Raw genomic sequence first — 56,177 nt, 5'->3', positions numbered from 1 at the left:
TATATTGCTCTCCATCATCCAACACGAGGCTCCGATTGTCGCGCCGCAAATATTCAACCTGATTCCCGGAGCGCCCGCACTGGCACGCGCCAATGATGTGCTCAACCCTGAAAATTATCATGCAGATGGGATCCTCGGAACAGTTTCGAATGTGGCCGGAAATTTTGCGGGCGAGAGAATAGGCGCTCTGGTCTGCGGTCTGGCGGCATTGAAATCCACCGGCATGAGCATGGATCAGGCCAATCAGGCATTCCTGACAGTCATCCGTCATATAAGGCAAAAAGATCGCGAGCTTGTGCGAAAGCTCTTTGCTTTCGTCCCGGCACTGAAAAGCCACTTCAATATTCCGCAAACTGAATCTTGACCGAAAATTCACCGAACTCCAACAAAGCCGCGCCTCATGCATTGACGCCGGTGCACCATTGGTGGTCCCTGCACCCCGATCCGGCGCACAAGCCTGCGGGTCACTTGTGAATGGTTGGTCGTGGAAGCCATAGGGTTTGCTCGCCGACTGCGGTTTGAACCGCCCCTTGCGGGGGCAAGGAATTTGGAATTTTCATGTCTGTTCAGTCTCTCATTGATAGTATCGCCACCAAGATCAACATCGATCCGCAGCTTGCAGAAAAGCTGGCTGGCTCGGTGTTTTCCGTTCTGCAGCACAGCGCACCGGAAATCGGCAACAAGATCTTCGCACTCCTGCCGGATGCCCAGCAGCTCGCCAGCGCCCACGATGTACTTGCAACAGGCACGGGCGGCATTATGGGTGCGCTGTCGGGACTGATGGATAATGTGGCTGGCGAAAAGATGAGTGCGCTTCTCAAAGCCGCTGCCACGCTTCGTTCCAGCGGCCTCTCCAGCGACCAGATCACCGAAGCAGGCGGGCAGGTGATCAATTATGTGCGCGACCATGACCCGCAGCTGGTCGACCAGCTGGTGGCAAACGTACCCGCTCTCAAGGGCCATTTCGGTCTCTGACACATCGATTTTCTTTTGTGTGCGCTTTCTGCGATGGCGCACACAAAAGCTTGCCGGACCCATTTGTCATTGAGGCCGGTCGCAGCTATTATGCCACTATCGAAATCATTTTCTGGTGATTGATGTCTGCTGATACGACGGAAAAGAAGGTTACGCGCGCCCCGCGTCGCCGTACACCTGCCTATGTCAAATCTCTTCGCGGTGTGAAGAACTGGAAGCAGGCGACCGAATGGCTTGCCTGGCGTGACATCGAAGACATCGAATGCATCACCCCTGATCAGGCCGGGGTTGCCCGCGGCAAGATGATGCCGTCGAAGAAGTTCACCTCCAATACCTCGCTGGCATTGCCTTCGGCTGTCTTCATGACGACGATTTCCGGCGACTATCCGGAAGACGGCTACGGCTTTCATTACCCGGAGGATGACGGCGACCTCAAGCTGGTGCCGGACCTCTCGACCCTTTCGGCTGTGCCGTGGGAATCCGATCCGACCGCGCAGGTTATCTGCGATCTTGTCTATCAGGACGGACGCGGGGTGGAATTCACTCCGCGCAACGTGCTGCGCAATGTCGTTGCCGCCTACAGCAAGCGCGGCCTGAAACCGGTCGTTGCTCCGGAAATCGAGTTCTATCTGGTCCGCAAGAACCCCGACCCCGACTATCCGCTGACGCCACCTGTCGGTCGCTCGGGTCGTGCCATTGGCGGCGGTCAGGGCTATTCGATTGCAGGCGTGAACGAGTTCGACGAACTGATCGATGACATCTATCATTTCTCCGAAGGCCAGGGGCTGGAGATCGACACGCTGATCCACGAAGAAGGCGCTGGCCAGCTTGAGATCAACCTGCGCCATGGCGACCCGGTGGAACTCGCCGATCAGGTGTTCATGTTCAAGCGCACCATCCGCGAGGCGGCGCTCAAGCACGACATGTATGCCACCTTCATGGCCAAACCCATTCAGGGCCAGCCCGGATCGGCAATGCATATCCACCAGTCCATCGTGGACAAGAAGACCGGACGCAACATCTTCACCAATGAGGATGGCAGCGAAAGCGAGGCTTTCCGCCATTTTATCGGCGGCATGCAGCGTCATGTGCCGAATGCACTTGTCATGTTCGCGCCCTATGTGAATTCCTATCGCCGCCTGACGCCGGATGCTTCCGCACCCGTCAACGTCAAATGGGGCTACGACAACCGTACCACCGCTTTCCGCGTCCCACGCTCCGACCCCAATGGGCGCCGCGTGGAAAACCGCATCCCCTCCTCCGATGCCAACCCCTATCTCGCGCTGGCGGCTTCGCTTGCCTGCGGCCTGATAGGCCTCGTGAACAAGATTGAAGCTGAACAGCCTGCGACCACCAGCGTCAACACCAAGGAAATCGAACTGCCCCGCGGCCTGATCGACGCGGTGGAGCTGTTTGAGGAAGACACGGAGCTGCGCAATCTGTTCGGCAGTTCCTTCGTCACGACCTATGCCGCCATCAAGCGTGCCGAGTTCGAAACCTTCATGGAAGTCATCAGCCCGTGGGAACGCGAGTTCCTGCTGCTCAACGTCTGACCGGTTCCACATGCCCTACCAAAGCCCAATCTCGCCCGGCATTTCCTGGTACGAAGCGAGTGTCCCTGATCGGCCGCAATATCCTGAAATGGATGGCTCGCGGCAGGCCGATGTCGTTGTCATTGGTGGCGGATATACAGGGCTTTCGGCTGCCTACCATCTGGCGAGACAGGGCGTGGACGTCACACTCATCGACGGAGCGCGGTTCGGCGATGGGGCGTCGGGGCGCAATGGTGGCCAGTTCGGCACCGGCCAGCGCACATGGGCCGAAGATCTTGAAGCGGAATATGGCTTTGAGCGTGCCAAGGCTCTGTTCGACGTGGCGGAAGAGGCCAAGACCTATCTCCTTGCCTTTGCCGACGAACACAGGATCGATATGGAATATGTGCCCGGCCAGATTTCGGTCGTGCACAAGCCGCGCTATCTCAAGTCATATGAGCGCCATGTGGAGTTGATGGCGAGCCGCTTCAACTATCAGCACCTGCGTCTGCTCGACCGCGCTGAAACAGCGAGTCTGCTCGGTTCAGAGCGCTATTTTGGCGGCGTCTACGACGCAGGCACCGGCCATATTCATCCGCTGAAACTGCTTGTCGGAACTGCAAAGGCCGCCCATGCGGCGGGCGCAAAGCTGTTTGAAGACACCAGAGCCACCAAAATCAGCACCGCAAGCGGGCGGGTCGAAGTCGAAACCAATCGCGGAACCATATCGGCGCGAAATGCCTTCATCGCTGTCAATGCTTATGGCGGTCTGCTGGAACCGGTCAGCGCATCGCATGTCATGCCGATCCGCTCCTTCATCGGCGCAACAGTGCCGCTTGGCGACGACAGCCCCATTATTCCGGGCGGTGAATCCATCGACGATTCCCGCTTCGTGGTGCGTTATTTCCGTCGTTCAAAGGACGGAAGGCTGCTGTTCGGCGGGCGCGAAGCCTACACTGCCGACAATCCGCGCGATATCAGCACCCACATCCGCCGCCAGATAGCCGAGATTTATCCGGCGCTGGACAAGGTCGAAATCACCCATGCATGGGGCGGTTCGGTCGGCATTACCATGCCGCGCCAGCCCTTCGTGCGGGAGGTGATGCCCGGTGTCATTTCCGCAGGTGGTTATTCCGGTCATGGCGTCATGCTGGCAAACTATATGGGCAAGCTCTATGCCGAAACCGTTGCTGGCAATCGCGACCGGTTGAAACTGTTCGAAGAACTGCGGATTCCCGCCTTCCCCGGCGGTCGCACCTTCCGCTCGCCGCTGCTGTTCCTTGCCCTGTCGTGGTATGCATTGATGGACAGGATTTAGAGCCCATCCCGAAAAGTGTGAAACGGTTTTCGGAACAAGATGCGCGTATCGATCTGATTGAATAAGATCGATACGCGCTCTAAGCCGTTACTTCGGCTTGTTCGCTGCACGCTCCAGCTTGGTCAACACATCGATCAAATTGGGGGCAAGCTCGCGTATCTCGGCAAGGTGCGCGGCGCTGAGCCGCTCAAGAACCTGCTCGGCCTTGTCGGTCAGCGCCAATGTGTGGCGGCGGCGGTCCGAAGGATCGACCATCCGCATCACCAGATCGGCATCCGCCAGCCTGCCGACCAACTCCGTTGCAGTATGCGGAGCAATGACAAGCCATTCCGCAAGGTTGCCAACCGTCAACGGTGCATCAGCGGCATGGGCCTTGATCGCAAGCAGCGCCTGATGCTGTTGCGCCGGAAGCCCTTCCGCTTCCGCAGCCGTTGCACTGAAACTCATGAACCGGCGCAAACGATAGCGAAGTTCCGCAAGCGCCTGATAGTCGGCTTGTGTCAAAGCATCCGGAGTTTGTTTCACAACAGGCTTCTTCCCTGACCTCGATATAAACACGCCCGTTCGGCTTTTCCGAAGGCGCTTTGCAGCAATCCCTTCCCCAATAGCAAGCCCCTTGCCCAAACACAAAGATGGCAATTGATTTATATCGTATTACGATATATTTAACCCGCCGTTTAGGTGCATCCCGAAAAGTGTGAAGCGGTTTTCGGACAAGATGCGCGTCAAAACAAACATCGAGACGCGCCGATCTGATTCAATCAGATCGATACGCGCTCCAAGACGCTCTCCCCCAAGCTAGCGTATCCGCCGAGAAAGACAGGAGTTTGCTATGGCCCGGCAAAACGAGTTTCGAAGACCGCACGATTTCACCGGCGGCGTCGCGCGCCGCGTCGCGGGCGATTTTACCGCCGACAGGCGAATGCTGCTCCTGATCGCGATGGCGATCGTTATCGGCGCCGCCAGCACCGCTGCCGCATGGGTGCTTGTAAGCCTGATCGCCCTGGTCACCAATCTGGTCTGGTTTGGCCGCATCAGCATTGACCCGGCAACACTGGCGCACCTTTCGCCGTCCTTCTGGATCGTGCTCATCCCCATATTGGGCGGTCTGGCAATCGGGCTGATGGCGCGTTACGGCTCCGAGAAAATTCGCGGGCACGGCATACCGGAAGCGATTGAAGCCATCCTGATCGGCGGCAGTCGCATGTCGCTCAAAGTGGCGATACTGAAGCCACTTTCATCGGCGATCTCAATTGGCACGGGCGGTCCCTTCGGCGCCGAAGGTCCGATCATCATGACGGGCGGAGCTATCGGATCGCTTTTTGCGCAATTGTTTCAGATGAGTTCAGCCGAGCGGAAGACCTTGCTCGTAGCCGGTGCCGCCGCAGGCATGACCGCCATTTTCGGTACGCCCATTGCCGCCGTGATGCTGGGCGTCGAATTGCTGCTCTTCGAGTGGAAGCCCCGCAGCTTCATTCCTGTGGCAGCTGCAGCAGCAGTCGCTCACACAAACCGACCCTTGTTTTTCGAAACAGGTCCGCTGTTCCAGACCCATTTTCATCTGGCATTGCCCTGGTGGGGAATAGTCGCATGTGCCCTGATCGGCATTGTCGCCGGCCTGCAATCCGGCTTGCTCACGACCCTTCTCTACAAGCTGGAGGATGCATTCGAGCGACTGCCCATTCACTGGATGTGGTGGCCGGCAATCGGCGGCATCGCCATCGGCATTGGCGGTCTGATCGAGCCTCGTGCGCTTGGCGTCGGCTATGATCTCATCGACGGTTTCCTCAATGATAAATTTCTGGCAACCACAGTGCTGGTGGTCCTGCTTGTCAAAAGCGCGATCTGGCTCTGCGCTCTGGCATCGGGCACGTCCGGCGGTGTTTTGGCCCCGCTTCTGATTTTCGGCGGCGCGATGGGCTGGCTGCTCGGCTTGATCCTGCCAGGCGGCGAACCCGGCTTCTGGGCGCTGCTCGGAATGGCCGCCATGATGGGCGGCACGATGCGCGCACCGCTGACCGGCACGTTCTTTGCAGTTGAAGTCACTGGCGATTTCGGCCAGATCGTTCCGGTGTTCGTGGCGACGGTAACCGCCTATGCGGTCACGGTTCTTCTGCTCAAGCGTTCAATCCTGACCGAGAAAATTGCGCGGCGCGGACAGCACATTACGCGCGAATATGGCGTAAGTCCGTTCGAGTCCGCCCGTGTGCATGAAGTCATGGTGACGAATGTGGACACGCTACCGGCAAGCATGACCGTGCAGGAAGCCTCTGCCTTTTTTGCCTCGGAAGCGGCACGGCATCGGCTTTATCCGGTCATCGATAACGACCGGATACTGATCGGCATGGTGACGCGCGCTGATGCGTTGGAATGGCAGCGGAAGACGGATTTGTCCAGCCAGACGCTTGCAGATGCCGTTTCCGACACCTCCACACCTGTCGGCCATCAGGACGACAGCGTGGCGTTCATCACCGACATGATGATCGCGACTGATTGTGGACGTATCCCGATTGTGACACGCGACGGAAAACTCTGCGGACTGGTCAGCCGAAAAGACCTCCTGCAACTGAGAGGCCAGATCAACGGCAGTGAAATGGAACGGAAATCCTTCCTGCGCACGGCAGAAGCTGGCTAAACTCGGTTCACGAGAAAGGCGGGGCACCAATCAGCGCCCCGCCTTTCTTACCACCGCCCGGTACTATTCATTATTCTACGCTACGCTTTCACTCGTCTTTGCTGCCAGACGCTGATAGGTTTCCTCAACCACGTCGCGCAGCGGAAGAATGCCGCTCATGCACAACAATGCATGCATGTGCTGGCGGGCACCTTCGTAGCCCATAAGCGGCGCATAGGGCCGCATGATGATATTGGCTTCGTCCGGATATAGTTCCTGATACTCGGCAAAGTTGGTGAAACCCTTGTAGCTGTCGCCGCGCATCAGGTAGGTTTCGACGGCTGCCCCTTCCGCCAGCACTGCATCATGACTGTCGAGAACGATGTTGTAATAGTCGATTGTCGTATCCATCGACACGCGCGCTATGCTCTGGCCGTTGACCAGATCCTTCGCGCGGATCAGAACGCCGTCGATAAGCAGCGCATGGTTGGGCGAAAGGTAAAGGTCGCGCTGCGGGGTTTTGCTGTCGATGGCATAACGTTTGACACGGATCGGCATCACGCTCTCATTCCATTGCGTGCCGCCTTTTCTGCAGCTCTGCCATCCGACCCACTTGACCGGACGCGTCTCACCGCAAGCCGTGGTCACAAGATCACCAACGGATAATGTCTCCACCGCCACCGGGCCGTTGGGCGTTTCGATAAGTGTGCCTTTCAAAAGGCAGTGCGAACCGGAGCCTCCTCCGCCACCATGACCACCATGCCACCATTTCGTGCCCAGGGCTTGCGACGGGCGTGATGACATTGTTGAAGCCAGAGCACCCAGTGCCACAACCTTGGCGGCAGTGGCTGCTGTGAGACCCAGAAAATGTCGTCGCGCACGACTTCGCGGCGAATGCCCGTTCTTTTCTGAAGACATGAATCCCTCCGCTCTTCTCGTTACGGCACCGGCCTGAAAATCAGCGTGGATTTCTAGCAAAGCACGATGCACAGCTTCAAAATCTGAAGCGTCGTTCCGTGTTGCCCGGATCAGCGGCGCTTCAGTGCTTTGCCCCAAGTTAACAAGTCTGATCTTAACTGATCCCGACCTCGAAAAGATTCCGGCAATCAGGTCTAAAGCCTCCTCGAATAGGCGTAAGCCCTACATCGAAAGGTGAGTTTTTCTGCCGTTGAAAGGCGTTGCCGGCGGTTGCTCCTGCTGATCGAAGTTAAGTCGGCTCCTGAAAGTGTGATTTGTAGCGCTCCAGAAAATAGTATACCCCCCTATTCTAATAGAGAGGCTGTTTTCATGAGCGCGCATCATCACTCCCACCATTCCCGGCATCAGCTGAGTTCCAGACACGACCATGTCTTTCTGGGAGAAAACCACCGGCGTAATGAAAAGCGAACCTGGATCGTGATCGCCATCACGACAGCGATGATGATAATCGAGATCACAGCCGGAAACCTTTATGGCTCCATGGCGCTCACTGCCGATGGCTGGCACATGTCCACCCATGCAGCGGCAATGCTGATCGCGGCCCTTGCCTATCTCTATGCGCGCAAGCACGCACATAATTCGCGGTTCACGTTCGGCACAGGCAAGCTTGGCGATCTCGCTGGCTTTGCCAGCGCCATCGTTCTCGCACTGATCGCCCTCCTGATCGGATGGGAAAGCTTCTGGCGCTTCAGTTCCCCGGTAAACATCAATTTTCACGAGGCCATTCTCGTCGCAATCATCGGACTGATCGTCAACCTCGTCTGCGCCTGGCTTCTCAGGGACGATCATTCACACCATCATGGCCATGACCACGATCACGATCACGCGGGTGGCCATGACCAGAACTTGCGCGCAGCCTATATGCATGTGCTCGCCGATGCGCTGACATCGGTGCTTGCCATCGCAGCGCTCCTGCTGGGCAGTCTTTATGGCTGGCTCTGGCTCGACCCGGCAATGGGCATTGTCGGCGCTGCGGTGATCGCACACTGGTCATGGGGGCTGATCAAAGACACCGGCTCGACCCTTTTGGATTATCTGCCCGAAGACGAAGACCTGCCGGACGAGATCGCGGAGATCATCAGCCGCGAAGGCGGAGAGATCGCCGACCTGCATGTCTGGCAACTCGGGCCGGGCCATCACGGTGCCATTGTGTCGATCGTCGCGGAGCAGCCGAAGGCACCGTCCTACTATCGGAACAAGCTTGCGGCGATCCATGATTTGTCGCATGTGACGGTGGAGGTGGAAACGCGCGCTGCCTGAAAATCGCAACATTGCCATGAAGGACCGAAGTTCCCATGACCCACACTATCCGTGAAAAGCAGAAGCTCATCAATCGCGTGCGTCGCATTCGTGGCCAGCTTGAAGGCGTGGAACGGATGCTTGAGGAAGAGAAGGGCTGCGCCGAAGTCATGCAGGTGATTGCGGGCGTCCGTGGCGCGGTCAACGGACTGATGGCGGAAGTGATCGAAGTCCACATCCTGATGCATGTTGCCGATGGCGCCCTTCCGCAAAAGGAACGCGACGAAGGTGCAGGCGAACTCGTCGACGTGGTTCGCGCCTATATGAAATAGACGGTGTGTTGACATCTACCAAAAGCAGGAATAGCAAGGCGGCATGAACAAAGCACTCATCAGCACCCGGTCTTATTACGCCCCGCTCATATAGCGGCGGGTTTGCTTTGTCATAGTTCAACCGCTGCATTGCCAGCGGTTGAGTTTCAAGGACAGCGCCTCTGGCCATGCGGCCCTAAAGAGGTCAGTCCATGTCTTGCGACAATAATCAGCATATAAAAATTGGCATTATCGGCTTTGGTGCATTCGGGCAGCTTATAGCCCGTCACCTGAACCCGTATTTCCAGTTGTATGCCTACGACCCCGTCGCAGACCTTGAACAGACGGTGCTAATGCATGGCGTTACCCTGACCTCCATGGAACAGGTCGCCCGGTGCAATATCGTCATCCTCGCAACGCCGGTCGCGACGCTCGACCGCGTGGTAGCGATGATCGCGCCGCATCTGCGTCCCGGCGCGCTTGTTCTCGACGTCGGTTCAGTCAAGGTCGGGCCTGCCGATATCATGCAGCGCGGCCTGCCCATGCATGTCGATATTGTCGCCACACATCCGCTCTTCGGTCCGCAGAGCGCGCGTGACGGCATTGCCGGTCTGAAAATCGCCGTCTGTCCCGTGCGCGGTACAAAATTTCGCCGCGTTGCAGCCTTCCTGAAAAAGCATCTTGCCCTCGACGTCATCGTCACCACGCCAGAAGACCACGACCGCGAAGCCGCAATGGTTCAGGGTCTGACGCATCTGATCGCCAAGGTTCTGGTGCAGATGGAGCCGTTACCAACCCGCATGACGACAAAGAGCTTCGACCTTATGATGCAGGCGGTCGGCATGGTCCGCCACGATGCACCGGAAGTGTTTCAGACCATCGAGCGCGCCAATCCTTATGCTCCGAAGGTACGCAAACATTTCTTCGCACTTGCCGACCGCATCAACGAAGAACTGGATCATCAATCCCGTCGACACAGCTCGCTTGACGACATGCAACCAATACTCAACGAGAATACAGCTAAACTGCTGAATATGGCCGACGCCTATCCGAAATAATAGGAGTTTATTACTCATCTTTTTTCGTACTGTGCTAACAGCTTGATAATTCCTTCGGCAGATTCGGGTTTTCAACATGGCTTCCACTCAGAAAACCGCATCCATACCGTCAACGGTATGGATTCTTGGTTTCGTCAGCCTGCTGATGGATATCTCGTCGGAAATGGTACAGACGCTGCTGCCACTCTATCTGGTGGCCGGTCTCGGCGCTTCGGCCATGATGGTCGGATTCATCGAAGGGCTGTCAGTCGCCATAGCAACGGTGACCAAGCTTTTCTCGGGCGTCATCTCCGACTGGACAGGCCGAAGGAAGCCGCTTGCCGTCGCAGGCTATGGGCTGGCAGCCATTTCCAAGCTTATCTTCCCGCTGGCAACGACAGCGGGCGGCATCGTAATGGCCAAGGCGATAGACCGTGTTGGCAAGGGCATACGCGGCACGCCGCGCGATGCCTTGATTGCCGATGTGACACCGCCGGAAATACGCGGCGCAGCCTTCGGGCTACGCAAGTCGCTCGACACGGTCGGCGGCTTCGTCGGTCCGCTCATTGCCATAGGGCTGATGCTCGCAACCGGCGGCAACATCATCACCATTTTCTGGATTGCTGCCATTCCGGCTTTCATTGCGGTCGCGCTTTTAATTGTCGGCATTCGTGAACCGGAAACGCCCTCTAAACGCCCCCTTGCTCGCTCCAAGGGATTTCCACGATTTGCCGATGCGGGCAAGCTGAACGCGACCGTATGGATCGTGATTACAGTTGCATCGATCCTTACCGTGGCTCGTTTCAGCGAAGCATTCCTGCTCCTTAAGGCGCAGGAAGCCGGGTTTGCAGCCGCATGGGTACCGATCACCATGGTTGTCATGCATGCCGTCTATGGGCTGACAGCCTATCCGGTTGGCGCGCTCTCGGACAGGTTGGGGCGCAAGGGCCTGCTTGCCGCCAGTCTCGGCTTCCTGATCGTCGCCGATCTTGTGATTGCCCAATCGACCACGATCTATCCGTTCCTTGCCGGCATCGTTCTTTGGGGCCTGCATATGGGTTTTTCGCAGGGCATTCTCGCAACGCTCATCGCCGACACGGCACCAGGCCACCTCAAGGGTACGGCCTTTGGCATGTTCAACGTGATAACGGGTCTTGTCATGCTTGTCGGCAACATCGGCGCCGGTTGGCTGTGGGAAAGCTATGGCTCCTCGTCCACCTTCCTCGCCGGTGCAATTCTATCCGCGGTTGCGCTGCTTAGTCTGGCGCTGCTGCCCGGCATCGCCGCCCGCAAGACAGGTTAGAGCGGCATTTCGGAGGTCTGCTTGACTGTCTGGCTCGGTACGTCGGTCTTCAGATTCTGAACGCCCTTGATACGGCTCAGATATTCCGACTGGAAGCGGCGGTAATCCTCGATATCCGCCGCCACCACGCGGATCATCGCATCATAATCGCCGAGCATGAAATAGCATTCGAGCACCTGCGGCAGCTTCAGGATTTCCTTGGCGAAAGTCTGAAGCGTTTCCTCATCCTGCTGGTCGAGCCGGATGCGCGTGAAGAAAGTCAGCCCTTTGCCAACCTTGGCCGGGTTCAGCACGGCGACATAACGGTCGATCACGCCCGCCTCTTCCAGAAGCTTCACCCGCCGCAGGCATGGTGACGGCGAAAGGCCGACCTCGCGTGCGAGATCGTTATTGGCGATGCGGCCATCGCGCTGCAACACGCGCAGAATCCGTTTATCGATATCATCCAGCTTCATTGGCGTTCGATTCCATTTATGCTGACCTTATTGGCATTCTCTGCCAAATATTGATGCATAAGGGCATAATTCGCAACCAAATTGCTCAAGAGATTGGTTATAGTCGCGAAACTTCTCAAGCAAACACGCAAGAGACTGAGCAAGGGGCAACCAGTTACCGGTTGGTCAACGGGAAATTTATGGATATTTCACAGGCCTATGTGCCTCAAAAAAGCAGATCCGGGCGCGGCTCGGAATTCCGTCGCGGGGCCGCAGCCGGTCTGCCGGTTCTGCTTGGCATTATTCCCTATGCGCTGGTTCTGGGCGCGCAGGCCGCACAAAAAGGCCTCAGCGTCATCGAAGTCCCCCTGATGACCGGACTGAACTTTGCAGGCGGATCGGAATTCGCAGCCATCCAGCTCTGGACCTCGCCGCCGCATGTCCTGCTGATTGTTGCGATCACCTTTCTGGTCAACAGCCGCCATCTGCTGATGGGCGCGGCTCTGGCCCCCTTCATCCGCCATCTGCCCAAGCGCAAGGCTTTTGCGAGCCTGTTTCTGATGTGCGATGAAAGCTGGGCGCTCGGCCTTGCCGATGCCAAACGTCGCCAGTCGAAAGGCGTCAATCCGGCGCTGAGCCTCACCTTCTATGCCGGCGTGGCCATTCCTTTCTATCTCGCATGGGTTCTATTCACCACGCTGGGTGCCGCCTTCGGGCCGATGATGGGAGACCTGCGCCCTTATGGTTTCGACATGGCATTTCCGGCAGTGTTTCTGGTTCTGCTGGCGGGCATGTGGAAAGGTTTTGCGGCCGCGCGCCCGTGGCTGGTCAGCCTTGTGGTGGCCGCGCTGACCTATCTCACCATTCCCGGCGCCTGGTATGTCGCCGCGGGTGCCTTGTCCGGTCTTGTTGCAGCCTATCTGCTGGCAGGTGAAGAATGATCGATCCATTGGCCGTTCTGACCATCGTTCTGATGGCAAGTGTCACCTATCTCACGCGGATCGGCGGCTATGTGCTGCTGCGCAACCGCACGCTCAGCAAGCGCGCGACGGCGGTGATGGAAGCAGCTCCCGGCTGTGTTCTGATTTCGGTCATCGCGCCCGATTTCGTGTCCGACAAGCCTGCCGACCTGATCGCACTCGCAATCACGATCTTCGCTGCGACGCGCTTTTCCATGCTGCCAACCGTGCTGATCGGCATCGGCGCGGCAGGCGCCTGCCGCTACCTGATCGGGTAAAGCATGTCTCCAAAAAGTGGAGACCGGTTTCGGGACAAAGACATGCTTGAAAGCAAATAAACATGCCTCCCGAAAGCGGGACCAGGTATTGCTCAGTGCAGATGCTTTAGCTTGTCCGGGTTGCGGACCACATAGATGCCGACAATCTTGCCGTCCTCAATATCGAGAGCTGTCGTCTGGATTTCGCCATCGGCTTCACGCGTGATGATGCCGGGCAAACCATTGATGAAGACCGCACGCAAAAGCGTGGACTGGTTGCCACGGAAATAGCCCGCCAGTTTCTCGTGGGTTTTCATCACCTCTTCGAAGCCGAAAACAGGCTTCGGGAAAGCCGGGCGCTTGCCGCCACCATCGGCCTGAAGGTTGACATCTGCTGCCAGCATCGCACCAAGCGCATTCATGTCGCCGCTGCGCGATGCATTGAAGAAGGCCTGCGCGAGTTCGAGCCCGCGCTGCTTATCGACCTGAAAACGCGGACGCTCCTCGCGCACATGCTTGCGCGCCCGTGCAGCAAGCTGGCGGCAGGCAGCGGCATCGCGCTGGATTGTCCTGGCTATCTCGTCGAAATCCAGTCCGAAGACATCATGCAGCAGGAAGGCGGCGCGTTCCAATGGCGAAAGACGCTCCAGCGCCAGCATGAGCGGAAGGGTGACATCGTCATCCGCTTCCTCTTCGACAACCGGATCGGGAATCCACGGCCCGAAATAGGTTTCGCGCTGGTTGCGACCGGATTTCAGAAAATCGAGGCACAGGCGGGTAACGGTGCGACGCAGAAAGGCCTCCGGTTCGCGCACTTCGCTGCGGTCGGCGTTCATCCATCGGATGAACGCCTCCTGCACCATATCCTCGGCATCGGCGACCGAACCCAACATGCGATAGGCAACGCGGATCAGTTTCGGGCGCAGCGGATCGAAGCTGTCAGCTGCATCGCCTTGCAAGGATGTGTCAGCCATCAGACGGCTGCCTTTACTGCCGGCTTCTTGGCTTCCGGCTCGAACCAGAGGCCGAAGCCAACCGCCATGCGGTTCCATCCATTGATGATGTTGATCATCAGCGTAAGGTTCACTTGCTCCTCCTCAGTGAACTGTGCCTGCATGGCAGTGCGGGCGTCTTCCAGATCGTGACCTTGTGACAAACGGGTCAGCGCATCGACCCATCCCAGAGCCGCACGTTCGCGCTCAGAGTAGCACGGTGCTTCGCGCCATGCGGACAACAAATAGATGCGTTGTTCGGTCTCGCCAAGAGAACGTGCTTCAAGCGTATGCATATTGATGCAATTGGCGCAGGCATTGATCTGCGAGGAGCGGATTTTGACAAGCTCGATCAGGCTCGCTTCCAGACTGGATGCGATGGTCATCGAAGCGTTCAACCAGGATTTCATCGTGGCAGGGGCAACATCGAACGGGTTGAGCAGAGGGGTCATGGTATTGTTCCTTTCGGTTCAAGGGGTTCGATAGACATGACGAGACAGCAACGCCGAATGTGACATCCGGTGGAAAAAAATTTGAATGCCCGACATTTTGGTTCTTATGCGATGGAACAAACTGCCTCCCACGAAACCAATCGACGGAACTAATCGCCACGTTATGGTGAAATTGATGTATGAGAACGCCACAAGATAGGCTGCTTTTCCGTGATCTGTTTAAATCCAAACAGCACCAATCCGCTCATCCTTTCCCCGTTTCCTTTCACCTGCTCCCACCTTTCCAACGCCCATCTCCCGGTTCCTCCTTCTACCCTCGCTCCGCCCCCTTGCCCCATCTTCCTGCCTCTCCACATTGACAACATACCAACCGGTCGGTATTATTTAGCAGAGGAGATTTCCCGATCATATCGGGAACCGCTCAGAGCAAGCGACAGCAGGCTGCCACTGAACCGGCGCACGGTTTGCAACACACCTTGCGAGCAGCTGTGCTGTAGTGAGGAGGAACCATCATGAAAAACGCGTCCACCAACAGCAACAGTCCGAAACGTCCCGTCATCACCGCATTTGAAAATTCGCCCGATCGCGGCCGAGGGATGGCGCGTGACATGCCCGTTCGATGGGCGCTTGAAGAGACCGGGCAGGACTATGATGTCCGCCTCGTCTCGTTTGAGGCGCTGAAAGCCCACCCCCATCTCGATCTGCAACCTTTCGGGCAGATACCAACCTATGAAGAGGGCGATCTGGCGCTGTTCGAATCCGGGTCAATTGTGCTTCATATTGCAGAACAGAACCCAGGCCTTCTGCCGGATGACGCCAATGGCCGGGCACGCGCCATCACATGGATGTTCGCCGCGCATAACACCATCGAGCCAGTGATCCTCGAAAGGGAAGTCGCCGGTTTCGTAGAACGCAAGGAAAGCTGGTACGAGCAGCGCATCCCCATCGTGGAAGCGCGTATCCGCAAAAGACTTGATGCCCTTTCCGCCTGTCTTGTCAACAAGGACTGGCTGGAGGGCGCGTTCAGCGCCGGTGATCTTCTGATGGTGACCGTGCTGCGAAGGCTGAAGAGTTCAGGCATATTGAACGACTACCCGAACCTTGCAGCCTATGTCGCGCGCGGCGAAGCCCGCCCTGCCTTCAAGCGTGCCTATGACGCCCAGCACGCGATTTCCCTCGCCGTGTCGAAAGATTGAGCCTGTCTTGGCAGCCATCTATCCGCAGTCGAGCTCGCTCAATATCCATTCCCTGAATGCGCGCACCTTTGGCGTATTGCGACGGGATTTGGGATAGACGAGCCAATAAGATCGTCCATCATCGCCAAGAATATCGAACGGCTGGATAAGCTGGCCGGTAGCGATTTCGATCTGGTGGAAAGCAGGCGTGAGAATGCCCACCCCCTGCCCTGCGACTGTCGCCCGACCTTCAATATGCTGCGCTCCAAGCCGGCTCTGCGTATTGCCTTGCATTTGCGGGTTTTCGATCCCCGCCGCCTTGAACCAGATATTCCACCACGGATCGCTCACATCGATGATCTTGAGCCGCAGGAGGTCCGCAGGTTCTTTCACCCCGCCTATAGTGGCCGCCAAGGCCGGGCTCAGCATGGGCGTGAAACTCGCCTTGATGAGCTGATGCGCCTCCAGCCCCGGCCATTTGCCGAAGCCACTTCTGATCGCGATGTCCACATTGGTCGTCGCAAAATCGATCATGCTGTCGGACGTATCGAGCCGGACCGCGAGTGACGGATGCCGCATCTGGAACGAACCAAGCCGATGCGCCAGCCAGTTGGCGGCAAAAGTGGCAAGAACGCTGATCGACAGCGTACCTTCCGCATCTTCCCGCAGGCTGGCAAAGGCATTGCGCATCGTCTCGAACGCTTCCGTAATCGCGGGAGCAAGCTGCCTGCCAAGTTCGGTCAGTTCCACCTGTCGCGGCATACGTAAGAAAAGCGGTGCGCCGACACGCTCCTCCAATATCTTGATCTGATAGCTGACCGCAGCCTGCGTCATGCCCAGCTCCTCCGCAGCGCGGGTAAAACTTGCATGGCGGGCGGCGGATTCAAAAACGCGAATGGCCGATAAAGGGGGAAGCGCTGTCGTCATGATGCATAAGTCCTCCTTATGCATACTAATCGAGGTTCGATTGGAAAACAAAGGTTTTCAGGCGCATACCTATAGGCAGAATTTAACAAGCAGCTGCCTCCCACAGCCGCTTCATTCGATAGGTGAGATCATGAAAAACGTCGATTCTGCCTGCACAACCGCCACAGCGCCCACGATCAACCACAGACCGGAAAGCGGCTGGAGCGCGCTGTTCTCCCGCCTGTTTTCGCGCAAACGTACTCATATCGTCGTTACCGAACATTCGCCGGAATATCTCTTGCGGGATATCGGCATCGGTGATGGGCGCACGCAATATTATTCGCGAGACGGCCATAAGCTGCCCGAATGGTAATGATTGCGTCACGCACTGATGACGGCAAAGCCCCGCGCCTTGAGCCCGCGCCGGTCCTCGTGCAGACTATTGACGAGGCGGCTGCGGCTTCCGTCCAGATGCGCGCTCATCAACGCCGTCGCCTTGTCGGCATTTCCTTCGCGCACCGCATCGAGAATGGCGCGGTGTTCGGCCCATGCGCGAGCGAGCGCCGCCTCGTCGCGCACTTCCAGCCAGCGCGCCCGTGAGAGGCGCTGCATAGCATCGCGCACGCCACGGCTGAGGAACTCATTGCCGGACAGGCGCGCCAGTTCGATATGAAAATCCATGCCGATCCGGTGCCATTCCTCGCGCGATGTGTCCGCATCACAGCTATCCAGCATCGCCAGAATCAGCTCCACACCGCTGCGATCTTCAAGCGCGCAGGTGAGCTTTAACGCGGCAATTTCCAGCGCTTCACGATAGACACCGATTTGTTCAATTTCGCTGAGATTGATTGGCGAGACCGTCCAGCCGCGCCCTTCACGACAGATCAGGCCTTCCGCCTCCAGCCGCAGAAGTGCTGCCCGGATCGGCGTGCGTGAGGCTTCAAACTGTGCCTCGATCCAGCGCTCGGTCAAACGTTCGCCCGGCCCCAGTTCCAGACCGAGGATCATGTCGCGAAGCTGCGTTTCAACCTGCCTCATCTGTGACATTGGCGACCATTCTCCATTTTAGAGCATAATCCGACCGGAGTGAAACGAGAATCGATAAGATTATGCTTCAAATAAAAGGGCTTAGAGAGCGTTTTGATCTGATACAATCAGAACAAAACGCTCTCTAAGGCAGCGCTGCAATTGACAAGCCTCAACAACAGGCGCATTCATGCATACCGTTTTGGTATCCCAAAATGGAATACATTGCAATCGCGAGACATGACATGAGCACCGCCCAAGCCGCTGCAAGCGACGAAACCGTCGCTGCAGCCCGCCAGGAAAATATGGCCGTCGAAGATAATCACGAGCGCTACTGGAAGCAGAATCTGCTGATCTGCCTCATCGGTTCGTTCACGACGCTCATTGCCATGTCGCTCCTCCTCCCCTTCCTGCCGCTCTATGTGGAACAATTGGGCATCACCGATCACGCGGCAATCGTGCAGTGGTCAGGTATCGCTTACGGCGCCACCTTTCTGGCAGCAGCCTTCGTCGCGCCGCTGTGGGGCAGGCTCGGCGATCGCCATGGACGTAAGCTGATGCTGATCCGCGCCAGCCTCGGCATGGCCATCGCCATGTCGCTGATCGGCATGGTGACGAGCGTCTGGCAGCTGGTGGCGCTGCGCCTGTTCGTGGGCATTGCGGGCGGCTATTCGTCCGGCTCGATGATCCTCGTCGCTACCCAGACGCCAAAAGAAAAGACCGGCTGGGCGCTGGGCGCGCTTTCGGCTGGCATCATGGCGGGCAATCTGGCCGGCCCGCTGCTCGGCGGCGCTTTGCCGCCGCTGATCGGCATTCGCGCAACCTTCTGGCTGGCTGGCGGCGTGATCTTTCTCACCTTTCTGGCCACCACCTTTCTGATACGCGAAGAGCGCAAGCCACCGAAGCCGACCAAAGAGCAGAAGGCGGAATCCATCTGGGCTGCCATTCCTGACAGGAAACCGGTTATCGCCATGCTGGTGACGGGTATGCTGCTGCTTTTTGCCAATATGTCGATTGAGCCGATCATCACCGTCTATGTGATCCAGCTGATGGACGATCAGACGAAAGTGACACTGATTTCCGGCGTGGTAATGGCTGCTGCAGCCCTCGGCAGCATCATGTCGTCCTCGCGACTGGGGCGCCTTGCCGACCGCATTGGCCACACCCGCGTCATCATCGGTGCACTGTCAGTTTCCGCGCTGCTTCTGATCCCGCAGGCTTTCGTGACGGAAGCCTGGCAGCTGATCGGCCTGCGTTTTCTGATGGGGCTGGCGCTGGGCGGATTGCTGCCCTGCATCACCAGCGTCATCCGGCACAATGTGCCCGACCGCGTAGCGGGCGGCATTCTGGGCTATTCCGTCTCGGCCCAATATGTCGGGCAGGTTGCTGGCCCCGTCGCTGGCGGTTTCGTCGGCGGTCACTTCGGCATGCGTTCCGTTTTTCTCGGCACATGCCTGATTATGGCTCTCGGCGCATTTTATAACTGGACCGTCCTGCGCAAGAACCGATAATTTCGGCCATCTCCCGAATCCGCAAAACCCACGGCAGAACCAGAATGACAGCACATATCTTCGCGCCTTTCGCAACGCTTGCCGAAAGGCTGCTGCCTCATGCGCTCGAACATGGCGAGGACGGGTCACATGACCTGTCCCACCTTGCCCGTGTCTGGAAAAATGCCGCTGCGATCCAGCGTCAGGAAGGCGGCGATGCCGAAGTGCTTTGCGCCGCAGCCTTGCTGCATGACTGCGTAAGCGTGGAGAAGAATTCGCCCGACAGAAATCGCGCCTCGCGTCTGGCGGCAGAAAAGGCGACAACGCTGCTGCGCAGTCTCAGCTGGAATGAAACACACATCGACCTCGCCGCCCATGCCATCGAGGCGCACAGCTTTTCAGCCAATATCGAGCCTGTCACGATGGAAGCGAAAATCCTGCAGGATGCGGACCGGCTTGATGCCATTGGCGTGATTGGAGCTGCCCGGTGTTTCTACATTGCGGGCCGCATGGGCAGTGCGCTTTACGACTGGCGCGATCCACACGCCGAAAACCGCCCGCTGGACGACAAGCTTTTCGCGCTCGACCATTTCCGCACCAAACTGTTCGGCCTCGCCTCCGGTTTCAAGACGGAAACCGGAAAGCTCATGGCCGCTGAACGGCACAGTCGGCTGGAAGCCATTTTTGATGACTTCCTTGCCGAAGCCGATGGCTAGATTGAGTAACCACCGTCGATATTCAGTGCCGTCCCCGTCACCATGGAAGCGGCGTCCGAGGCCAGCCAGAGTGCAGCTTCGGCCACATCCTCCGGCGTCGAAAACCGATTGAGGGGAATGGTGGCCTTAAGTGCTGCACGAGCCTCCGGCGTGTCCTCCTCCAGAAACAGTTTCAGTGCCTCACCGTCGCTTTCGGCCGGGCAGATGCAGTTCACGCGGATATTCTTGTCCGCAAGTTCCAGCGCCATCGCCTTGGTCGCGCTGATGATCCAGCCCTTGGAAGCGCTGTACCAGACGAGGCCCTTGCGCGGGCGCAGTGCGGTAGCCGAAGCCGTGTTGATGATGACGCCTCCGCCCTGATGCTCCATGATCGGTACAACGATCTGCGTCGAATAATAAAGCGCCTTCATATTCACGGACGCGATCAGGTCGAAACTGTCCTCCGTCACTTCGGTCAGCGGCATGTTGCGATGCGTAAAACCGGCATTGTTGATCATGATGTCGATGCGGCCGAACGTTTCGAAGGCTGTGCGCGCCACGCGCTCCATGTCGTCCTTGCGCGAGACATCGGCCTGCACGGAAAGAGCATTCTTGCCGATATCGGCAAGCTCATCCTCGACACGCTTCACGTTCACATCGGCGAGAACGACTTTTGCACCTTCGGCTGCAAATCGGCGCGCCATGCCTGAACCGAAGCCCGAGCCGGCACCGGTGATGATTGCGACCTTATCCTGCAGCCTCTTCATGTCATTCTCCTTTGGCAGAACCAAGATACCGTCCAACTTGGCCAAATCACTTGAATCGAGATTGTTTGTTCCAATATGGCCTTAAGATGAACATGTCATGTGTGCACAAGCCGTTAATCCGTCAATTATGGCAGGGCGCCTTCAATTTCGCGAGAATGCGGCATTGCGACTGTTGAATTTAAATCGATTAGATAATAGACAAGGGCAGCGTGAAAATCGCATGCTGCCCACAGGCAGACTGATTTGCGCAAGAAGAGAAGAGAGCGATAGATGACCAGCCAGACAATTCCGGTAGAGCCTTTCGACTGCATCGTGTTCGGCGGTTCCGGCGATCTTGCCGAACGCAAGCTCATTCCGGCACTGTATCAGCGTCAGCGTGCAGGCCAGCTCACCGACCCAACGCGCATCATCGGCGCATCGCGCAGTGCCATGACCGATGAGGAATATCGGCAGTTCGCACGCGATGCCATCCACGAGCATGTGAAGGCTTCGGAAGTCGACGAGAAGGAAGTCGACAAGTTTCTCGCCCGTCTCAGCTATGTGGCGGTCGATGCCAAGTCCGAAGAGGGCTGGGATGCGCTCAAGACGCTGATCGGCAAGAAGCCGGAAAAGATTCGCGCTTTCTATCTCGCCGTCAGCCCCACGCTCTTCGGCGATATCGCCACGCGCCTCAAGGCGCATGGCCTGATTACCCGCGATACACGCATCATCGTGGAAAAGCCGATCGGTCGCGACCTCGAATCCGCCATGGCGCTCAATGATACGCTGGGCAGCGTTTTCCGCGAAGATCAGATTTTCCGCATTGACCACTATCTCGGCAAGGAAACCGTGCAGAACCTGATGGCGCTGCGCTTTGCCAATGCGCTTTATGAGCCATTGTGGAACTCTGCCCATATCGACCATGTGCAGATCACGGTTGCCGAATCTGTCGGCCTTGAGGGCCGCGCCGGTTATTACGACACGGCAGGTGCGCTGCGCGACATGGTGCAGAACCACATTCTTCAGCTGCTCTGCCTTGTCGCCATGGAGCCGCCATCCTCGCTGGAGGCCGATGCCGTCCATGACGAGAAGGTCAAGGTTCTGCGGTCCCTTCAGCCAATTACCAATGTAAATGTCGAAGACTTGACCGTTCGCGGCCAATATCGTGCAGGCGCATCCGCAGGCGGTCCGGTCAAGGGCTATCTGGAAGACCTCGAAAACAACACCAGCAACACTGAAACCTTTGTGGCGCTGAAAGCTGAAATCGCCAACTGGCGCTGGGCTGGCGTGCCGTTCTATCTGCGCACCGGCAAGCGTCTTGCCACGCGCGTTTCGGAAATCGTCGTCACGTTCAAGCCGATCCCGCACTCCATCTTCGGCGAAAGTGCTGGCAAGGTCATCGCCAACCAGCTTGTCATCCGCCTGCAACCGGATGAAGGCGTGAAGCAGTGGATGATGATCAAGGATCCGGGTCCGGGCGGTATGCGCCTGCGTCACGTGCCGCTGGATATGAGCTTTGCCGAATCTTTCAGCGAGCGCAATCCGGATGCCTATGAACGTCTCATCATGGATGTCGTTCGCGGTAACCAGACCCTTTTCATGCGGCGCGACGAAGTTGAGGCGGCATGGCGCTGGGTCGACCCTATCCTTCAGGGGTGGGAATTGAACAGCCAGCCTGTGCAGGGCTACACAGCAGGAACTTGGGGACCGTCATCGTCCATCGCGCTCATTGAGCGTGACGGACGCACATGGCACGAGAGCCTCTAGAGCGCATCCCGAAAAGTGTGAAACGGTTTTCGGAAAAGATGCGCGTCAAAACAAAGAGATAGAGCGGCTTCACGATTTTATCCGATTGAAACCGCTCTGGTTTCTGCTTTGGAAAGGTATGGAATGAGCATTGAACGGCACGATTTTACCAGCGGAACGGAACTGGCGCAGGCATTGTCGGAAGCCATTGCGAACAAGCTGAATGCCGCCATCGCTGAACGGGGACAGGCCACCTTGGCCGTCTCTGGCGGCACCACGCCGCTCAAGCTGTTCGAAGTGCTCTCCCGCAAGATGATCGACTGGAACCTCGTCACGATCACCCTTGTGGATGAGCGTTTCGTCCCCGTCGATAGCGACCGTTCCAACGAAAAGCTGGTGCGCGAGCATCTTTTGCGCGATCATGCGGGCGTGGCCAAATTCGTCGGCCTTTACAATCCGGCGGCGACGGCCGAAACGGCGGCGCTTGCTGCCGCCAGCCGCATCGATGCGTTGCGTCGTCCTTTCGACGTGGTGGTGCTTGGCATGGGCAATGATGGTCATACCGCCTCCTTCTTTCCCGGTGCCGACCGGCTTGATCAGGCGATCAACCCGGAAACAAGGGCGCTTGTGCTGCCGATCCATGCCGAGGGTGCTGGCGAAAAACGTCTGACCCTGACCCTTCCCATCATTGCCGAAGCCGACCTGCTGGTTCTGCATATCGAAGGCGCTGCCAAGCAGGCAACGCTGGAAAAGGCGCTTTCCGGCGATGACGAGAATGAAATGCCCGTGCGGGCTGTCTTCCATCATGCGCGCACACCGATCCAGCTCTACTGGACAAGTTAAATTCGATTCAAGCCAGATTGGCACAGGTGATACCCATGCCCACCGAGACGGCACATAAACGCATTCAGGAAATCACCGCGCGCATTCGCGAACGGTCCAAGCCGACACGCGAAGCCTATCTTGGCCGTGTGCGAGAGGCTTCATCCAACAAGCCAAAACGCGCAGTGCTGGGCTGTGCCAATCTCGCGCATGGTTTCGCCGCCTGCGGCCCGCACGACAAGGCGGCGCTGATCGGCGACGAGATTCCGAACCTCGGCATCATCACCGCCTATAACGACATGCTATCGGCGCATCAGCCATTCGAAACCTTCCCGCAGCTTATCAAGCAGGCTGCACGTGAAGCGGGTGGCGTGGCGCAGGTTGCTGGCGGCGTGCCTGCCATGTGCGATGGGGTTACGCAGGGTTTTGCGGGCATGGAACTGTCGCTGTTCTCCCGCGAAGTGATTGCGATGGCAACCGCCGTCGGCCTGTCGCACGATATGTTCGATGCGGCCGTCTATCTCGGTGTCTGCGACAAGATCGTGCCCGGTCTCATCATTGGTGCGCTGACCTTCGGCCACCTGCCCGCCGTGTTCGTGCCTGCCGGTCCGATGACCAGCGGCCTGCCGAACGATGAAAAGGCCAAGACCCGCCAGCTCTATGCCGAAGGCAAGGTCGGGCGTGCCGAGCTTCTGGAATCGGAATCGAAGTCCTATCACGGTCCCGGCACCTGCACTTTCTACGGCACGGCCAATTCCAACCAGATGCTGATGGAAATCATGGGCCTGCATCTGCCGGGCGCATCCTTCATTAATCCGGGCACGCCGCTCCGCGACGCCTTGACCCGCGAGGCCGCCAAACGCGCGCTGGCGATCACTGCCTGCGGCAATGAATATACGCCGGTCGGCGAGATGCTGGACGAGCGTTCCTTCGTCAATGGCGTCATTGGTCTGAATGCGACCGGCGGCTCGACCAACCATACCATCCACCTGATCGCCATGGCAGCTGCGGCCGGTATCAAGCTGACATGGCACGATATTTCCGAGATTTCGGATGTGGTTCCGCTTCTGGCCCGCGTCTATCCGAACGGCCTTGCCGACGTGAACCATTTCCATGCCGCTGGCGGCATGGGCTTCCTGATCCGCGAACTGCTCGATGGCGGCATCCTGCATGAGGATGTGCGCACCGTGTTCGGCGAAGGTCTGCGTCCTTACGCGATCGAACCGAAGTTGGGTGCTGACGGTACAGTCGTGCGTGAGCCGGTGCCGGAGAAAAGCGGCGACGACAAGGTTCTGGCCAAGATCCATGCGCCATTCCAGCCGACCGGCGGCCTCAAGGTTCTGACCGGCAATATCGGCAATGCGATCATCAAGGTTTCCGCCGTGAAGCCGGAGCGCCAGGTCATCGAAGCGCCCGCCAAGGTCTTCAACGATCAGGCAGAAATGCAGGCCGCGTTCAAGGCTGGCGAGCTGACCGGTGATTTCATCGCGGTGGTTCGCTATCAGGGGCCGAAAGCCAATGGTATGCCCGAGCTGCACAAGCTGATGACGGTTCTGGGCATTCTGCAGGATCGCGGCCAGCGTGTTGCTCTTGTTACCGACGGTCGCCTGTCCGGTGCATCAGGCAAGGTGCCCTCCGCTATCCACGTCACACCGGAGGCTCTCGATGGCGGCGCCATCGGAAAAATCCGCGACGGCGATGTCATTCGTCTGGATGCCGTGAACGGCACTCTGGAAGCTCTGGTCAATGTGGCCTTGCTGAATGATCGTGGCGAAGACCGTCCTGATCTTTCAGGCAACGAGCATGGCATGGGGCGCGAATTGTTCCGCGCTTTCCGCCAAATCGCGGGACGGGCCGACGAAGGCGCTTCGGTGTTCTGAAAACAGTCCGAATGAAATTAAGGCAAAACAGCGATTTCAGCTGTTTTGCCTCTCAAACCATCAAAACCGGAATAAAACTGCGCAAAAAGCGCGGCTCAATTGTGTCAAAAAACTGGCTTTTTCACGCCAGCAGTGCGGCAGGCCGCAGTCAGCGTGTTGGCCATCAGCATGGCGATGGTCATCGGACCGACGCCACCTGGAACTGGCGTGATCGCTCCGGCAACTTTTTCGGCTTCCGCGAAATCGACATCGCCGACCAGTCGCGTCTTACCCTCGCCCCGTTCCGGTGCCGGAATGCGATTGATACCGACGTCGATCACCGTTGCGCCCGGCTTGACCCAATCGCCCTTGACCATTTGCGGGCGTCCGACCGCCGCCACCAGAATATCCGCAGTGCGGGCAATCGCGGGCAGGTCTTTCGTGCGGCTGTGCGCAACCGTAACGGTTGCATTGGCAGCGAGCAGAAGATTGAACATCGGCTTGCCAACAATGTTGGAGCGACCGATTACCACGGCATTAAGGCCCGAAAGATCACGGCCATGGATGCGCTCAATCATGATCATCGCGCCCGCGGGCGTGCAGGGAACGAAAGCCGTTTCAACTTCGCCGGTGCCAAGCTTGCCGACATTGATAAAGTGAAAGCCATCGACATCCTTGTCGGGTGAAATGGTCTGGATCACCCGGCCCGAGTCGATGTGCTTCGGCAGCGGCAACTGCACCAGAATGCCGTGAATGGCGGGATCCTTGTTCAAGCTCTCAATCAGGTCGAGAAGCTCCTGCTCCGACGCCGTTTCCGGCAGATCGTGCTGCACCGAGTGGAAACCGCATTCCTTGGCCTTCTTGCTCTTGGAAGCGACATAGACCTGACTTGCCGGGTCTTCACCGACAATCACCACCGCAATGCCGGGCACGATGCCGGTTGCGGCCACGAGCTTTTCGGTTTCGGTCTTCACCGTGGAAACCACATCCTCGGCGAGCTTCTTGCCATCAATCAATTGAGCCATAGCGAGCGCTCCGTTCTTTTGTGATATCGGGCTTAAGTGTCTGGGAGATACACGACATCTTTTTCGTACACATGCCCATAAGCGTCATGATGCCCGATGACAATTGGCGAATGCGCGACAATGCAGGATTTTATGAAGTTTCAGAACGGAAAGTCCTGCGAGAACCGGTCAGGACTTTGCGACACGGGATGAGCGCACATCATCGATGGCACGACCGAGGGCGGCATTTTCCGTGGTGCTGTTGGTGCCTTCATTCTCGGCTTCCCAGCGCGCATTGGCTTCGCGGATAACGGCAGCAAGCCGGGTTTCGCCATAGGGTTCCAGTACCTCGTCCGGATCGGCTTCGCTTCTGACCGACGATCGGGGCTTGCGACCGGCCAGCATCATCGCAAGAAGGCCAAGCAAAAACCCGCCCAGCAATCCAAGGGCGATAATCCCTTGTGGAGAGAGAGTGCGCGGGTTCGGTTCCGCCATCGCTGGCGTAACGATCCGCACCGTCGCAGCAGACCCCGCCGAGGCAGGTTCGCCCCGTGCCGCACGCATCTGCAAATCTTCAAACAGCGCCTGCTTTGCCGCCGCATCGCGTTCCAGCATCTGCAGGCGTGCTTTGTCTTCGTCCGTGGCAGGCGTCGAGCCGAAACCGGCAATAGCAGCTGCTGCCTTTTGCTCGCGTTCGACTGCATTCTTAAGATCGGCCTGTAACACACTACGCTGGCTGGAAATCTCCTTGTCGATTTCCGCTTCGATCTGGTTCGCGTCAGCCCCCTGCCCTGCAGCGCGATAACGCTCCACCAGAGCACCCAACGCTCCAGATCGCATGGTTTCAGGCACGCCCTTACCGGCGAGGCTCTCCGCAGTCGCGCCGTTCAGGCTGTTGGCCTCCGCTGCGATGCGCGCTGTCTCGGCCTTGCTGTCGGCGAATTCACGTTGAAGTGCGGCCTTGTTGTCGTCGTCGCCAAAATCGCGGCTGACGCGAAAAGCAGTTGCCGCCTGCTGCGCCGCTTCGGCGTCTGTTTCCAGACTTTGCAGGCGCGTCGGAAGATCACCCTCAGACCCGCTCAGTTCCGCGCCACCCTGCAGATGATCGCGAAACGCCTGTGCAACGGCATTGGCCAAAAGTGCTGCCGTTTCCGGCCTGTCAGCCATAGCCTCGACATTGACCGTGCCGCTGTCGAGTGCCTGTGTAAAATCAAGACGCTGGCGCAGCAATTGCGCACCCGACATCTTTTTGTGTCCGGCCAGGGCCGGAGATTGCTGGTCTTCGGGCAACAATAGGGTCAGGCGAAAGTGCAATTCCTCCAGAAATGAAGGAGCGCCGAGATCGGCTGCACGTTCAATGCGCGCCATCTGTGCGGCGCGCTCAAGCACGGCATTCGAGGCAATTTCGCTCCGCCGCTCGGGCGGGAAAACCTGCAAGGATGCTGTCGCGCTATATTGGGGCGGCTCCAGAACAGCATATGCGGTTCCGATAATTCCGCCCAGCATTGTGAAACCCGCCAGAAGCCCCCAGCGACGCCTGCGGCGTGGCAATTGTAGCGGCTTTTCAAGCTTCGGGACGATGGTTGATGTGGGGGCAGCTGGCGCGGATTGCGTCTTGATCGGTGCACCGTCGAGATTGGCTTGCAGCGCCTCCCGCACGGCATTCATCCGGCCCTGCATATCCGCCTTCGGATCAACTCGCTCGCTCGCTTCAGCGTCTAACAAATCCTGTTTGCGGCGGAGCAACTCCTCGCGGCGCCTTTGATGTTCGCGCTCTTCGTCATTGCCTTCGGTCGCGCGAACGGATGGTACAGGCACAAGGAATTCCGGCGCATAGGCCAGAAGTGGGCGCGCAGCAGCACGTCTCCTTTCTCCGTCCCTTTCCACCATCGCTCCGTCCCGTTTTTCACCCGTGGCTATTAATCCAGATTAGTATTCATCATGGCAAATAAATCGTTAAAATTGCAATTATATGTATTGATTCATACAGATAAATCAGGAGGCCGTTGTGAGCACCGAAACGGAATACCCGATCGATCCAGAGCGGCTGAGTGGCATAATCCAGTTTATCCAGAATGCAGAGCGGCTGAAAAGCACTTTGCGATCCGGTCATACCTCACAGGGCCGACCGGAAAGCACCGCCGAACATAGCTGGCGGCTATGCCTTCTGGCTACGCTGTTCGACCGCGAGCTGGGCGATTGCGACCGGCTGAAACTCATCAAGATGTGCATCGTCCACGATCTGGGCGAGGCGATTTCCGGCGATGTGCCCGCAATCCACCAATCTGCCGATGACGGGCGAGCCGAGCGCGAAAAAACGGACCTCATGACGCTGTGTGCCCCGCTGCCGGAGGATCTGCGCGCAGAAATCATGGAGCTGTGGGCGGATTACAGCGAAGGCAAATCGACTGAAGCTATCTTTGCCAAGGGCTTCGACAAGCTCGAAACCATGATGCAGCATAATATCGGGCTCAATCCGCCGGATTTTGATTATGCATTCAATCTCGACTACGGCGTCAAGCAGACAGCGCGCCACCCGCTGCTACGCCAGTTCCGCGAAATCGTGGACGCGGAAACCCGGCGCAATGCCGAAAAGCGTTAGAGCATTTCCTGTTTTGATTGAATCATCGAAAATACTCTATCTCTTTGTTTCTACGCATGTCTTTATCCTATCGTTGCGGGATAAAGACATGCTCTAACTCAACGTCGCGAAGTGGCGCAGTGTGAAGGTGATCTGGTAAATCAGCGCGGCGGCAGCGAAGATCGCATGATAGCGCCGGTTATCCCAGAACACCGCAATCAGACTGAACAGGATAAAGCCTGCAACCTGAATCGGATATTCAGTGCCATAGAGCCGGTAGTGATCGGCTCCCTTCAACAACGTATCGATGAAATCAGCCACATAGACCAGCGCCAGAATGCCGAAAAACCACTTGCGCCGGGAAATGAAGTAATCGCGGTAGCCGGTATATTCTTCCATACTGTCGGGGAAGAGCAGCGTGCAGAGCAGGAAATACAATCCGGCATAGAAGATTACGAACAGATACTTCTCGAAAGTCCAGAGCGGAATGGTTCGCAAGCTGAACTCGAACCACCAGAAATGGATGACCGAAAGCAGGATGAAACCCACCCAAGCCAGATGGACCGGGTAAATTTTCTGCTTGCCGGGATGCTGGATAAAGCGTGCCAATCCAGTCAAAAGGCGTGAAACACACAGGCCGAGGATCATGCCTATGATGATGCGGACATGGCCAAAGGCTTCGGCTGGCGGCACACCCGTTGTCAAAGCCGGATCCATTCTTCCCCTCCGAAGCTTCACTCAACTTTGGTTCATATTGGTCGATATATTTTGGGCGATCAATGATTTAACCTCAGAAATTCGTGGATACGCCGCATATACTTGCGGAGTGTAATAAGGCGGGGCTATACCATCGCGGGCCATGTCCAAATGAAATCCAAAGGTGGAACAATCAATATGCATGACACGGTAATTCTGGTCGGTTGCGGCAATATGGGCTTCGCCATGCTGAAAGGCTGGCTCGATAGCGGTATCCTCAAGGCAAAAGACGTTTATGTCGTGGAGCCGACCGAAGCGCTTCGCGATCGCGCCGCTGGTGCTGGCGTCCATGCCTTTGCCGATGCTGAAGCCCTGCCCGGCGATCTGAAGCCGCGCATGGTTCTCGTGGCGGTCAAGCCGCAGGTCATGGCACAGGTTCTGCCAGCCTATAAGCGCTTCGCACCCGCTGCCACTTTCGTCAGTGTTGCAGCCGGTATTCCGGTCGCCCTTTTTGAAAGCAAGCTTGGTCACGATGCAGCCGTGCTTCGCTGCATGCCGAACACGCCTGCCGCCATCGGCAAGGGGATGCTCGTCACCTACAAGAACGCCAATGTGAGCGACGAGAACGAAGTCTTCGTAGGCCGCCTGCTTGAGACATCCGGCAAGGTCGCAAGTGTGGACGATGAAGCGCTGATGGACGTTGTAACCGCCGTTTCGGGTTCCGGGCCTGCCTATGTGTTCCACTTCATCGAGGCGCTGACCGATGCCGGTGTGACCGCCGGTCTGCCGCAGGAAACGGCAGCTTTGCTGGCCATGCAGACGGTGATGGGTGCAGGTGCTCTGGCCGATGCCAGCACGGACACGCCGTCAAAGCTGCGCGAACAAGTGACAAGCCCGAACGGCACCACCGCTGCCGCGCTCGAAGTTCTGATGGGCGGCGACCGCCTCAAGACGCTTGTTGCCGAAGCGGTGGAAGCGGCTCGCAAGCGGTCGGTGGAACTGGGCAAAAGCTAAACTGAGAGACGCGGCACCGCTTCGATGAGCGCCTTTGTAACAGGCGCTTGCGGTGCCGTTATCAGCTCCCGCGTCGGGCGGCATTCAACAATCTGCCCGCGCTCCATCACCGCGATACGGTCCGCCATTTGCGCTGCCACGGCGAGATCATGCGTGATGAAGAGATAGGCCGTCTGTTCCGCTTTCTGTATATCCCGCAAAAGGTTGAGAATGGCACCGCGCACGGTGACGTCGAGCGCCGAAACAGCCTCGTCCAGCACGATCAGCGACGGAGTAGTTGCAAGCGCCCGCGCAATTGCGACGCGCTGGCGCTGCCCACCGGAAATCTCTTGGACGCCGCGCCGGGCCAGTGCCGGATCAAGCCCCACCGCTTGCAGAAGACTGGCAATATCGCGTTTCAGCCCATGAATGCGCAGCGGTTCGCGTAAGAGATCGTAGACGCTCGCACGTGGATTAAAAGCCGAGAGCGGGTCCTGAAACACCATCTGCATGCGCGCCCGCTGCTTGCGGAGACTAGCCCCTTTGAGCGCCAGCCAGTCCTCGCCTTCAAAACGGATTGTACCGCTTGCAAGCGGGTGAAGTCGCAGCAGTGCCCGCGCCAGCGTGGACTTGCCGCTGCCAGACGGACCGACCAGCGCCAGTGTCTCGCCCGGCTGGATCGTCAGGCTGACGCCGTCAAGCGCAAGGGCGTCGCCATAGCGAACCACAAGCTGATCTGCATTCAGAAGCGGATCAGCCATGGGCCGCCTCCAGCACCGGCACGGCGGTGATCAGCGCTTTCGTGTAATCTGTTTGTGGGTCTGAAATGATCGTTCGAGCGGGGCCAAGTTCCACCAGCACACCCCGCCGGAAAACCGCGATGCGATCCGCCAGTCCCGATGCCAAAGCAATATCATGGGTGATGAAGATCAGCGTCATTCCGTCTGCGCGCACCAGTTCCTGCAGAAGAGAGACAATCTCCTTCTGCACAATGGTGTCGAGCGCGCTTGTCGGCTCATCCGCGATCAGCAGGCGCGGCGCGGCGGCAATGGCGAGCGCAATCGCGATACGCTGTTTCTGCCCGCCCGAAAACTGGTGCGGATAGCGCGAAAAACTTGCTTCGGGTTGCGGAATGTGAACCCGCTGTAAAAGGCTTACTGCTTTGGCTTTCGCTGCCGCTCGGTCAATTTTTGTGTGGGCGCGAATGGTCTCGACAAGTTGCGCGCCCAACGTCATCAGTGGGTCGAAGCTCGATGCCGGGTCCTGAAACACGAAGCCAATGTCGCGTCCCGGTAGCGGCTTACCGTCTGCCCATTCCATATTGCCCGAAATGCGTGCATTGCCCGGCAGGAGCGAGGCCAGCGCCAGCGCCAGCGTGCTTTTGCCCGAACCGCTTTCGCCGATGATTGCCAGAGTTTCACCGCGTCGGACATCAAGATCGATGTTCTCCAGCGCCGTTTCACGGCCATAGCGCACGGAAAGCTGTTCCAGCCGGACAATCACCGTCATGACTGCACCTCGCGCCGGGACAAGGCGTTCGTCAGTCCTTCGCCCGCCAGATAGACACCGACGACAGTGAACGCCAGTGCCAGTCCCGGCAGGATCGAAAGCCAGGGCGCAGAGCGCAAAACCGTGCGGCCCTCGGCGATCATGCCGCCCCAGGTGACGCGGTTCGGATCGCCCAAGCCCAGAAAGGACAAGGCCGCTTCGATCAATATGGCGGAAGCGACGATCACCGGCACCAGTGCCAGAACTGGCGGTAAAGCATTTGGCAGAATCTGGCGGAAAGCGATTTCCATCGGATGCATGCCGATGACACGGGCCGAAGCCACATAGTCGCTTTCGCGGATTGTGAGCACCTGCCCGCGTGTGAGGCGCGCAGCCTGCGTCCAGCTTGAAAGTGCAATTGCTGCAATCAGCACCGGCAGCGACGGCCCGGCAATGCTGACCAGCGCCAGCGCCAGCAGAAAGCCCGGCACGGTCTGGAAGGCTTCCGTAATCCGCATCAGGACTTCATCGACGATACCGCCCGCAAAACCGGCCAGCGTCCCGACAGTGCTGCCGAGGACGACTGCGGCGCAGGCTGCGGCCAGCCCGACTGCAAGCGATGTGCGCGCACCATAGAAAAGCTCAGCCAGAACATCACGTCCCAACCGGTCAGTTCCAAGAATAAAATCTGCATTGTCAAAGGGTTGCAGCAGCGGCGTTGAGACAATACTTAAAGGATCTGCGGGAAAGAGTAGCGGAGCGGCAAGTGCTGCCAGCACGAGCAGCACCAGCAGGATTGCACCTGCTATACCCTCACCCGTTCTGAAATAACGTTTAGCCCCGCTCATGCCCTACCGCCTCCGGCAGCGATACGCGGATCAAGCCAGAGATAGATCAGGTCGATAAGGAAATTCACCACAATCACCATGACGGCGCTGATCAGAATGACTCCGAGCAGAAGCGGCGTATCGCGGCTTGCGACGGCCTCCTGTGCAAGCCGCCCCAGCCCCGGCACGGCGAAAACGCTTTCGATCACCACGCTGCCGCCGAGCATGGATGCGGCCTGCAAGCCCAGCACGGTAAAGAGCGGCAACAATGCATTCCGCGCCACGTGGCGCAGGACAATACGCGAATGCGAAATGCCCCTCGCCCGCAAGGCGCGCACGAAATCCATGCGCCATATGTCGGCCATGGCGGCGCGCATGACCCGCAGGTAAAGCGCCAGATAGATCACCGCCAGCGAAACGACCGGCAACACCAGATGGACCGCAATGTCGCCTGCCCGCGCCAACCCGTGCTTGCCGGAGGCAATCGTTTCAATGCCGCTCGACGGCAACCAGCGCAGCCTGATCGAAAACAGGATGACCAGCACGAGCGCCAGCCAGAAACCGGGGATCGCATAAAGAACCAGCGATGCAACGGAAAGAAACCGGTCGCGAAAACTTCCGGGCTTCGCCCCTGCCACGATGCCAAGGAGCGACCCCACGGCAAAAGACAAGGCAGTCGCCGCGCCCATCAAAAGAAGCGTGTTGGGCAGGCGCTCCAGAATAACGTCGAGAATGGGCCGGTTGAAACTGACGGACCAGCCAAGATTACCCTGCACAAGGGTTGCCAGATAGGCCCCGAGCCGATGCCAGACCGACTGATCCAGCCCCCAGCGCGCCCGCATTTCTGCAATCGTTGCCGCATCACCGCCGAATGTTACGGCATAAGCGTCGACGGCATCGCCCGGCGCGCTTTCCAACATAAAAAAGCAGCCGACAATGACAATCACCAGCACCATAATGCTGCCGATCAATCGTTTGCGGAAAAGGGCCAGAATCTGTTTCACGGTGGCAGGATACAATCAATCCACGAGGTTCGTCACTGTTCCAGCCACGTATCCACCCAGTTGGAAACTACCCAGCGCGGATTGCTGGAAACATTCTTCACGCGGTCGCTGGCGACGGTGATGAAACCCCATTCCGCAACATTGATGAGCGGCAAATCTGCGTCCACCATCTGCTGGAACTGATGATAGAGCGCCGTGCGCTTTTTCTCATCGATTTCGCGTGCGGCTTTGGCGATCAGCGCGTCCAGTTCGGCATTGGCATAGCCACCCTGATTGGAAAACGGCACGCCTGCCGGGATACCGCCCTCAACCAGAATTGTCGTGGATATGGCCGGATCACCACGATAAACCGTCGGCGCAATGGCCAGATCAAAATCGTGGTCAGTGTAAACTGCCTTCTGGTGCGCGGCGGAATCGTTGTTGACGATGCGTGCATCGATGCCGACCGCCGCAAGCGCCTGCCGCAGATAATCACCGAACTGTTTCGTTTCGTTGAAATAGGGCGCTGGGAGAAGCTTGAGCGTGAAGCGCGTTCCGTCCTTGCCCCGCTCGTAACCAGCCTCGTCCAGAAGCGCATTCGCTTTCGCGACGTCGAACGGATAGGGCGGCACGTCATCGGTATAGAACTGGCTGTCATAACGCGGCACAGGACCGGTCGAGGTCTTGGCGTAACCGAGGAAAATTGTCTTCACCACGAAATCGCGATCGATAGCATGGGCGATTGCCTGCCGAACCTTCAGGTTCGCCAGTTCCTTGCGGCGGTGGTTGATTTCCACCACGAGCTGGTAGGTCAACGCCTCATAGCCCTTGGAGATGACCGTGAGGCCCGGAACCTTCGAAATGCGGTCCAGATCGGCGAGCGGCACGGCGGAAAAGGCGGCGAGGTCGATTTCTTCGGCCTCCAGCGCGCCAGCCGCTGCGGCGCGATCCGGCAGCACGCGATAGACAATCTCGTCCAGATAAGGCTCACCCTTGCCCCAATAATCGTCGTTGCGTGTCAGCCGGTAATATTCGCCGGTCTTATGTTCGGCATATTTGAACGGGCCGGTGCCTACGAGCTTTTCATTGGCCGGGTTGGCCATGACGTCACTGCCCGCGAAGACATGCTTCGGCAGCACTGCCGTCAGCGCCGGCAGGGCATTGCGGATAAGCTGGAAGGGCGTCGGCTCGGAGAAATGGAAAACGGCAGTGAGGTCATCCGGCGTTTCGACCTTCTCCAGCGCCTTGAACACAACACGGCCCAGGTTTTGCAGCGGTTTCCAGATTTCCATGGCCGAGAACGCAACATCCGCCGATGTGAACGGCTTGCCGTCATGCCATTTAACGCCTTCGCGCAGACGGAACCTCACCGTCAGCCCGTCGGCGGAGCCTTCCCAGCCTGTCGCAAGTCGTGGCGCGAGACCATTTTCGCCCTCGAAGGACGCTTCCGCCAGAGGTTCGATCACCTTGCTTGCGACGAAGAAAACGCCATTGGAGGCCACGATGGCCGGGTTCAGATTACGTGGCTCTGAATCTGCGGCCACGACCAGTCGCCCGCCTTTCTGCGCTTCACCAGCCGCATTCGACCGTTGCGGCCAGACGGCGACAGCGGCCAAAGCGGTCGATCCCGCCAGAAAAGCCCTACGTGACAGAACCAGTTGAGCCATATCCATTGCCCCGCAATCACATTTTCATTTGACGACTTTTTATACCAGTCACCCGTAAATGACAGGATCAAAACCTGTTACCGGAACAATAAATATCGAAAAACACTTCGCTTTCCGGCATCTTTAACCGTCAAGTAAAAATAATATTTCAATTATTTGCTAGCTTATTATTGAAGTATTTCAACCTATGCGTTTGAATTATTTTTTCGATTAAACCCAATTTAAAGAAAATCCCCTCTTGCCAAACAGGGCTTCTTCCGTAGATCATGGTTAATTATGTGTTGTCGTATTTCGTGAGTTTCATTTCGACACGGCACGCATAGACCACTGAAGAGCAATTCATGGCTCTTATTTGAATGCATTTGTACGCCCCATTTCATTCATCTGGCGGCAAATGCCCCCTGAAAGCTGAACCCATTGGAAGAGAGGAAACAGAAATGTCTAGTTTGCTGCCCCCGCTTCATGACGGTCACGCACCGATCTATCTGCATCATGCATTCCAGGATGCGGTCGATGCTTATGAAGATTGGGCTCTGGAAACGACCGAACCGTCCGTTCAGGTCAACGGCAAGGTCACACGGATCAGTGTCATCTTCCGCCGCCTGTGGAACTGCACCGACATGGTGCCGCGCCACACGCTGGAAGCGCTGAGGGATATCGTTCCGACCGGCATCATCCATGCTGAACACTGGAAGGAAACGCCCACATTTGCAGAAGCCGCCCGCATCATGCGTGCCGCTCTGGAAGGGCGCAAGGCACGACGGCTCCCGGTCGTGTGCTGATTTCCTGAAACCATAAAGGAAACGGGCGGATTTTCCGCCCGTTTTGCATTCAACTGCTGATCCTTCGACAAGCTCAGGATGAGGTTCGACAGTTCTGGATGAAGGAAGCCGAGCCTATGCAGCCACCAGCGCTTGAGAGCCTGAATCAAAAAGCTGCATGTGTGTGCGAAAATGGTGATTTTCGAGTACCGGAGCGCAGTGTACTTTTGAGCATGGCCCCCAAAAGTTGCAGACTTTTCGGATAAGACTATGCACCAGAGAAAGCTGCATGAGCGCCGGAACGCAGACAAATTGCCATTTGCAGCCACACAGGATGGCTTTTGGAACAGGCTCTAAACAACAGGATCAAGTTTGCGGAAGCGCACGCGGGCGCTGCGTTCGATGGCGGCAACGGTCAGTTCATCCAGTGTCCAGCGGTCACGCAGCATCTGGAGAAATTCCAGTTCTTCCTGCTCCACATGCAGATCGGCAGCAGCGACTTCGACAGCCAGCGCATAGGCCGTATCGTAGAGACGTTCCGGCAGTGCTTCATGGGCAAGGTCGAGAATTTTTTCCAGGCCGTCTTCATCGGCAAGAAGCGCATAGCAATCATTGGCAATCTGCGGCAGGCGGCCGGTATCGAACCCGCGGAAAACCGGCAGGCGCGTCACCACATTGCCGATGGATTCCAGCTCGGCATCGGTCATGGTGGTGTCGGCGGCAGACGTCGTAATCATAATATAGACGAGTGCATCCTGCTGGGTGATCTTTTTCATCGGGTACTCCTGCACAACAATAGCCGGAATCAACTTCAACGGCCCAAATTGTTTTGAAAGTTAGGAAGCCGCATCCCGTTGCGCAAGGAAATTCGGTCGCAACCGTTGACGGACAGTGGTTGCCGCGCCATAGAGCAGTATGCGCCTCCCTTGCGCGCAAGTTTTCAATGAATAAACTTTCTTCACAGGATTAAACCATGACCTCGCACCGCCTTCCCGAAATCACGCTGACCCCGGAACTGACCGCGGCGGCTGCGGAAGCGAAAGCATGGCCTTTTGAAGAAGCGAAGAAAATCCTCAAGCGCTATGCAAAGACCGGCCTGCCGGAAACGGTGATTTTCGAGACCGGTTATGGCCCTTCCGGCCTGCCGCATATCGGCACGTTCGGCGAAGTGGCGCGCACCTCGATGGTGCGCCACGCCTTTCGCATCCTCACCGAAGACAAGGTCAAGACACGCCTGATCTGCTTCTCCGACGATCTCGACGGCATGCGCAAGATCCCGGACAACGTGCCGGACAAGGCAGCCCTTGAACCCTATCTGCAGATGCCGCTTTCCGCCGTTCCGAACCCGTTCGGTGGCGACTACAAGAGCTTTGCGGACCATAACAACGCCATGCTGTGCCGCTTCCTCGACACTTTCGGCTTCGATTATGAATTCGCCAGCGCGACGGAATATTACCAGTCCGGCAAGTTCGACGCCGTGCTTCTCAAGGCTGTCGAGCGCTATGACGACATCATGAAGGTGATGCTGCCGACGCTCGGCGAAGAGCGTCAGGCGACCTACAGCCCGTTCCTGCCGATCTCGCCGAAGTCCGGTCGCGTGCTTTACGTGCCGATGAAGAGCGTGGATGCCAAGGCTGGCACCATCACGTTCGACGATGAGGACGGCGTTGAAACCACGCTATCCGTCACAGGCGGCAAGGTGAAGCTGCAATGGAAGCCGGATTTCGGCATGCGCTGGGCAGCGCTCGGCGTCGATTTCGAAATGTTCGGCAAGGACCACCAGACCAATGCGGGTGTTTATGACCGCATCTGCGAAATCCTCGGCGGTCGCGCGCCGGAACATTTCGTCTACGAACTATTCCTCGACGAGCTGGGCCAGAAGATTTCCAAGTCCAAGGGCAACGGCATTTCCATCGATGAATGGCTAGCCTATGCGCCGACTGAAAGCCTTGCGCTTTACAATTTTCAGAAGCCGAAGACCGCCAAGCGGCTTTACTTCGATGTCATCCCGAAGGCGGTGGACGAATATTTCACCTATCTCTCGGCCTATGAGCGTCAGGAATGGAAGGACCGGCTGAACAATCCGGTCTGGCACATTCATTACGGCAACCCGCCGAAGGTGAACCTGCCAGTCACTTTCGCGCTGATGCTCAATCTGGTCAGCGCATCGAATGCCGAAAATCCGGCTGTGCTGTGGGGTTTTATCTCGCGCCACGTGCCGGGCGTTACGCCGGAAAACAATCCGGAACTCGACGCGCTCGTCGGCTATGCGATCCGTTACTTCAACGATTTCGTGAAGCCGACCAAGCAGTTCCGCGCGCCGGACGATGTGGAACGCGCAGCGCTCGAAGCGCTGGATGCGAAGCTCGCAACGCTGCCTGCCGGCACCGATGGCAACGACATCCAGAATGCCATTCTCGACGTTGCCCGCGCCATTGAGCGTTATCAGGACCACACCAAGAAGAGCCCGGAAGGCGGTCCCGGCGTTTCGGTTTCCTTCTTCCAGATGCTCTATGAAGTGCTGATCGGTCAGGAACGCGGACCGCGCTTCGGCTCCTTCGTCGCGCTTTACGGCATCGACGAAACCCGCGCGCTGATCAAAAAGGCGCTGGCTGGCGAACTGGCCTAAGTGCCCAGACACTACAGGAAACAGCCCCGGTTTTCCGGGGCTTTTTTCATTGGATGACCGACATTGCCCTGGGTCACATATACCCATGCGCTGAGAAAGCGCCTGATCTGTGGGCTCTGCGCGGTTTCAATACCCTCCGCCGCCCAGCTGCTATCTATCACTCGACCCCAATATGCCTGGGATGATGAGCAACGACGCTTCCTATGCTGAACCAATCCTGTTGATGAGCCATGGTGGCACTCCCGGTCACCTATTCACTTTTGCGCTCCGGCGCCGGAGTATTTCAAAGTAAGTTTAAATATACTCTTGATTGTCATTTTCGACTTTTATTGTATTAACATATGTTAAGCTGGAATAATCTCTATTAAATAATGACACCGGAATATAAACCAAAGATTATTTGGTAATCCCACCATCATCTGTGATAGGATGTATGGATAATATCCAATCTTCACACACAGTGCGAGCATCCCTTTACTCCATCGAATGCTAGATTCGATGGACATTCGGAACTGTCGAGAAGACCTCCGGCGATTGAAGAAACGGAGCCTGCAGTGTCAACCGAGTTTGAAAAGATACGGCGCACAGTGCGCAGACGTCGGACCATGATCATCGTGGCCAAACATACGCTCGTGCGGACATCCATCGTGAAATTCCTGGAATACGAACTTGCCGATTGTAATGTCGTTGGCATGGCCTCTTTAACAGAACTGGTCAAAGCCAGCAGACGTGACATAGCTCTTATTGCGTTGGATCTGGGAGGCAGAGCGATGGATAGCTCCGCACTGCGGGAAGAGCTCCTCACCGTTGAGAGCCACTTTCAAGCGGCGTCGATTGCCCTTTTCTCTGACAAGGACGATGTTCTGCTGGAGTCACAAGCGATTAAAATGGGCGTGCGAGGGTTCTTTACGTCGTCCCTTCCGGTAGAGATCGCTCTGGCTGGCATTCGGCTGGTGCTCGCGGGAGGCATATTCTGTCCGCATCCGCAGGGCGCTCAGAGTACGATTCAAACAACGATCTCCCTCAAAGACAGATCAACGACTGAATTGACCGACGATGGAACCGATAGTGTGAACTACAGCTGGTGCCAGCCAGCCATTACCGGTTTCACACCGCGGGAAGTTGACGTTCTGACTGAGTTGCAGCGCGGTCATTCAAACAAGGTCATTGCTGAGAAGCTCAATCTTTCCGGCAATACCGTGAAGATGCACTTGCAGCATATTATGCGTAAACTACATGTTCAGAACAGAACTGAAGTCGTTCTGTTGCTTGGTGCCAAAGCGACTGCCAATGGGAGCGCCATTCAATAGGCGCAGATAATTCAGTTTTCGCGGAAAGCCCGGTGAAAACTGTCCAGCAATGGCCTGACAGCATAAAGTGCGACACTGCTTTCCCCGGTTTCTATCAGGGCCTGCACAGGCATTCCGGGGATCATTTCCACGTCTCCGGCCTGCATCAGTTCATCGTCGGTCACGCGGATCGTCGCGGCATAGTAGGGCTGCCCGGTCTGTTTATCGATAAGCCGGTCGGCCGAAACATATGTCACTTGTCCTTCCAGAAGAGGCACGCGTCGCTGATCATAGGGCAAAAGATGCACCTGAGCGTTCAAGCCGGGACGCACAAGGTTGATATCCTCGGGCCGAACATGCGCTGACACGATCATGTTGCCATCCTGCGGCACCAGATCCAGCAACGGCTCGCCTGCCCCGATAACGCCGCCCGTCGTGTGAATGCGCAAATCCATGACAATCCCGTTCTCGGGCGCCTTGATATCTGTCCGGATCAGTTGATCGTTGATTGCGCGGTATCGTTCGCTTAACAGGAAAAGCTGGTTTTCGGTCTCGCGCAGTTCCTTTGCGATCTCGTTTTGGCGATCACTCTCCAGCTTGACGAGATTGGCCTGTGCTTCATTGATCACCTGATAAGCGCGGGACATCTGAGCTATGGTCTCTCCCAGCTGTCCATCCAGATCAGCTTTCTCGCGTGCGAGATTCAATACGCTCGTTTTGCGCTCGAGTCCCTTTTTCACAAGCGGGTTTATCATGTCCAGTTGCTGGCGCGTGATCTCGATGCGGGACGACAAGGCCATTTTTTGCGCTGCCAATCCGGTTATCTCTTCCTTCACCTGCCCCATTTTCTCGTGCGTTATGGCAATTTCAGATCGATAGACGTCGCGACGGGCTTCAAATATTCTTCGTTGTCCGACGACAATGGCGTTGACGGCCGGGTTATGCGGCGCGAGTTGTTCCAGCTCCGGTGGAAACAAAAGTTGCATCTCGTTCGCCTGTTCAGCGACCAGCCGAGCCCGGCTCGCCTGTGCGTCCCACAGCTGTCCTTGAATACCGACCAGCTCCGTCCTGGGCTTTGTATCGTCCAGCTTGATCAGAATCTGACCGTTGGAAACCAAATCGCCATTGTGGACATAGATCTGCTGAACAATACCGCCTTCCAGATGCTGAATGGTCTTGCGGCTGGATTCCGCTTCGACAACACCCACAGCGACCGCCGCACTTTTAAGCGGTGCGAAAACTGCCCATATTCCGAAGCCTGCAACGAATATCAATACGAGCAGGTTTCCTGTCCAGGCCACGCCGCGCAGCCTTGGCCGTGATGTAAGCGGCGTTGGCAAAGTGTTTTTCCCAGGCAGCAATAGCGGGAAAGACGGGAGCTTCAGCTGTATTGCCCGCAAATGAGCCAGCAGCAGCGAATACTTCAACGCATTTGCTACCTTCACCGGGAGTTCGATGGGAACGAGGGTCATGACGAGGCATCCCTTACGGTCCAGTTTTCGCGGGGACGCGAAGGAAAGCATCGAAGATTTTCTCGCTATCTCCAAAAGCGCTCACCATACCGTCGCGCATCACAGCGATTTTGTCGGTCACGGGCAGAATGCCCATTCGATGCGTGATGATCACAATTGTAATTTGCCTGCACTTCATGCGCTCTATGGCGTCGAACAACAGCCGCTCACCCTCATAGTCGAGACTGGAATTCGGATCATCAAGGACCACGAGAGGAGGGTTGCCATAGGCTGCGCGCGCCAGTCCCAATTGCTGGCGTTGCGCCCGCAGAAGCAAGGCGCCACCTTCGCCGATATCGGTTTCGTATCCCTGCGGCAATCGCATGATCGTCTCATGCAGCCCGACGAGCTTGGCAGCTTCGATAACCTTACGCGGATCCGAGCTGTCGAGCCGACCGATGACATCTTTGATCGCACCGCCGAAAAGTTCAATATCCTGCGGCAGATAGCCGATATGGCGGGCATTGTCGCAATGGCGAAGCAGTGAAATATCGATGCCGCCCAGAAGAGCACATCCGCAGGTGGGCCGTGAAACGCCGGCCAGAATTCGTCCGAGAGTGGATTTTCCCGATCCTGAAGGGCCGATCAAGGCAACACAATCGCCAGGAGCAACCTGAAACGATACGCCTCGCAGAATGAACCGATCCGATGAGGGGAACCGATAGCCGACATTGTCGAGAACGAGCTGGCCTTTGGGCTCCGGTAGCAGAATGGTTCGCTTGTTGTCTCCGGGTGCAACCAGAGTGAGCATCTTATTCAGGCGGTTGAATGCGCCGCGCACGAAAGCCAGTGCCCGCCACGCGCCTATGGCGCCTTCTACAGGTGCCAGTCCACGCCCCAGCAACAGACTGGCGACAAAAATAATTCCGGGGTTGCTGTTGTTCTGGAGGACGAGCCATGTCGCGGCTCCCATCATCAAAATTTGCGTCAACGCACGCACCGATTTCGAGAATGCCTGAAGTACCTCTGTTCGACGTGCCACCCCGTCCTGAGCCGCTCTGACAGCCTCGGCATCCCGGTAAATGAGGTGAGCTGCGCCATGTTGCATCCCCATCGCGCGGATTACACCGATATATTTGAGAGCCATTGTGAAGCGGGAATAGCTTCGTGCCTGCGCAATATTTGCCTGTTCATTCAATTCGCGCGTCGTGAATTCATTCAACAAGGCCAAAAGCAGCAGACACAATGCACTGCTCAAGCCGATAAACCCGAGGAGCGGATGAACCAGAAAAAGCAGCACAAGAAAAACTGGGGCCCAGGGAATATCGAACAATAGCGCACATGATGGGGAATCCAGAAACTGACGCAAAACGGAAAGGTCACGATAATTTTCAGCGGCTGTTCCGGCATCAGTGCGCGCCGCATATTCAAATGATGCATTCATGACGACAGGACGCAATTGACGATCGAGCCAGCTGCCGATCCGGGAAAGCGCGGCGCGGCGTACGATATCGAGCAGAGACCCGACAATAACGGCTATCGCGATGATGATCGTGAGCATCAACAAAGTATCGACGCTGCGGCTCGACAGAACACGATCATAGATCTGAAGAAGATAGAGGGAGGGAGCAAGCAGAAAGATATTATAGCCGCAGCTATAGGCGAAGACCAAACCGAAGGCACCGGCACACCGACGCAAGGCAGCGACCAATGGGGTCACCGTATAGCGCGCTTGCGTAAATGCCGCTGTCATGTGTCGTCTCCGTCGAGATCTCCATTGTTATCGTAGGTTCACAATACCCATTGGCCTGTGAGGCAATGTCAGCGTATCGGCAATTCCGGGTAAAATGGGGAGCAACGATTTCAACCGTCGCTCCCAAGTCGGATTTCTCGACTACCCAGCAAAAGCCAATCGCCGATCACAGCGGCAAGTGGCTCAGATCGATATCGTGAAAATTGTCGTTAAAGCTGTCGACAAAGTTCGCGATATCGTTGGTCGTCGTAGTGGTTGTTGTGGTCGTCGTTTCCGGATTGGAGTGCACGAGCGCAGAGGAAATATCACCGCCGCGAGCCATGTTCCCATCGCCGCCGTTGCCACCGACCCCTGCAAGGATCGTTGCGTGCTGGTCGGCCAGAAGTTCGGTATATTGAACGGCACTGGTGTCCGCCTGACCGGCTGCTACATTGCCGCCGCTCGAAGAACCCAGACTGCCGTTGGAATTCGCGTCGCCGCCAGCACCGCCAGCACCATTGTTGGTGATGTTGGCGAGAAAGCCATTCGCTGCATCGGCTCCGCCGCCATCTCCGGCATGGCCTGCGTCCCAGCTGGCGTTTAACCACGGGGAATCGCCACTATGCACATCAACGGCTGCGCCTGTTACGTTTTGCGTATTGGCCACGACTGCACTTGGATTGTAATTGATATTCCCAAAATTATAGCCATCAGCACCGTTACCGGCATTAGCGTCGCCTGCATAAACGTCACTGAGATGGATTGTGTCGGAAACTCTCGGAATAGGCATTGTTTAATTCCTCCCTGTTGAGCCCCAGCCCTGTTTCGGATTGAACATCAGTCTTGGTGGTCGGCATTCCCAGATAAGAGATTGGCAAAATCGCGTTACCGACCGCGTTCCAAAGAGTGCGCGTGTTGATGTTGCGGGACTAGCTAGAAATTCGGGTACCTACTTTAGGGTGGGCCAGACCGGAATGTATCAAGCGTGAAGAAGGCCAAGAATGTCGTTTGCAAGAAGCGCATCATGGCTTGTGTCGGTCAGATTATCGTAGCCGCCTGAACCACCGATACCGGCAATCTGTAAAGCATGCTGATCGACAAGCAGATGGTCTATCTGCTGGGCATCAGCGGTTCCGCCAGCGGGAACTGCAATATTGATCGGGTGGAAATACCCGATATTCACGTCCACCATACTGCCCAGGGAAACACCGTCACCACCGCTTCCTGCAGCTGTATTGCCGGTGAAAATTGTGTCCGAGGCCATGTTGAAGCCGCCGCCATTACCGCCGATCCCGGCAATCTGCGTGCCGCCCTGATCGAAAATCACGTTGTTTGTCTGGTGCGCCTCTGCATTGCCGCCAGCGGCAGCGACAGCGATATTGATGGGGGAGAAGATCGCCACGTTCACATCGATCATGGTGCCGGCAAAAACACCCGCGCCACCATGACCCGCATAATTATCACCGGTGAAATAATAGGAATTTCCAGCGTCTGTATGTATCGGAGAGGCCGAAACGGACCCGGCGGCATTATGGTCTCCACCCGAGCCTCCAATACCCGCCATCTGGTCCGCGCCTTGCAGGAAGGCAGCGTTGTTGGTCTGGTTGGCAGACGCTACGGAATTGGATCCGCCTGCAACCGCAGCATTGACGGGAGCAAAAACCGCGACGTCAGAGCTGACAAGTCCCCCGAAGAAAACCCCGGCGCCACCGCTTCCTGCATGATTGGAGGTCGCGCCTTCTGTACCTCCGATCACGGCGTTGCCGTTTCCGCCGTCTCCCCCCATTCCAGCCATTTCAACGACATGCTGATTAATCAATGCATTGTTGAACTGGTCCGCGCCCGCCCCGGCTCCCGGACCGGCAATTGCCGTATTGGACGGAACGAACACAGCGGATGCGTCGCTGCTTATCACACCGACGCTCAGTCCCATTCCACCGCTTCCAGCGGAATTGCCAGTTGTGCCTGAAGCGACACCGAAAGGGAGCCATGTCGGCACGAGCGCCAGATGTCCGGCTGCGGTAGTTAAAGACGTACCTTGAACACCACCTGCAGTGAGGGTCTCGTTGGATATGGGACGTAGTTCATTCATCACCATTTCTCCTCGCCGGGCCCAATTCCCAATGGTGTTGAGAAATATTCGGCTCCATGGCTATTGTGCCGTCAAATGACGCAAAAGAAGAGCCGGTAATTTGTCTACATCTGTTTGGGTGTAATGCACCCTTCGGGTTCCGTGCGGGTAACTTGAGCTTATATGGATCCGCTGCTGGAAACGTGCTCTGCACGGACCATGGCTATACCGACAGCCACCATTTCACATGGCGCGCGACGGTCTGCCCACATTTCGCAAGTGAAACAATTATCTTCATTTGACTTTCTTTTTGTTTTCGATTTTCATTGTTTGGCTTTCACACTCGCAATGGCCGAACGTGTGAACAGGGGGAGGAACATGTCAGTTACGAGTGCGCATGCCCTCTTCTCGGACAGTGGCGATAACGGTGTTCGGCACCATCGCCAAAGCGACAAGCTGCGTGCTTGTCGAAGTCATCCAAACCGAGTTTGTTCAAGCGTTAAAGATCACGGTCGCGCTGCCGCATCTGCTGGCTCGCGCTCATTGAGCGCCGGGTTCGGTGTTGTGTTAAGCTGGATGAAATCCGTTGGGAAACATCCTGTTAACAGCGCCCGGATTGTCGTTGGAACTTGCATGTTTCCTGAGAAAGTGTGGAAGCGGTCCGCAGAACACGGATTGCTCATAAGGGATAAGGCACAGTCCCTGGAAGTTCATATTGAGAGGAATTGCCAATAAGCGCAATAATTCCGACGGTTGGAGGAGGCCTCGGGACATATGCTGGAATTGCGAAATATCTCGAAGACGGTTGGTGGAGCCACCCATATCCATCCGACAAGTCTGGTACTGCCTCGCGGGAGCCTGAATGTGCTGCTCGGACCGACCTTGTCCGGGAAGACCTCGCTCATGCGCCTCATGGCGGGTCTGGACAAGCCAAGTGAAGGCTCGATCCTGTTCGACGGACAGGATGTTACAGGCATGCCCGTGCAGAAGCGCAATGTGGCGATGGTCTACCAGCAGTTTATCAATTACCCGGCTCTGACGGTCTATGAAAACATTGCTTCGCCGATGCGCATCGCCGGAAAGGCACAGTCGGAGATCGACAGCGAGGTTCGCAAGGCGGCAGACCTTCTCAAGCTGACGCCTTATCTGGACCGCACACCGCTTAACCTCTCCGGCGGACAGCAACAGCGCACTGCGATTGCCCGGGCCATTGTGAAAAAGGCCAATCTCGTCCTCCTCGATGAACCGCTGGCCAATCTCGACTACAAGCTGCGTGAGGAACTCCGTGAAGAGCTGCCGCGCATCTTTGCCGAATCCGGTGCGATCTTTGTTTACGCAACAACCGAACCTTCGGAAGCACTGCTGCTCGGCGGCAATACGGCGGCACTTTCAGAAGGCCGCATCACGCAGTTCGGGCGCACAATCGATGTCTATCGCCGCCCGCTCGACCTCGTCACGGCACGAACATTTGCCGACCCGCCCCTGAACACAGCACGCATGGTCAAGTCGGGGGATCGTTTCCTGCGCGCCGACCGCCCGGCCATTGCCGTACCAAGCCAATTGGCTGATATAAGCGACGGTCCACTGACGATCGCGTTTCAGCCACATCATCTGCTGGTCCGTCCGGCGGAAAACGCTACGGTTCCCATTCGGGCCCGCACGCTGGTATCCGAGATCGCAGGATCGGAAAGCTTTATCCATCTCGATTACGAAGGCGACCGCTGGGTCATGCTGGCGCACGGTATCCAGATCGTCGAGCCTGACCGCGAAATCGAGGTCTACCTCGACACGCGACACCTGATGGCATTCGATGAAACTGGCCGCGCGGTTGGCCGCACGGTTGGTTTGGCGGCATAGGAGGGCGACGATGGCACGTATCACTCTCGATCATATCCGCCACGCTTATAATGCGAAGGCGCAAGCCGCAGGCGAATACGCTCTCAACATGGTCAATTACGAGTGGGAGGACGGCAGCGCCTACGCGCTGCTCGGCCCGTCCGGTTGCGGCAAGACAACCCTGCTCAACATCATTTCCGGCCTGCTGCAACCGACTGAGGGGCGCATCCTTTTCGACGGGCAGGACGTAACCGGCCTTGCCACCGAAGACCGCAACATTGCGCAGGTCTTTCAGTTTCCCGTCGTCTACGACACGATGACCGTGTTCGACAATCTGGCCTTTCCGTTGCGCAACCGACGGATGCCGGAAGCGGAAGTGGAACGTCGCGTCAAGGATATTCTGGAAATGACCGATCTCGGCGGCATTGCCGGGCGACGCGCACGCGGACTGACGGCAGATCAGAAACAGAAGATTTCGCTCGGTCGGGGACTGGTACGCGCGAATGTGAACGCAATCCTGTTCGATGAACCCCTGACGGTTATCGATCCGCATATGAAATGGGTGCTGCGCTCGCAGCTGAAACGCTTGCACCGCCAATCGGGTTTCACGATGGTCTATGTCACACATGACCAGACGGAGGCGCTGACATTCGCCGACAAGGTCGTGGTGATGCATAACGGAGAAATCGTGCAGATCGGCACGCCTGCCGAACTGTTCGAGCGCCCGAAGCATACATTCGTTGGCTATTTCATCGGCTCGCCGGGTATGAACCTCATGCCAGCACGGATCGACGGCCAGACTGCCACAGTCGGCGCGCAGGCCATTCCACTGCCCGGCATACCGCAGATTGGCGATGCAAAAAGCATCGAACTGGGCATCCGGCCGGAATTTGTCAGGCTCGGTCGCGAAGGCCTGCCAATCCACATCGACAAGATCGAGGATATCGGGCGCTACCGCATCGTGCGGGCAGGCTTCGAGGGGCAGAAACTCGCCGTCGTGATCGGCGAGGACGACGAGATACCAGCCGAACCGCGCGTGACCTTCGATCCGAAAGCAATCGGCATATTCGCGGATTCCTGGCGCGTGGGAATGGAGGGCTGACCATGGAAAAAAGCTGGAATAACAAAGCCTGGTTCCTGGTCCTGCCGGTGCTGGTGCTGGTCGCCTTTTCCGCCGTCATTCCGCTGATGACGGTGGTGAACTATTCGGTGCAGGATACGTTCGGCAACAACCAGTTCTTCTGGGCCGGGACGGACTGGTTCGAGCAAATTCTTCACTCCGGTCGTTTCTGGGATGCGCTCTGGCGCAATCTCATTTTCTCGTTCATCGTCCTCGCGATCCAGATACCGCTCGGCATCCTGATTGCGCTCAACATGCCGAAAAAGGGCTTCTGGGTCCCCGTCTGTCTGGTCACCATGGCATTGCCCCTGCTGATCCCGTGGAACGTGGTCGGCACGATCTGGCAGGTTTTCGGACGCAGCGACATCGGCCTGCTCGGCTACTACGCCAACTGGCTGGGGCTGGACTACAACTATGTCAACGATCCGTTCGACGCCTGGGTGACGATCATCATCATGGACGTATGGCACTGGACCAGCCTCGTGGTGCTGTTGTGCTATGCAAGTCTCGTATCCATTCCGGATGCCTATTATCAGGCAGCCAGGATCGACGGAGCCTCGCGGTTTTCAGTGTTCCGTTACATCCAGCTGCCGAAGATGAAGCGCGTTTTGCTGATCGCCGTCCTGCTCCGTTTCATGGACAGTTTCATGATCTATACCGAGCCCTTCGTGGTGACTGGCGGTGGACCGGGCAATTCGACAACATTTCTGTCGATCGATCTGGTCAAGATGGCGCTGGGTCAGTTCGATCTTGGACCGGCGGCGGCGATGTCGTTGATCTACTTCCTCATCATCCTGCTGCTGTCATGGGTGTTCTACACCGTCATGACCAGTCACGATCAGGAGGTGTGAGATGAACGCCATACAGGGAACTTCCGTGGGCAGTGCACCTGCAATTGCACCGGTCTCAAACGCCGTCCGACAAAAATCGAGCAGACGTGAGAGGTCGCGGTTCGGCTGGCTGATACCGACAATCTACATCGTTCTGCTTCTGATACCGATCTATTGGCTCATCAATATGAGCTTCAAGACCAATCAGGAAATCCTGACGTCGCTGACGCTCTTTCCGCATGAGCCAACATTGCAGAACTATCGCGCCATCTTCACCGACTCCGCCTGGTATTCGGGTTATATCAACTCGATCATCTATGTGGTCATGAACATGGTGATTTCGGTTTCGGTGGCGCTGCCTGCAGCCTATGCCTTCTCGCGCTACCGGTTTCTGGGCGACAAACACCTGTTCTTCTGGCTCCTGACCAACCGCATGGCGCCTCCGGCGGTGTTCGCCCTGCCGTTCTTCCAGCTCTATTCGGCATTCGGGCTCATCGATACACATATCGCGGTCGCACTGGCGCATTGTCTGTTCAATGTGCCGCTGGCGGTGTGGATTCTGGAAGGCTTCATGTCGGGCGTACCGAAGGAAATCGACGAGACAGCCTATATCGACGGCTATTCGTTTCCAAAGTTCTTCGTGAAGATCTTCATGCCCCTGATCGCATCCGGCATCGGCGTGGCAGCCTTCTTCTGCTTCATGTTCTCATGGGTGGAATTGCTCATCGCCCGCACGCTCACGACGACAGACGCGAAACCCATTGCAGCCACGATGACACGCACCGTTTCTGCTGCCGGTATGGACTGGGGGCTGCTCGCTGCGGCGGGTGTTCTGACGCTGATACCCGGTGCGTTGGTGATCTGGTTTGTTCGCAATTACATCGCCAAGGGCTTTGCCCTGGGGAGGGTATGACGATGTTTCATATACCCGACTTCTCATGGATGGCCTGGACCTGGCAGACGGCGGCGTTTTTCTGCGCCATAGCATTTCTGCTGCTGGGCATGGGCGTGTGGGAATATATCTCGCCCGGCGGCTCGCCGCGCAATGGTATCCTGCGCTTCGAGACAACACGCGGCGACCGCCTGTTTATCTCGCTGCTCGGCAGCGCATTCATCAATCTGGCATGGCTCGGGCTGGTTGGTCCGAACCTCTGGTGGGCTCTTGCCATTTCAGTGGTCTACGCCATCGGCGTATTCCGCTTTGTGTGAGAAATCCGGAGCGGAAGGTTTCCGCTCCGCGCAAAATGGGCTCGGGGGACAAACCGCGCCCGGAAGTCGATATGCAATGCACTCGCAAGCTTTGGGAGGATCAACATGCGACGGCATCTAATGACGACTACAGCACTTATCGTGCTGGCAATGACAGGGGCAGCTTCAGCGGGAATGGATGAGGCGAAGCAATTTCTCGACAAGGAAATTGGCGACCTTTCATCCCTGTCGCGCGCCGATCAGGAAAAGGAAATGCAGTGGTTCATCGATGCGGCCAAGCCTTTCCAGGGCATGGATATCAAGGTCGTTTCGGAATCGCTGACCACCCATGATTATGAATCGAAGGTGCTGGCGCCCGCATTTACCGCCATCACCGGCATCAAGGTCACGCATGACCTTATTCAGGAAGGCGACGTCGTCGAAAAAATTCAGACCCAGATGCAGACCGGCCAGAATCTTTATGACGGCTGGGTCAACGACTCCGATCTGATCGGCACGCACTGGCGCTATCAGCAGGTCCGCAACCTCACCGACTTCATGGCCAATGAAGGTAAGGATGTCACCAATCCGGGCCTCGATCTGGACGATTTCATCGGCAGCAAGTTCACGACGGCTCCGGACAAGAAGCTCTACCAGCTTCCCGACCAGCAGTTCGCAAACCTCTACTGGTTCCGCTACGACTGGTTCAACGACGAGAAGAACAAGGCCGACTTCAAGGCCAAGTACGGCTACGATCTTGGCGTACCCGTCAACTGGTCTGCCTATGAGGACATCGCCGAGTTCTTCACCGGTCGCGATGTCGACGGCAAAAAGGTCTACGGCCATATGGACTATGGCAAGAAGGACCCGTCTCTCGGCTGGCGCTTTACCGATGCGTGGCTTTCCATGGCTGGCAACGGTGACAAGGGACTGCCAAACGGTCTGCCGGTCGATGAATGGGGTATCAAGGTTGATGACCAGTCGCGTCCGGTCGGCTCATGCGTAGCCCGCGGCGGCGATACCAATGGACCAGCTTCGGTCTACGCCATCCAGAAATATCTCGACTGGATCAAGGCCTATGCTCCGGCAGAAGCTCAAGGCATGACCTTCTCCGAATCCGGTCCGGTTCCGTCGCAGGGCAACATCGCCCAGCAGATTTTCTGGTACACGGCTTTCACCGCCGATATGGCCAAGCCCGGCCTGCCGGTCGTGAACGAGGATGGCACGCCGAAATGGCGTGTTGCCCCCTCCCCGCATGGCGTCTACTGGAAGGACGGCATGAAGCTGGGCTATCAGGACGTGGGTTCCTGGACCCTCATGAAGTCCACCCCGGATGACCGGGCCAAGGCTGCCTGGCTCTATGCGCAGTTCGTGACGTCCAAGACGGTCGATGTGAAAAAGAGCCATGTGGGTCTGACCTTCATCCGCGACTCGTCCATCCATCATCAAAGCTTCACGGATCGGGCACCGAAGCTCGGCGGTCTGGTCGAGTTCTATCGGTCGCCGGCCCGCGTCCAGTGGTCGCCAACCGGCACCAACGTGCCTGACTATCCAAAGCTGGCTCAGCTCTGGTGGCAGGCGATCGGTGATGCATCGTCGGGTGCAAAAACGGCACAGGAAGCGATGGATTCACTTTGCGCCGAACAGGAAAAAGTTCTCTCGCGTCTGGAACGTGCGGGGGTACAGGGCGACATCGGACCGAAGCTCGCCGAGGAACATGACATCGAGTACTGGAACAAGGATGCCGTTTCCAAGGGTAACCTCGCTCCTCAGCTGAAGATCGAGAACGAAAAAGAAAAGCCGGTTACGGTCAATTACGATGAACTGGTCAAGAGCTGGCAGAAGTAAGCCTTGCGCATAAACACTGTCGGGAAATCCGTGGGATGACACGACAGGCTGAACATTGAACCGCATTGCGTACATTCATTGCGCAATGCGGTTTTCATATCAACTTGAGGACAAGAAGAAGGGCGGCAGGTAATGCCGCCCTTTTGTATTTCAATCACAATCAGCCACGCTGTGAATCGAGCTGTTCGTGGTTCTTTTCGACTTCCTGCGCCTTCAAGTAGCTTTCGATGAGAAGCTGGTAGGGAGGAAAAATCTTGGTGTAGACATTGGCCCATTCCTGCGCATCGTCACGATGCCATGTCTTCTGGAGTTCCGAAGCCACCGCAGCCGTATCCATCGGCACGACACCGGCCTGAACAACACGAGCGAGCGTGATTTCCTGCGCCATCTTGGAATAGGTACCGGATGCGTCCACCACGGCGAAAACCTTGTAACCATCCTGAACGGCACTGATTGCCGGGAAGGCCATGCAAACGCTGGTGATGGTGCCTGCGATGATCAGGGTCTTGCGGCCTGTGGCCTTCACGGCAGCAACGAAATCCGGATTGTCCCATGCGTTGATCTCGCCGCGGCGCGCTACATATTTGGCATGAGGGGCGTTCTCATGAATCTCGGGGATCAGCGGACCATTGGGGCCCTGCGGCACGGATGCCGTGGTGATGACCGGCATCTTGGTCAGCGTGGCCATCTTGGCAAGCGCGGTCGCATGATTGCGCAAAACAGGCATCGGCATGTCTGCGACGGTCTGAAACAGGCCGCTCTGATGATCGATCAGAAGCATGACAGCGTCGTTGGGGTCGATAACCGGACGCTGGCCATTAAAGTTAGCTGGGCTGCTCATTTTTTGTCTCCTTCTTCAGGCTTGGACGTATTCAGGGCCGAAAGCATTTCCGGTCCGGGGATACCCGTGGTTCATACTGACACCAGGGGAATGGATCAGGCAGGAATGGTGCCGAATTTCCCTGTTCGGAAATCCGCGAAAGCATCCTGCAATTCTTCATTTGTGTTCATGACGAAAGGGCCACGCATGGCGACAGGCTCGCCAAGCGGTTCGCCACTCAGCAGAAGGACGGTTGCGTCGCTGTCAGCCGTAATCTCGAAACTGCCACCCTTTCGGTCGAGCAGAACGAATTGCGCATCCCGTGCCGATCTGTTGCCGTTGACGGTGATCGTTCCGCGCAAGATTGCCAGGCCGGTCGTATGTTGATCGGGAAGATCAAACACAACGCTTCCGCCCTGTTTCAGGCGCAGGTCCCATAGATCAATCGGCGTGAAGGTGCGTGCCGGTCCGGCATGTCCGGCATAGTTCCCGGCTATGACACGGACAATTCCAGCTTCATCCGGCAGGGCCACGGTCGGAATATCCCGATCGAGCACCGTCTGGTAAGTGGCGGGCGCGGACTTGTCCTTGGCAGGCAGGTTGACCCAGAGCTGCACCATTTCCAGCGTGCCTCCCTGTTCGGTAAACGCCTTCGAATGGCGCTCCTCGTGCAAAATCCCGGCGGCAGCAGTCATCCATTGTACATCACCGGGACCGATCATGCCTCCGCTTCCAGTGGAATCGCGATGTTCAACTTCGCCCTGATAGACAATGGTCACGGTTTCAAAACCGCGATGGGGATGGCTGCCAACACCGCGCGGGGTTGCCGTGGGTGCAAACTGTTCCGGCCCGGCATAATCAAGATGCAAGAAGGGGCTGATGTGTTCGCCCATTGTCGCATGGGAAACCATGGAGCGAACCGGAAATCCATCACCCACCCAATGGGGCGATGAGCTGCTGTAAATGCCGATAACCTGTCTCATCTCGATCTTCCCGATTTATTTCGTTGCCTTGCGGACACTGAATTGACTGTCTGAGAGCAAAATAAATCTGGAACAAATTGACCGGTAGATCGAAGTTCAGGCTATACTGTCCTGAAAACAGGACAATGAAAGGCCCGGCCATGGCTGATCTCAACGATATGCGGCTTTATGTGGAAGTCGTGGAGCAAGGCGGCTTTTCCGCTGCGTCCCGAAAACTGGATATGCCGCGCTCCAGGCTGAGCCGCCGGATCGCCCTGCTGGAAGATGATCTCGGTGTCAGGCTTATCCAGCGCACCACCCGACAATTTGCCGTGACGGATATCGGCCAGGAATTTTATCGCCATTGTCTGGCGATGATGGTTGAGGCCGATGCCGCACTGGATGTGATCGACAGAATGCGCACAGAACCGCAAGGCACGGTGCGGGTGAGTTGCCCGGCATCGGTCATTTATTTCCAGGTCGGTGAAATGATCGCCCGTTTCATGGCGCGATACCCAAAGGTAAAGATACATCTGGAAAGCACAAACCGGCGCGTGGATGTTATCCGCGAAGGCTTCGATCTCGCTATCCGCGTCCGCTTTCCACCGCTCGAGGATAGCGATCTCGTCATCCGCAAGCTGGCGGAAAGCGAGCAACGACTGGTGGGAAGCCCTGTATTCGTCAAGGAAGGATGCAACGCCGTCCCCGCCGACCTCGTCGACATGCCCGGCCTTGCCTGGGGATCATCCCACAACAGTTTTGAATGGAACCTGCTTGGTCCGAACGGCACCACGGCTGAAATTCCCTATCAACCGCTGCTGATCACGGAAGATATGGTTGCGCTGCGGCTGGCCGCTCTTCAAGGCATCGGCGTTTGCCAGTTTCCTACAATGGTTGTCCGGGATGATATAAAGGCTGGGCGGTTGGTTGATCTTCTGCCCGACTGGGCACCCCGCAGCGGCATCATCCATGCTGCCTTTCCTTCGCGGCGTGGCCTGCTGCCTTCGGTGCGCGCGCTTCTCGATTTTTTGGTCGAAGAGTATGCCGCTTTATCCGCAAGCGAACACAGGTCATGACGACCCAGAGACCTTCTCCGACGTATGGTCTGCCGCTGGCTAAAGAATAGTTTCGTCGATGGCCTTGCGCTGAACGGCGCATTCCCGCGCCAGAAAGTCGATCAGGGTACGCACCGAAGGCAGCAGGCCACGCCTGGATGGAAATACTGCATGGACGATGCCCGCAGCCGGGCGCCATTCGGGCAAGACAGGCACCAATGTGCCTGCGGCAAGGTCACGCCAGATCATCATGGTTGGCAGCTGCACGATCCCGGCACCGTCCAGCACAACCAGATATTGTGAACTGCATCGCGACTGGCGCAACGATATTGAAGGTCTGGGTACGCTGTTTGCAAACCACATTCCAGATTATCGCAACCTGATTACCAGCTACAACACGATGGCATCCGGCAAATAAGCCGCCGCGACAATTCCGGTAAGCGAGCTGTGCTTGTCGGTTGGAACGTTGCAAGAGAACGCCGGGTTATAGCCCGGCATTTTTGTCACTTCTGATGAGTCAGGCTTGAGAAGCTGTTATCGCTTCACGGAGAACGGAGCGCAGCCGTCAACTGCCAGATGCGCCCCGAAAATATGTAGCATCCTGTGCAGTTTCGATTCAGCGTAGGCAGCCGTCCTACCTATGGGACATTGAGTACCGTAATCCGAACTGCATAGCACCAGGCCGTAGTGCCAGCCAGCGAGCCAAACGGCTCGCGTGGCTATGAGAAGCTCTAACGGTTTGCTTCAACACGCATCTCGTTCCGAAAATCGTTCCACATTTTTCGGAATACGCTTTAGTATCAATCAGCCACCCGCTGGAATACCGCGTCGGCGTTTCAGCTGAGGAACAATTTGACGAGCAGCGGCACAACGAGTGACGTTGCAATAGCGTTCAGCGCCATGGCAATCCCGGCGAAGAGCCCAGCCGTCTCATCGACATCGAAAGCACGTGCAGTTCCGATACCGTGCGACGTCAGCCCAACAGCAAATCCACGTGCGGCGTAATCCCTTATCCGCATGGCATTCATGAAAGGGGTGACGACAAGTGCGCCGATGATACCGGTAAGTACGACCAATACCGCGGTTAGCGACGGTGTGCCGCCAAGTGTGGAAGAGATCGCCATGGCAACCCCGGCAGTTGCGGATTTTGGCAGAAAAGAAATCAGCACTTCATTGGAGAGATTGGCCCATTTACCCATCACCACAATGGAAAGAACCGCAAAGAAGGAGCCGACGACCAGCGCTGCTCCCATTGGGATCAGCGCTTGCCGCACCTGATGCCATTGGCGGAATAGAGGCACGGCGATGGCTACTGTGGCTGGACCGAGCAGGAAGTGGATAAACTGGGCTCCTTCAAAGAATCGTCCATAGGGAACATCAAAAATCACAAGCAGGCTGGAAAGCAGCACGATGGAAATCAGTACAGGATTGGCCAATGGATGGCGCTTCAGTCGAACGGAAATATGCGTCGCCGCGATCC

General features: G+C 57.1%; 56 protein-coding genes (2 of these 56 cut by a window edge). 31 read left to right on the top strand and 25 right to left on the bottom strand.

Annotation, left to right across the window (positions count from 1 at the left end; translation table 11 throughout):
• From FG152_RS01440 to FG152_RS01425, 4 genes are all read left to right on the top strand, one after another.
• Window positions 1-364, top strand: partial view of a hypothetical protein gene (locus tag FG152_RS01440; protein WP_029376001.1) — the 3' portion only. The gene continues 77 nt to the left of window position 1, outside the view; 364 of the gene's 441 nt are visible here — the last part of the coding sequence; the start codon falls outside the window, past its left edge; its stop codon occupies window positions 362-364.
• Window positions 365-558: 194 nt separating this feature from the next.
• The gene (locus tag FG152_RS01435) at window positions 559-975 is read left to right on the top strand and encodes a hypothetical protein (protein WP_010659121.1); all 417 of its coding nucleotides are present in this window, start codon (window positions 559-561) and stop codon (window positions 973-975) included.
• Between the two features lie 122 nt (window positions 976-1,097).
• Window positions 1,098-2,528, top strand: coding sequence for a glutamine synthetase family protein (locus FG152_RS01430; protein ID WP_010659122.1), 1,431 nt, complete (start codon window positions 1,098-1,100; stop codon window positions 2,526-2,528).
• Window positions 2,529-2,538: 10 nt separating this feature from the next.
• Window positions 2,539-3,825 carry an NAD(P)/FAD-dependent oxidoreductase gene (locus FG152_RS01425; RefSeq protein ID WP_010659123.1) on the top strand — a complete coding sequence of 429 codons (1,287 nt, stop codon included), beginning with the start codon at window positions 2,539-2,541 and terminating at the stop codon, window positions 3,823-3,825.
• Window positions 3,826-3,912: 87 nt separating this feature from the next.
• On the opposite strand, the gene FG152_RS01420 is transcribed toward FG152_RS01425, so the two are convergent.
• Window positions 3,913-4,272, bottom strand: coding sequence for a MarR family winged helix-turn-helix transcriptional regulator (locus tag FG152_RS01420; protein ID WP_226622637.1), 360 nt, complete (start codon window positions 4,270-4,272; stop codon window positions 3,913-3,915).
• Window positions 4,273-4,657: 385 nt separating this feature from the next.
• Between FG152_RS01420 and FG152_RS01415 the strand changes: the two genes are divergently transcribed.
• Complete coding sequence (locus tag FG152_RS01415; RefSeq protein WP_010659125.1) at window positions 4,658-6,460, top strand: chloride channel protein; 1,803 nt, start codon at window positions 4,658-4,660, stop codon at window positions 6,458-6,460.
• A 75-nt stretch (window positions 6,461-6,535) separates the two neighbouring features.
• Here the strand turns inward: FG152_RS01415 and FG152_RS01410 are convergent, their stop codons facing one another.
• Entirely contained in the window at window positions 6,536-7,357 is an 822-nt protein-coding gene (locus tag FG152_RS01410) for a Hint domain-containing protein (RefSeq protein WP_010659126.1), read from the bottom strand.
• A gap of 369 nt (window positions 7,358-7,726) precedes the next feature.
• Here FG152_RS01410 and dmeF point away from each other — a divergent pair, with 369 nt between their 5' ends.
• The 4 genes from dmeF to FG152_RS01390 all read left to right on the top strand — a co-directional run bounded on the left by dmeF (window position 7,727) and on the right by FG152_RS01390 (window position 11,307).
• Window positions 7,727-8,677 (top strand): CDF family Co(II)/Ni(II) efflux transporter DmeF, encoded by a 951-nt coding sequence (gene dmeF / locus FG152_RS01405; RefSeq protein ID WP_498985082.1) that lies wholly within the window; start codon window positions 7,727-7,729, stop codon window positions 8,675-8,677.
• 35 nt (window positions 8,678-8,712) lie between these two features.
• Window positions 8,713-8,988, top strand: a complete 276-nt coding sequence (locus FG152_RS01400; protein ID WP_010659128.1) for a metal/formaldehyde-sensitive transcriptional repressor — start codon at window positions 8,713-8,715, stop codon at window positions 8,986-8,988.
• A gap of 191 nt (window positions 8,989-9,179) precedes the next feature.
• A complete protein-coding gene (locus FG152_RS01395) occupies window positions 9,180-10,025 on the top strand; it encodes a prephenate dehydrogenase/arogenate dehydrogenase family protein (protein WP_010659129.1) in 846 nt (281 codons plus the stop codon).
• A 76-nt stretch (window positions 10,026-10,101) separates the two neighbouring features.
• The gene (locus tag FG152_RS01390; RefSeq protein WP_010659130.1) at window positions 10,102-11,307 is read left to right on the top strand and encodes an MFS transporter; all 1,206 of its coding nucleotides are present in this window, start codon (window positions 10,102-10,104) and stop codon (window positions 11,305-11,307) included.
• Here FG152_RS01390 and FG152_RS01385 read toward each other — a convergent pair.
• Window positions 11,304-11,762: an Lrp/AsnC family transcriptional regulator gene (locus FG152_RS01385; protein WP_010659131.1), complete on the bottom strand. Its 459-nt coding sequence runs from the start codon at window positions 11,760-11,762 to the stop codon at window positions 11,304-11,306. The two genes, FG152_RS01390 and FG152_RS01385, sit on opposite strands and share 4 nt — an antisense overlap.
• A gap of 179 nt (window positions 11,763-11,941) precedes the next feature.
• On the opposite strand from FG152_RS01385, the gene FG152_RS01380 reads away from it, so the two are divergent.
• Together FG152_RS01380 and FG152_RS01375 are read left to right on the top strand one after the other, a co-directional pair.
• On the top strand, window positions 11,942-12,682 hold the full coding sequence (locus FG152_RS01380) for an AzlC family ABC transporter permease (protein ID WP_010659132.1): 741 nt from the start codon (window positions 11,942-11,944) through the stop codon (window positions 12,680-12,682).
• Complete coding sequence (locus FG152_RS01375; protein ID WP_010659133.1) at window positions 12,679-12,978, top strand: AzlD family protein; 300 nt, start codon at window positions 12,679-12,681, stop codon at window positions 12,976-12,978. The genes FG152_RS01380 and FG152_RS01375 overlap by 4 nt, the downstream gene beginning before the upstream one ends.
• A gap of 92 nt (window positions 12,979-13,070) precedes the next feature.
• On the opposite strand, the gene FG152_RS01370 is transcribed toward FG152_RS01375, so the two are convergent.
• The gene (locus tag FG152_RS01370) at window positions 13,071-13,931 is read right to left on the bottom strand and encodes a sigma-70 family RNA polymerase sigma factor (RefSeq protein WP_010659134.1); all 861 of its coding nucleotides are present in this window, start codon (window positions 13,929-13,931) and stop codon (window positions 13,071-13,073) included.
• Entirely contained in the window at window positions 13,931-14,401 is a 471-nt protein-coding gene (locus FG152_RS01365) for a carboxymuconolactone decarboxylase family protein (RefSeq protein WP_010659135.1), read from the bottom strand. The genes FG152_RS01370 and FG152_RS01365 overlap by 1 nt, the downstream gene beginning before the upstream one ends.
• Before the next feature lie 512 nt (window positions 14,402-14,913).
• Between FG152_RS01365 and FG152_RS01360 the strand changes: the two genes are divergently transcribed.
• A complete protein-coding gene (locus FG152_RS01360; RefSeq protein WP_010659136.1) occupies window positions 14,914-15,597 on the top strand; it encodes a glutathione S-transferase family protein in 684 nt (227 codons plus the stop codon).
• A gap of 18 nt (window positions 15,598-15,615) precedes the next feature.
• Here FG152_RS01360 and gcvA read toward each other — a convergent pair whose 3' ends face one another.
• Window positions 15,616-16,503, bottom strand: a complete 888-nt coding sequence (gene gcvA, locus FG152_RS01355; protein WP_010659137.1) for a transcriptional regulator GcvA — start codon at window positions 16,501-16,503, stop codon at window positions 15,616-15,618.
• 130 nt (window positions 16,504-16,633) lie between these two features.
• Between gcvA and FG152_RS01350 the strand changes: the two genes are divergently transcribed.
• Window positions 16,634-16,855 carry a hypothetical protein gene (locus FG152_RS01350; RefSeq protein WP_010659138.1) on the top strand — a complete coding sequence of 74 codons (222 nt, stop codon included), beginning with the start codon at window positions 16,634-16,636 and terminating at the stop codon, window positions 16,853-16,855.
• Between the two features lie 8 nt (window positions 16,856-16,863).
• Here the strand turns inward: FG152_RS01350 and FG152_RS01345 are convergent, their stop codons facing one another.
• Complete coding sequence (locus tag FG152_RS01345) at window positions 16,864-17,529, bottom strand: GntR family transcriptional regulator (RefSeq protein WP_010659139.1); 666 nt, start codon at window positions 17,527-17,529, stop codon at window positions 16,864-16,866.
• 224 nt (window positions 17,530-17,753) lie between these two features.
• Between FG152_RS01345 and FG152_RS01340 the strand changes: the two genes are divergently transcribed.
• Window positions 17,754-19,019 carry a multidrug efflux MFS transporter gene (locus FG152_RS01340; protein ID WP_010659140.1) on the top strand — a complete coding sequence of 422 codons (1,266 nt, stop codon included), beginning with the start codon at window positions 17,754-17,756 and terminating at the stop codon, window positions 19,017-19,019.
• Window positions 19,020-19,063: 44 nt separating this feature from the next.
• Complete coding sequence (locus tag FG152_RS01335) at window positions 19,064-19,714, top strand: HD domain-containing protein (RefSeq protein WP_010659141.1); 651 nt, start codon at window positions 19,064-19,066, stop codon at window positions 19,712-19,714.
• On the opposite strand, the gene FG152_RS01330 is transcribed toward FG152_RS01335, so the two are convergent.
• Window positions 19,711-20,460 carry an SDR family oxidoreductase gene (locus tag FG152_RS01330; RefSeq protein WP_010659142.1) on the bottom strand — a complete coding sequence of 250 codons (750 nt, stop codon included), beginning with the start codon at window positions 20,458-20,460 and terminating at the stop codon, window positions 19,711-19,713. The two genes, FG152_RS01335 and FG152_RS01330, sit on opposite strands and share 4 nt — an antisense overlap.
• A 270-nt stretch (window positions 20,461-20,730) precedes the next feature.
• On the opposite strand from FG152_RS01330, the gene zwf reads away from it, so the two are divergent.
• The 3 genes from zwf to edd all read left to right on the top strand — a co-directional run bounded on the left by zwf (window position 20,731) and on the right by edd (window position 24,887).
• Complete coding sequence (gene zwf / locus FG152_RS01325) at window positions 20,731-22,206, top strand: glucose-6-phosphate dehydrogenase (protein WP_010659143.1); 1,476 nt, start codon at window positions 20,731-20,733, stop codon at window positions 22,204-22,206.
• Between the two features lie 123 nt (window positions 22,207-22,329).
• Complete coding sequence (gene pgl, locus FG152_RS01320; protein ID WP_010659144.1) at window positions 22,330-23,028, top strand: 6-phosphogluconolactonase; 699 nt, start codon at window positions 22,330-22,332, stop codon at window positions 23,026-23,028.
• Window positions 23,029-23,063: 35 nt separating this feature from the next.
• Window positions 23,064-24,887, top strand: coding sequence for a phosphogluconate dehydratase (gene edd, locus FG152_RS01315; protein WP_010659145.1), 1,824 nt, complete (start codon window positions 23,064-23,066; stop codon window positions 24,885-24,887).
• A gap of 104 nt (window positions 24,888-24,991) precedes the next feature.
• Here edd and folD read toward each other — a convergent pair whose 3' ends face one another.
• Together folD and FG152_RS01305 are read right to left on the bottom strand one after the other, a co-directional pair.
• Complete coding sequence (gene folD, locus FG152_RS01310; RefSeq protein ID WP_036579170.1) at window positions 24,992-25,891, bottom strand: bifunctional methylenetetrahydrofolate dehydrogenase/methenyltetrahydrofolate cyclohydrolase FolD; 900 nt, start codon at window positions 25,889-25,891, stop codon at window positions 24,992-24,994.
• Window positions 25,892-26,059: 168 nt separating this feature from the next.
• Complete coding sequence (locus FG152_RS01305) at window positions 26,060-27,760, bottom strand: GumC domain-containing protein (protein WP_010659147.1); 1,701 nt, start codon at window positions 27,758-27,760, stop codon at window positions 26,060-26,062.
• Between the two features lie 118 nt (window positions 27,761-27,878).
• On the opposite strand from FG152_RS01305, the gene FG152_RS01300 reads away from it, so the two are divergent.
• Window positions 27,879-28,472 carry an HD domain-containing protein gene (locus tag FG152_RS01300; protein WP_010659148.1) on the top strand — a complete coding sequence of 198 codons (594 nt, stop codon included), beginning with the start codon at window positions 27,879-27,881 and terminating at the stop codon, window positions 28,470-28,472.
• A gap of 93 nt (window positions 28,473-28,565) precedes the next feature.
• Here the strand turns inward: FG152_RS01300 and FG152_RS01295 are convergent, their stop codons facing one another.
• Complete coding sequence (locus tag FG152_RS01295; RefSeq protein WP_010659149.1) at window positions 28,566-29,168, bottom strand: hypothetical protein; 603 nt, start codon at window positions 29,166-29,168, stop codon at window positions 28,566-28,568.
• Between the two features lie 177 nt (window positions 29,169-29,345).
• Between FG152_RS01295 and proC the strand changes: the two genes are divergently transcribed.
• Window positions 29,346-30,161 carry a pyrroline-5-carboxylate reductase gene (gene proC / locus FG152_RS01290; RefSeq protein ID WP_010659150.1) on the top strand — a complete coding sequence of 272 codons (816 nt, stop codon included), beginning with the start codon at window positions 29,346-29,348 and terminating at the stop codon, window positions 30,159-30,161.
• On the opposite strand, the gene FG152_RS01285 is transcribed toward proC, so the two are convergent.
• From FG152_RS01285 to FG152_RS01265, 5 genes are read right to left on the bottom strand one after another with little or no spacing between them, the layout of a single operon-like run.
• The gene (locus FG152_RS01285) at window positions 30,158-30,901 is read right to left on the bottom strand and encodes an ABC transporter ATP-binding protein (protein ID WP_010659151.1); all 744 of its coding nucleotides are present in this window, start codon (window positions 30,899-30,901) and stop codon (window positions 30,158-30,160) included. The two genes, proC and FG152_RS01285, sit on opposite strands and share 4 nt — an antisense overlap.
• Window positions 30,894-31,649, bottom strand: a complete 756-nt coding sequence (locus FG152_RS01280) for an ABC transporter ATP-binding protein (RefSeq protein ID WP_010659152.1) — start codon at window positions 31,647-31,649, stop codon at window positions 30,894-30,896. Before FG152_RS01280 ends, FG152_RS01285 begins: the two co-directional genes overlap by 8 nt.
• Complete coding sequence (locus tag FG152_RS01275; RefSeq protein WP_010659153.1) at window positions 31,646-32,476, bottom strand: ABC transporter permease; 831 nt, start codon at window positions 32,474-32,476, stop codon at window positions 31,646-31,648. Before FG152_RS01275 ends, FG152_RS01280 begins: the two co-directional genes overlap by 4 nt.
• Window positions 32,473-33,474, bottom strand: coding sequence for an ABC transporter permease (locus FG152_RS01270; RefSeq protein WP_010659154.1), 1,002 nt, complete (start codon window positions 33,472-33,474; stop codon window positions 32,473-32,475). Before FG152_RS01270 ends, FG152_RS01275 begins: the two co-directional genes overlap by 4 nt.
• Window positions 33,475-33,491: 17 nt before the next feature.
• A complete protein-coding gene (locus FG152_RS01265) occupies window positions 33,492-35,105 on the bottom strand; it encodes an ABC transporter substrate-binding protein (protein ID WP_010659155.1) in 1,614 nt (537 codons plus the stop codon).
• Window positions 35,106-35,542: 437 nt separating this feature from the next.
• On the opposite strand from FG152_RS01265, the gene FG152_RS01260 reads away from it, so the two are divergent.
• Window positions 35,543-35,887 (top strand): BRA0787 family protein, encoded by a 345-nt coding sequence (locus FG152_RS01260; RefSeq protein WP_010659156.1) that lies wholly within the window; start codon window positions 35,543-35,545, stop codon window positions 35,885-35,887.
• 332 nt (window positions 35,888-36,219) lie between these two features.
• Here FG152_RS01260 and FG152_RS01255 read toward each other — a convergent pair whose 3' ends face one another.
• Complete coding sequence (locus FG152_RS01255; RefSeq protein ID WP_010659157.1) at window positions 36,220-36,642, bottom strand: tellurite resistance TerB family protein; 423 nt, start codon at window positions 36,640-36,642, stop codon at window positions 36,220-36,222.
• A 197-nt stretch (window positions 36,643-36,839) separates the two neighbouring features.
• Here FG152_RS01255 and FG152_RS01250 point away from each other — a divergent pair, with 197 nt between their 5' ends.
• Entirely contained in the window at window positions 36,840-38,495 is a 1,656-nt protein-coding gene (locus FG152_RS01250; protein WP_010659158.1) for a lysine--tRNA ligase, read from the top strand.
• Window positions 38,496-39,100: 605 nt separating this feature from the next.
• Window positions 39,101-39,805, top strand: a complete 705-nt coding sequence (locus FG152_RS01245) for a LuxR C-terminal-related transcriptional regulator (protein ID WP_010659159.1) — start codon at window positions 39,101-39,103, stop codon at window positions 39,803-39,805.
• A gap of 11 nt (window positions 39,806-39,816) precedes the next feature.
• On the opposite strand, the gene FG152_RS01240 is transcribed toward FG152_RS01245, so the two are convergent.
• From FG152_RS01240 to FG152_RS01225, 4 genes are all read right to left on the bottom strand, one after another.
• The gene (locus FG152_RS01240) at window positions 39,817-41,256 is read right to left on the bottom strand and encodes an HlyD family type I secretion periplasmic adaptor subunit (protein WP_010659160.1); all 1,440 of its coding nucleotides are present in this window, start codon (window positions 41,254-41,256) and stop codon (window positions 39,817-39,819) included.
• Between the two features lie 13 nt (window positions 41,257-41,269).
• Window positions 41,270-42,988 carry a type I secretion system permease/ATPase gene (locus tag FG152_RS01235; RefSeq protein ID WP_052174248.1) on the bottom strand — a complete coding sequence of 573 codons (1,719 nt, stop codon included), beginning with the start codon at window positions 42,986-42,988 and terminating at the stop codon, window positions 41,270-41,272.
• Window positions 42,989-43,154: 166 nt separating this feature from the next.
• Complete coding sequence (locus tag FG152_RS01230) at window positions 43,155-43,757, bottom strand: hypothetical protein (protein ID WP_010659161.1); 603 nt, start codon at window positions 43,755-43,757, stop codon at window positions 43,155-43,157.
• Window positions 43,758-43,946: 189 nt separating this feature from the next.
• The gene (locus tag FG152_RS01225) at window positions 43,947-45,059 is read right to left on the bottom strand and encodes a hypothetical protein (RefSeq protein ID WP_010659162.1); all 1,113 of its coding nucleotides are present in this window, start codon (window positions 45,057-45,059) and stop codon (window positions 43,947-43,949) included.
• Between the two features lie 753 nt (window positions 45,060-45,812).
• Between FG152_RS01225 and FG152_RS01220 the strand changes: the two genes are divergently transcribed.
• The 6 genes from FG152_RS01220 (at window position 45,813) to FG152_RS01195 (ending at window position 51,860) form a co-directional block, all read left to right on the top strand.
• The gene (locus FG152_RS01220; RefSeq protein ID WP_010659163.1) at window positions 45,813-46,895 is read left to right on the top strand and encodes an ABC transporter ATP-binding protein; all 1,083 of its coding nucleotides are present in this window, start codon (window positions 45,813-45,815) and stop codon (window positions 46,893-46,895) included.
• Between the two features lie 10 nt (window positions 46,896-46,905).
• A complete protein-coding gene (locus tag FG152_RS01215; RefSeq protein WP_010659164.1) occupies window positions 46,906-47,976 on the top strand; it encodes an ABC transporter ATP-binding protein in 1,071 nt (356 codons plus the stop codon).
• 2 nt (window positions 47,977-47,978) lie between these two features.
• A complete protein-coding gene (locus FG152_RS01210; RefSeq protein WP_010659165.1) occupies window positions 47,979-48,845 on the top strand; it encodes a carbohydrate ABC transporter permease in 867 nt (288 codons plus the stop codon).
• Window position 48,846: 1 nt separating this feature from the next.
• On the top strand, window positions 48,847-49,737 hold the full coding sequence (locus FG152_RS01205) for a carbohydrate ABC transporter permease (protein ID WP_010659166.1): 891 nt from the start codon (window positions 48,847-48,849) through the stop codon (window positions 49,735-49,737).
• Window positions 49,738-49,739: 2 nt separating this feature from the next.
• Window positions 49,740-50,033 (top strand): DUF2160 domain-containing protein, encoded by a 294-nt coding sequence (locus tag FG152_RS01200; protein WP_029376005.1) that lies wholly within the window; start codon window positions 49,740-49,742, stop codon window positions 50,031-50,033.
• Window positions 50,034-50,138: 105 nt separating this feature from the next.
• Window positions 50,139-51,860, top strand: coding sequence for an ABC transporter substrate-binding protein (locus FG152_RS01195; protein ID WP_010659168.1), 1,722 nt, complete (start codon window positions 50,139-50,141; stop codon window positions 51,858-51,860).
• A gap of 160 nt (window positions 51,861-52,020) precedes the next feature.
• Here the strand turns inward: FG152_RS01195 and FG152_RS01190 are convergent, their stop codons facing one another.
• Both FG152_RS01190 and FG152_RS01185 read right to left on the bottom strand, forming a co-directional pair.
• Window positions 52,021-52,701: a hydrolase gene (locus FG152_RS01190; protein WP_010659169.1), complete on the bottom strand. Its 681-nt coding sequence runs from the start codon at window positions 52,699-52,701 to the stop codon at window positions 52,021-52,023.
• 95 nt (window positions 52,702-52,796) lie between these two features.
• Complete coding sequence (locus tag FG152_RS01185; RefSeq protein ID WP_010659170.1) at window positions 52,797-53,663, bottom strand: pirin family protein; 867 nt, start codon at window positions 53,661-53,663, stop codon at window positions 52,797-52,799.
• A gap of 140 nt (window positions 53,664-53,803) precedes the next feature.
• Between FG152_RS01185 and FG152_RS01180 the strand changes: the two genes are divergently transcribed.
• The gene (locus FG152_RS01180; RefSeq protein WP_029376006.1) at window positions 53,804-54,718 is read left to right on the top strand and encodes a LysR family transcriptional regulator; all 915 of its coding nucleotides are present in this window, start codon (window positions 53,804-53,806) and stop codon (window positions 54,716-54,718) included.
• A gap of 39 nt (window positions 54,719-54,757) precedes the next feature.
• Here FG152_RS01180 and FG152_RS01175 read toward each other — a convergent pair whose 3' ends face one another.
• Window positions 54,758-55,021: a LysR substrate-binding domain-containing protein gene (locus FG152_RS01175; protein WP_235691746.1), complete on the bottom strand. Its 264-nt coding sequence runs from the start codon at window positions 55,019-55,021 to the stop codon at window positions 54,758-54,760.
• On the opposite strand from FG152_RS01175, the gene FG152_RS01170 reads away from it, so the two are divergent.
• Window positions 54,948-55,115, top strand: a complete 168-nt coding sequence (locus FG152_RS01170; RefSeq protein WP_010659173.1) for a hypothetical protein — start codon at window positions 54,948-54,950, stop codon at window positions 55,113-55,115. The two genes, FG152_RS01175 and FG152_RS01170, sit on opposite strands and share 74 nt — an antisense overlap.
• Window positions 55,116-55,533: 418 nt before the next feature.
• Here FG152_RS01170 and FG152_RS01165 read toward each other — a convergent pair whose 3' ends face one another.
• Window positions 55,534-56,177: the 3' portion of an LrgB family protein gene (locus tag FG152_RS01165; RefSeq protein WP_010659174.1), read on the bottom strand. Its footprint extends 76 nt past the window's final position; only the last 644 of its 720 coding nucleotides appear in the window; its start codon lies off the right edge, out of view; the stop codon is at window positions 55,534-55,536.

This window comes from Ochrobactrum sp. XJ1, assembly GCF_024701725.1.
GTDB classification, from domain to species: domain Bacteria; phylum Pseudomonadota; class Alphaproteobacteria; order Rhizobiales; family Rhizobiaceae; genus Brucella; species Brucella anthropi.
Note: the sequence above shows the minus strand (reverse complement) of the source record. Positions and strands in the feature narration are given on the sequence as shown.

Excerpts from the sequence above, each read along its gene's own strand:
- FG152_RS01435 (WP_010659121.1), top strand. The coding sequence starts at position 559 with ATGTCTGTTCAGTCTCTCATTGATAGTATCGCCACCAAGATCAACATC.
- FG152_RS01430 (WP_010659122.1), top strand. The coding sequence starts at position 1,098 with ATGTCTGCTGATACGACGGAAAAGAAGGTTACGCGCGCCCCGCGTCGC.
- FG152_RS01425 (WP_010659123.1), top strand. The coding sequence starts at position 2,539 with ATGCCCTACCAAAGCCCAATCTCGCCCGGCATTTCCTGGTACGAAGCG.
- FG152_RS01420 (WP_226622637.1), bottom strand. The coding sequence starts at position 4,272 with ATGAGTTTCAGTGCAACGGCTGCGGAAGCGGAAGGGCTTCCGGCGCAA.
- FG152_RS01415 (WP_010659125.1), top strand. The coding sequence starts at position 4,658 with ATGGCCCGGCAAAACGAGTTTCGAAGACCGCACGATTTCACCGGCGGC.
- FG152_RS01410 (WP_010659126.1), bottom strand. The coding sequence starts at position 7,357 with ATGTCTTCAGAAAAGAACGGGCATTCGCCGCGAAGTCGTGCGCGACGA.
- dmeF (WP_498985082.1), top strand. The coding sequence starts at position 7,727 with ATGAGCGCGCATCATCACTCCCACCATTCCCGGCATCAGCTGAGTTCC.
- FG152_RS01400 (WP_010659128.1), top strand. The coding sequence starts at position 8,713 with ATGACCCACACTATCCGTGAAAAGCAGAAGCTCATCAATCGCGTGCGT.
- FG152_RS01395 (WP_010659129.1), top strand. The coding sequence starts at position 9,180 with ATGTCTTGCGACAATAATCAGCATATAAAAATTGGCATTATCGGCTTT.
- FG152_RS01390 (WP_010659130.1), top strand. The coding sequence starts at position 10,102 with ATGGCTTCCACTCAGAAAACCGCATCCATACCGTCAACGGTATGGATT.
- FG152_RS01385 (WP_010659131.1), bottom strand. The coding sequence starts at position 11,762 with ATGAAGCTGGATGATATCGATAAACGGATTCTGCGCGTGTTGCAGCGC.
- FG152_RS01380 (WP_010659132.1), top strand. The coding sequence starts at position 11,942 with ATGGATATTTCACAGGCCTATGTGCCTCAAAAAAGCAGATCCGGGCGC.
- FG152_RS01375 (WP_010659133.1), top strand. The coding sequence starts at position 12,679 with ATGATCGATCCATTGGCCGTTCTGACCATCGTTCTGATGGCAAGTGTC.
- FG152_RS01370 (WP_010659134.1), bottom strand. The coding sequence starts at position 13,931 with ATGGCTGACACATCCTTGCAAGGCGATGCAGCTGACAGCTTCGATCCG.
- FG152_RS01365 (WP_010659135.1), bottom strand. The coding sequence starts at position 14,401 with ATGACCCCTCTGCTCAACCCGTTCGATGTTGCCCCTGCCACGATGAAA.
- FG152_RS01360 (WP_010659136.1), top strand. The coding sequence starts at position 14,914 with ATGAAAAACGCGTCCACCAACAGCAACAGTCCGAAACGTCCCGTCATC.
- gcvA (WP_010659137.1), bottom strand. The coding sequence starts at position 16,503 with ATGACGACAGCGCTTCCCCCTTTATCGGCCATTCGCGTTTTTGAATCC.
- FG152_RS01350 (WP_010659138.1), top strand. The coding sequence starts at position 16,634 with ATGAAAAACGTCGATTCTGCCTGCACAACCGCCACAGCGCCCACGATC.
- FG152_RS01345 (WP_010659139.1), bottom strand. The coding sequence starts at position 17,529 with ATGTCACAGATGAGGCAGGTTGAAACGCAGCTTCGCGACATGATCCTC.
- FG152_RS01340 (WP_010659140.1), top strand. The coding sequence starts at position 17,754 with ATGAGCACCGCCCAAGCCGCTGCAAGCGACGAAACCGTCGCTGCAGCC.
- FG152_RS01335 (WP_010659141.1), top strand. The coding sequence starts at position 19,064 with ATGACAGCACATATCTTCGCGCCTTTCGCAACGCTTGCCGAAAGGCTG.
- FG152_RS01330 (WP_010659142.1), bottom strand. The coding sequence starts at position 20,460 with ATGAAGAGGCTGCAGGATAAGGTCGCAATCATCACCGGTGCCGGCTCG.
- zwf (WP_010659143.1), top strand. The coding sequence starts at position 20,731 with ATGACCAGCCAGACAATTCCGGTAGAGCCTTTCGACTGCATCGTGTTC.
- pgl (WP_010659144.1), top strand. The coding sequence starts at position 22,330 with ATGAGCATTGAACGGCACGATTTTACCAGCGGAACGGAACTGGCGCAG.
- edd (WP_010659145.1), top strand. The coding sequence starts at position 23,064 with ATGCCCACCGAGACGGCACATAAACGCATTCAGGAAATCACCGCGCGC.
- folD (WP_036579170.1), bottom strand. The coding sequence starts at position 25,891 with ATGGCTCAATTGATTGATGGCAAGAAGCTCGCCGAGGATGTGGTTTCC.
- FG152_RS01305 (WP_010659147.1), bottom strand. The coding sequence starts at position 27,760 with ATGGTGGAAAGGGACGGAGAAAGGAGACGTGCTGCTGCGCGCCCACTT.
- FG152_RS01295 (WP_010659149.1), bottom strand. The coding sequence starts at position 29,168 with ATGGATCCGGCTTTGACAACGGGTGTGCCGCCAGCCGAAGCCTTTGGC.
- proC (WP_010659150.1), top strand. The coding sequence starts at position 29,346 with ATGCATGACACGGTAATTCTGGTCGGTTGCGGCAATATGGGCTTCGCC.
- FG152_RS01285 (WP_010659151.1), bottom strand. The coding sequence starts at position 30,901 with ATGGCTGATCCGCTTCTGAATGCAGATCAGCTTGTGGTTCGCTATGGC.
- FG152_RS01280 (WP_010659152.1), bottom strand. The coding sequence starts at position 31,649 with ATGACGGTGATTGTCCGGCTGGAACAGCTTTCCGTGCGCTATGGCCGT.
- FG152_RS01275 (WP_010659153.1), bottom strand. The coding sequence starts at position 32,476 with ATGAGCGGGGCTAAACGTTATTTCAGAACGGGTGAGGGTATAGCAGGT.
- FG152_RS01265 (WP_010659155.1), bottom strand. The coding sequence starts at position 35,105 with ATGGCTCAACTGGTTCTGTCACGTAGGGCTTTTCTGGCGGGATCGACC.
- FG152_RS01260 (WP_010659156.1), top strand. The coding sequence starts at position 35,543 with ATGTCTAGTTTGCTGCCCCCGCTTCATGACGGTCACGCACCGATCTAT.
- FG152_RS01255 (WP_010659157.1), bottom strand. The coding sequence starts at position 36,642 with ATGAAAAAGATCACCCAGCAGGATGCACTCGTCTATATTATGATTACG.
- FG152_RS01250 (WP_010659158.1), top strand. The coding sequence starts at position 36,840 with ATGACCTCGCACCGCCTTCCCGAAATCACGCTGACCCCGGAACTGACC.
- FG152_RS01245 (WP_010659159.1), top strand. The coding sequence starts at position 39,101 with ATGATCATCGTGGCCAAACATACGCTCGTGCGGACATCCATCGTGAAA.
- FG152_RS01240 (WP_010659160.1), bottom strand. The coding sequence starts at position 41,256 with ATGACCCTCGTTCCCATCGAACTCCCGGTGAAGGTAGCAAATGCGTTG.
- FG152_RS01235 (WP_052174248.1), bottom strand. The coding sequence starts at position 42,988 with ATGACAGCGGCATTTACGCAAGCGCGCTATACGGTGACCCCATTGGTC.
- FG152_RS01230 (WP_010659161.1), bottom strand. The coding sequence starts at position 43,757 with ATGCCTATTCCGAGAGTTTCCGACACAATCCATCTCAGTGACGTTTAT.
- FG152_RS01225 (WP_010659162.1), bottom strand. The coding sequence starts at position 45,059 with ATGAATGAACTACGTCCCATATCCAACGAGACCCTCACTGCAGGTGGT.
- FG152_RS01220 (WP_010659163.1), top strand. The coding sequence starts at position 45,813 with ATGCTGGAATTGCGAAATATCTCGAAGACGGTTGGTGGAGCCACCCAT.
- FG152_RS01215 (WP_010659164.1), top strand. The coding sequence starts at position 46,906 with ATGGCACGTATCACTCTCGATCATATCCGCCACGCTTATAATGCGAAG.
- FG152_RS01210 (WP_010659165.1), top strand. The coding sequence starts at position 47,979 with ATGGAAAAAAGCTGGAATAACAAAGCCTGGTTCCTGGTCCTGCCGGTG.
- FG152_RS01205 (WP_010659166.1), top strand. The coding sequence starts at position 48,847 with ATGAACGCCATACAGGGAACTTCCGTGGGCAGTGCACCTGCAATTGCA.
- FG152_RS01200 (WP_029376005.1), top strand. The coding sequence starts at position 49,740 with ATGTTTCATATACCCGACTTCTCATGGATGGCCTGGACCTGGCAGACG.
- FG152_RS01195 (WP_010659168.1), top strand. The coding sequence starts at position 50,139 with ATGCGACGGCATCTAATGACGACTACAGCACTTATCGTGCTGGCAATG.
- FG152_RS01190 (WP_010659169.1), bottom strand. The coding sequence starts at position 52,701 with ATGAGCAGCCCAGCTAACTTTAATGGCCAGCGTCCGGTTATCGACCCC.
- FG152_RS01185 (WP_010659170.1), bottom strand. The coding sequence starts at position 53,663 with ATGAGACAGGTTATCGGCATTTACAGCAGCTCATCGCCCCATTGGGTG.
- FG152_RS01180 (WP_029376006.1), top strand. The coding sequence starts at position 53,804 with ATGGCTGATCTCAACGATATGCGGCTTTATGTGGAAGTCGTGGAGCAA.
- FG152_RS01170 (WP_010659173.1), top strand. The coding sequence starts at position 54,948 with ATGGTTGGCAGCTGCACGATCCCGGCACCGTCCAGCACAACCAGATAT.